69 protein-coding genes (2 of these 69 cut by a window edge) are annotated in these 55,169 nt (G+C 36.4%); 59 read left to right on the forward strand and 10 right to left on the reverse strand.

Going from position 1 to position 55,169, the window contains the following annotated elements; genetic code table 11:
* Window positions 1-1,780, forward strand: the 3' end of a protein-coding gene (gene rpoB / locus ACFQ32_RS06500; protein ID WP_046325364.1) for a DNA-directed RNA polymerase subunit beta. The gene continues 1,859 nt to the left of window position 1, outside the view; 1,780 of the gene's 3,639 nt are visible here — the last part of the coding sequence; its start codon lies off the left edge, out of view; its stop codon occupies window positions 1,778-1,780.
* Window positions 1,781-1,796: 16 nt separating this feature from the next.
* Entirely contained in the window at window positions 1,797-5,456 is a 3,660-nt protein-coding gene (rpoC, locus tag ACFQ32_RS06505; protein WP_046325363.1) for a DNA-directed RNA polymerase subunit beta', read from the forward strand.
* 70 nt (window positions 5,457-5,526) lie between these two features.
* Here the strand turns inward: rpoC and ACFQ32_RS06510 are convergent, their stop codons facing one another.
* Window positions 5,527-5,895, reverse strand: coding sequence for a DUF3021 family protein (locus ACFQ32_RS06510; RefSeq protein WP_046325362.1), 369 nt, complete (start codon window positions 5,893-5,895; stop codon window positions 5,527-5,529).
* Between the two features lie 204 nt (window positions 5,896-6,099).
* Between ACFQ32_RS06510 and ACFQ32_RS06515 the strand changes: the two genes are divergently transcribed.
* Entirely contained in the window at window positions 6,100-6,615 is a 516-nt protein-coding gene (locus tag ACFQ32_RS06515) for an ECF transporter S component (RefSeq protein WP_046325361.1), read from the forward strand.
* Window positions 6,616-6,680: 65 nt separating this feature from the next.
* Here the strand turns inward: ACFQ32_RS06515 and ACFQ32_RS06520 are convergent, their stop codons facing one another.
* Complete coding sequence (locus ACFQ32_RS06520; RefSeq protein WP_046325360.1) at window positions 6,681-7,370, reverse strand: prepilin peptidase; 690 nt, start codon at window positions 7,368-7,370, stop codon at window positions 6,681-6,683.
* A 183-nt stretch (window positions 7,371-7,553) separates the two neighbouring features.
* On the opposite strand from ACFQ32_RS06520, the gene rpsL reads away from it, so the two are divergent.
* From rpsL to ACFQ32_RS06730, 42 genes are all read left to right on the forward strand, one after another.
* Window positions 7,554-7,961: a 30S ribosomal protein S12 gene (gene rpsL, locus ACFQ32_RS06525; protein WP_046325359.1), complete on the forward strand. Its 408-nt coding sequence runs from the start codon at window positions 7,554-7,556 to the stop codon at window positions 7,959-7,961.
* A gap of 13 nt (window positions 7,962-7,974) precedes the next feature.
* Complete coding sequence (rpsG, locus tag ACFQ32_RS06530; RefSeq protein ID WP_034980476.1) at window positions 7,975-8,445, forward strand: 30S ribosomal protein S7; 471 nt, start codon at window positions 7,975-7,977, stop codon at window positions 8,443-8,445.
* A 24-nt stretch (window positions 8,446-8,469) separates the two neighbouring features.
* A complete protein-coding gene (gene fusA, locus ACFQ32_RS06535; protein WP_046325358.1) occupies window positions 8,470-10,563 on the forward strand; it encodes an elongation factor G in 2,094 nt (697 codons plus the stop codon).
* 474 nt (window positions 10,564-11,037) lie between these two features.
* Window positions 11,038-11,346 carry a 30S ribosomal protein S10 gene (gene rpsJ, locus ACFQ32_RS06540; RefSeq protein ID WP_045928455.1) on the forward strand — a complete coding sequence of 103 codons (309 nt, stop codon included), beginning with the start codon at window positions 11,038-11,040 and terminating at the stop codon, window positions 11,344-11,346.
* A gap of 24 nt (window positions 11,347-11,370) precedes the next feature.
* A complete protein-coding gene (gene rplC / locus ACFQ32_RS06545; RefSeq protein WP_046325357.1) occupies window positions 11,371-12,000 on the forward strand; it encodes a 50S ribosomal protein L3 in 630 nt (209 codons plus the stop codon).
* 14 nt (window positions 12,001-12,014) lie between these two features.
* Entirely contained in the window at window positions 12,015-12,647 is a 633-nt protein-coding gene (gene rplD / locus ACFQ32_RS06550) for a 50S ribosomal protein L4 (RefSeq protein WP_046325356.1), read from the forward strand.
* Window positions 12,644-12,955 carry a 50S ribosomal protein L23 gene (gene rplW / locus ACFQ32_RS06555; RefSeq protein WP_046325355.1) on the forward strand — a complete coding sequence of 104 codons (312 nt, stop codon included), beginning with the start codon at window positions 12,644-12,646 and terminating at the stop codon, window positions 12,953-12,955. The genes rplD and rplW overlap by 4 nt, the downstream gene beginning before the upstream one ends.
* A 15-nt stretch (window positions 12,956-12,970) precedes the next feature.
* On the forward strand, window positions 12,971-13,807 hold the full coding sequence (gene rplB / locus ACFQ32_RS06560; protein WP_034980459.1) for a 50S ribosomal protein L2: 837 nt from the start codon (window positions 12,971-12,973) through the stop codon (window positions 13,805-13,807).
* A gap of 18 nt (window positions 13,808-13,825) precedes the next feature.
* The gene (gene rpsS / locus ACFQ32_RS06565; RefSeq protein WP_038523755.1) at window positions 13,826-14,107 is read left to right on the forward strand and encodes a 30S ribosomal protein S19; all 282 of its coding nucleotides are present in this window, start codon (window positions 13,826-13,828) and stop codon (window positions 14,105-14,107) included.
* A gap of 19 nt (window positions 14,108-14,126) precedes the next feature.
* Window positions 14,127-14,480 (forward strand): 50S ribosomal protein L22, encoded by a 354-nt coding sequence (gene rplV / locus ACFQ32_RS06570; RefSeq protein WP_034980453.1) that lies wholly within the window; start codon window positions 14,127-14,129, stop codon window positions 14,478-14,480.
* Window positions 14,481-14,493: 13 nt separating this feature from the next.
* Window positions 14,494-15,165 (forward strand): 30S ribosomal protein S3, encoded by a 672-nt coding sequence (gene rpsC, locus ACFQ32_RS06575; RefSeq protein ID WP_046325354.1) that lies wholly within the window; start codon window positions 14,494-14,496, stop codon window positions 15,163-15,165.
* Entirely contained in the window at window positions 15,165-15,605 is a 441-nt protein-coding gene (gene rplP / locus ACFQ32_RS06580; protein ID WP_046325353.1) for a 50S ribosomal protein L16, read from the forward strand. The genes rpsC and rplP overlap by 1 nt, the downstream gene beginning before the upstream one ends.
* Complete coding sequence (gene rpmC / locus ACFQ32_RS06585; RefSeq protein WP_046325352.1) at window positions 15,595-15,792, forward strand: 50S ribosomal protein L29; 198 nt, start codon at window positions 15,595-15,597, stop codon at window positions 15,790-15,792. The genes rplP and rpmC overlap by 11 nt, the downstream gene beginning before the upstream one ends.
* Before the next feature lie 18 nt (window positions 15,793-15,810).
* Window positions 15,811-16,077, forward strand: coding sequence for a 30S ribosomal protein S17 (gene rpsQ / locus ACFQ32_RS06590; RefSeq protein ID WP_034980439.1), 267 nt, complete (start codon window positions 15,811-15,813; stop codon window positions 16,075-16,077).
* A gap of 32 nt (window positions 16,078-16,109) precedes the next feature.
* A complete protein-coding gene (gene rplN / locus ACFQ32_RS06595) occupies window positions 16,110-16,478 on the forward strand; it encodes a 50S ribosomal protein L14 (protein WP_034980437.1) in 369 nt (122 codons plus the stop codon).
* A 16-nt stretch (window positions 16,479-16,494) separates the two neighbouring features.
* The gene (gene rplX / locus ACFQ32_RS06600) at window positions 16,495-16,758 is read left to right on the forward strand and encodes a 50S ribosomal protein L24 (protein WP_046325351.1); all 264 of its coding nucleotides are present in this window, start codon (window positions 16,495-16,497) and stop codon (window positions 16,756-16,758) included.
* A gap of 14 nt (window positions 16,759-16,772) precedes the next feature.
* Complete coding sequence (rplE, locus tag ACFQ32_RS06605; protein ID WP_046325350.1) at window positions 16,773-17,315, forward strand: 50S ribosomal protein L5; 543 nt, start codon at window positions 16,773-16,775, stop codon at window positions 17,313-17,315.
* 12 nt (window positions 17,316-17,327) lie between these two features.
* Window positions 17,328-17,513 carry a type Z 30S ribosomal protein S14 gene (locus tag ACFQ32_RS06610; protein ID WP_034980430.1) on the forward strand — a complete coding sequence of 62 codons (186 nt, stop codon included), beginning with the start codon at window positions 17,328-17,330 and terminating at the stop codon, window positions 17,511-17,513.
* A 22-nt stretch (window positions 17,514-17,535) separates the two neighbouring features.
* Window positions 17,536-17,934, forward strand: a complete 399-nt coding sequence (gene rpsH / locus ACFQ32_RS06615; RefSeq protein ID WP_046325349.1) for a 30S ribosomal protein S8 — start codon at window positions 17,536-17,538, stop codon at window positions 17,932-17,934.
* Between the two features lie 24 nt (window positions 17,935-17,958).
* The gene (gene rplF, locus ACFQ32_RS06620; protein WP_034980425.1) at window positions 17,959-18,489 is read left to right on the forward strand and encodes a 50S ribosomal protein L6; all 531 of its coding nucleotides are present in this window, start codon (window positions 17,959-17,961) and stop codon (window positions 18,487-18,489) included.
* 23 nt (window positions 18,490-18,512) lie between these two features.
* Window positions 18,513-18,872, forward strand: a complete 360-nt coding sequence (gene rplR, locus ACFQ32_RS06625; RefSeq protein ID WP_046325348.1) for a 50S ribosomal protein L18 — start codon at window positions 18,513-18,515, stop codon at window positions 18,870-18,872.
* 16 nt (window positions 18,873-18,888) lie between these two features.
* The gene (rpsE, locus tag ACFQ32_RS06630) at window positions 18,889-19,395 is read left to right on the forward strand and encodes a 30S ribosomal protein S5 (protein WP_046325347.1); all 507 of its coding nucleotides are present in this window, start codon (window positions 18,889-18,891) and stop codon (window positions 19,393-19,395) included.
* 13 nt (window positions 19,396-19,408) lie between these two features.
* Complete coding sequence (rpmD, locus tag ACFQ32_RS06635) at window positions 19,409-19,594, forward strand: 50S ribosomal protein L30 (RefSeq protein WP_046325346.1); 186 nt, start codon at window positions 19,409-19,411, stop codon at window positions 19,592-19,594.
* Between the two features lie 23 nt (window positions 19,595-19,617).
* Complete coding sequence (gene rplO, locus ACFQ32_RS06640; protein WP_046325345.1) at window positions 19,618-20,058, forward strand: 50S ribosomal protein L15; 441 nt, start codon at window positions 19,618-19,620, stop codon at window positions 20,056-20,058.
* Window positions 20,058-21,353 carry a preprotein translocase subunit SecY gene (secY, locus tag ACFQ32_RS06645; RefSeq protein ID WP_110446428.1) on the forward strand — a complete coding sequence of 432 codons (1,296 nt, stop codon included), beginning with the start codon at window positions 20,058-20,060 and terminating at the stop codon, window positions 21,351-21,353. Before rplO ends, secY begins: the two co-directional genes overlap by 1 nt.
* A gap of 10 nt (window positions 21,354-21,363) precedes the next feature.
* Complete coding sequence (locus tag ACFQ32_RS06650) at window positions 21,364-22,020, forward strand: adenylate kinase (RefSeq protein ID WP_046325343.1); 657 nt, start codon at window positions 21,364-21,366, stop codon at window positions 22,018-22,020.
* Window positions 22,021-22,085: 65 nt separating this feature from the next.
* Window positions 22,086-22,307: a translation initiation factor IF-1 gene (infA, locus tag ACFQ32_RS06655; RefSeq protein ID WP_034980408.1), complete on the forward strand. Its 222-nt coding sequence runs from the start codon at window positions 22,086-22,088 to the stop codon at window positions 22,305-22,307.
* Window positions 22,308-22,321: 14 nt separating this feature from the next.
* Entirely contained in the window at window positions 22,322-22,438 is a 117-nt protein-coding gene (gene rpmJ, locus ACFQ32_RS06660; RefSeq protein ID WP_006729432.1) for a 50S ribosomal protein L36, read from the forward strand.
* A 20-nt stretch (window positions 22,439-22,458) separates the two neighbouring features.
* The gene (gene rpsM / locus ACFQ32_RS06665; RefSeq protein ID WP_034980405.1) at window positions 22,459-22,809 is read left to right on the forward strand and encodes a 30S ribosomal protein S13; all 351 of its coding nucleotides are present in this window, start codon (window positions 22,459-22,461) and stop codon (window positions 22,807-22,809) included.
* A gap of 21 nt (window positions 22,810-22,830) precedes the next feature.
* On the forward strand, window positions 22,831-23,214 hold the full coding sequence (gene rpsK, locus ACFQ32_RS06670) for a 30S ribosomal protein S11 (protein WP_034980403.1): 384 nt from the start codon (window positions 22,831-22,833) through the stop codon (window positions 23,212-23,214).
* A 45-nt stretch (window positions 23,215-23,259) separates the two neighbouring features.
* A complete protein-coding gene (locus tag ACFQ32_RS06675) occupies window positions 23,260-24,198 on the forward strand; it encodes a DNA-directed RNA polymerase subunit alpha (protein ID WP_046325342.1) in 939 nt (312 codons plus the stop codon).
* A gap of 26 nt (window positions 24,199-24,224) precedes the next feature.
* On the forward strand, window positions 24,225-24,608 hold the full coding sequence (gene rplQ, locus ACFQ32_RS06680) for a 50S ribosomal protein L17 (protein WP_046325341.1): 384 nt from the start codon (window positions 24,225-24,227) through the stop codon (window positions 24,606-24,608).
* A 405-nt stretch (window positions 24,609-25,013) separates the two neighbouring features.
* Window positions 25,014-25,865, forward strand: a complete 852-nt coding sequence (locus ACFQ32_RS06685; protein WP_046325340.1) for an energy-coupling factor transporter ATPase — start codon at window positions 25,014-25,016, stop codon at window positions 25,863-25,865.
* On the forward strand, window positions 25,841-26,686 hold the full coding sequence (locus ACFQ32_RS06690; protein ID WP_046325339.1) for an energy-coupling factor transporter ATPase: 846 nt from the start codon (window positions 25,841-25,843) through the stop codon (window positions 26,684-26,686). The genes ACFQ32_RS06685 and ACFQ32_RS06690 overlap by 25 nt, the downstream gene beginning before the upstream one ends.
* 4 nt (window positions 26,687-26,690) lie before the next feature.
* A complete protein-coding gene (locus ACFQ32_RS06695; RefSeq protein ID WP_046325338.1) occupies window positions 26,691-27,488 on the forward strand; it encodes an energy-coupling factor transporter transmembrane component T family protein in 798 nt (265 codons plus the stop codon).
* Window positions 27,488-28,273, forward strand: a complete 786-nt coding sequence (gene truA / locus ACFQ32_RS06700) for a tRNA pseudouridine(38-40) synthase TruA (RefSeq protein WP_046325336.1) — start codon at window positions 27,488-27,490, stop codon at window positions 28,271-28,273. Before ACFQ32_RS06695 ends, truA begins: the two co-directional genes overlap by 1 nt.
* A 106-nt stretch (window positions 28,274-28,379) precedes the next feature.
* Entirely contained in the window at window positions 28,380-28,823 is a 444-nt protein-coding gene (gene rplM, locus ACFQ32_RS06705) for a 50S ribosomal protein L13 (RefSeq protein ID WP_045928442.1), read from the forward strand.
* Between the two features lie 11 nt (window positions 28,824-28,834).
* The gene (gene rpsI, locus ACFQ32_RS06710) at window positions 28,835-29,230 is read left to right on the forward strand and encodes a 30S ribosomal protein S9 (protein WP_034980394.1); all 396 of its coding nucleotides are present in this window, start codon (window positions 28,835-28,837) and stop codon (window positions 29,228-29,230) included.
* A gap of 196 nt (window positions 29,231-29,426) precedes the next feature.
* On the forward strand, window positions 29,427-30,284 hold the full coding sequence (locus ACFQ32_RS06715; protein ID WP_046325333.1) for an ABC transporter ATP-binding protein: 858 nt from the start codon (window positions 29,427-29,429) through the stop codon (window positions 30,282-30,284).
* Window positions 30,265-30,915 carry an ABC-2 transporter permease gene (locus ACFQ32_RS06720; protein WP_046325331.1) on the forward strand — a complete coding sequence of 217 codons (651 nt, stop codon included), beginning with the start codon at window positions 30,265-30,267 and terminating at the stop codon, window positions 30,913-30,915. The genes ACFQ32_RS06715 and ACFQ32_RS06720 overlap by 20 nt, the downstream gene beginning before the upstream one ends.
* An 18-nt stretch (window positions 30,916-30,933) precedes the next feature.
* Window positions 30,934-31,098, forward strand: a complete 165-nt coding sequence (locus ACFQ32_RS06725; RefSeq protein WP_158593820.1) for a hypothetical protein — start codon at window positions 30,934-30,936, stop codon at window positions 31,096-31,098.
* A 338-nt stretch (window positions 31,099-31,436) separates the two neighbouring features.
* Window positions 31,437-31,793: a DUF6176 family protein gene (locus tag ACFQ32_RS06730; protein WP_046325329.1), complete on the forward strand. Its 357-nt coding sequence runs from the start codon at window positions 31,437-31,439 to the stop codon at window positions 31,791-31,793.
* A gap of 89 nt (window positions 31,794-31,882) precedes the next feature.
* On the opposite strand, the gene ACFQ32_RS06735 is transcribed toward ACFQ32_RS06730, so the two are convergent.
* The 3 genes from ACFQ32_RS06735 to ACFQ32_RS06745 all read right to left on the reverse strand — a co-directional run bounded on the left by ACFQ32_RS06735 (window position 31,883) and on the right by ACFQ32_RS06745 (window position 34,992).
* Entirely contained in the window at window positions 31,883-33,148 is a 1,266-nt protein-coding gene (locus tag ACFQ32_RS06735; RefSeq protein ID WP_046325328.1) for an ABC transporter permease, read from the reverse strand.
* Entirely contained in the window at window positions 33,145-33,828 is a 684-nt protein-coding gene (locus tag ACFQ32_RS06740; RefSeq protein ID WP_046325327.1) for an ABC transporter ATP-binding protein, read from the reverse strand. Before ACFQ32_RS06740 ends, ACFQ32_RS06735 begins: the two co-directional genes overlap by 4 nt.
* A gap of 90 nt (window positions 33,829-33,918) precedes the next feature.
* Window positions 33,919-34,992: a S66 family peptidase gene (locus ACFQ32_RS06745; RefSeq protein WP_046325326.1), complete on the reverse strand. Its 1,074-nt coding sequence runs from the start codon at window positions 34,990-34,992 to the stop codon at window positions 33,919-33,921.
* A gap of 229 nt (window positions 34,993-35,221) precedes the next feature.
* Here ACFQ32_RS06745 and ACFQ32_RS06750 point away from each other — a divergent pair, with 229 nt between their 5' ends.
* The 10 genes from ACFQ32_RS06750 (at window position 35,222) to ACFQ32_RS06795 (ending at window position 46,526) form a co-directional block, all read left to right on the forward strand.
* The gene (locus ACFQ32_RS06750) at window positions 35,222-35,362 is read left to right on the forward strand and encodes a hypothetical protein (protein WP_167334247.1); all 141 of its coding nucleotides are present in this window, start codon (window positions 35,222-35,224) and stop codon (window positions 35,360-35,362) included.
* Complete coding sequence (locus tag ACFQ32_RS06755) at window positions 35,359-35,535, forward strand: hypothetical protein (protein ID WP_167334246.1); 177 nt, start codon at window positions 35,359-35,361, stop codon at window positions 35,533-35,535. The genes ACFQ32_RS06750 and ACFQ32_RS06755 overlap by 4 nt, the downstream gene beginning before the upstream one ends.
* The gene (locus tag ACFQ32_RS06760; RefSeq protein WP_046325325.1) at window positions 35,528-36,151 is read left to right on the forward strand and encodes a DUF1700 domain-containing protein; all 624 of its coding nucleotides are present in this window, start codon (window positions 35,528-35,530) and stop codon (window positions 36,149-36,151) included. The genes ACFQ32_RS06755 and ACFQ32_RS06760 overlap by 8 nt, the downstream gene beginning before the upstream one ends.
* A 25-nt stretch (window positions 36,152-36,176) precedes the next feature.
* Window positions 36,177-37,043 (forward strand): DUF4097 family beta strand repeat-containing protein, encoded by an 867-nt coding sequence (locus ACFQ32_RS06765; protein WP_046325324.1) that lies wholly within the window; start codon window positions 36,177-36,179, stop codon window positions 37,041-37,043.
* A gap of 262 nt (window positions 37,044-37,305) precedes the next feature.
* Complete coding sequence (locus tag ACFQ32_RS06770) at window positions 37,306-37,755, forward strand: PTS sugar transporter subunit IIA (RefSeq protein ID WP_046325323.1); 450 nt, start codon at window positions 37,306-37,308, stop codon at window positions 37,753-37,755.
* A 3-nt stretch (window positions 37,756-37,758) separates the two neighbouring features.
* Window positions 37,759-38,076 carry a PTS fructose transporter subunit IIB gene (locus tag ACFQ32_RS06775; RefSeq protein WP_046325322.1) on the forward strand — a complete coding sequence of 106 codons (318 nt, stop codon included), beginning with the start codon at window positions 37,759-37,761 and terminating at the stop codon, window positions 38,074-38,076.
* A 1-nt stretch (window position 38,077) separates the two neighbouring features.
* A complete protein-coding gene (locus ACFQ32_RS06780) occupies window positions 38,078-39,175 on the forward strand; it encodes a PTS fructose transporter subunit IIC (protein WP_046325321.1) in 1,098 nt (365 codons plus the stop codon).
* A 64-nt stretch (window positions 39,176-39,239) separates the two neighbouring features.
* On the forward strand, window positions 39,240-41,912 hold the full coding sequence (locus ACFQ32_RS06785) for a glycoside hydrolase family 38 N-terminal domain-containing protein (protein ID WP_046325320.1): 2,673 nt from the start codon (window positions 39,240-39,242) through the stop codon (window positions 41,910-41,912).
* An 8-nt stretch (window positions 41,913-41,920) separates the two neighbouring features.
* Window positions 41,921-44,590: a glycoside hydrolase family 38 N-terminal domain-containing protein gene (locus tag ACFQ32_RS06790; protein WP_046325319.1), complete on the forward strand. Its 2,670-nt coding sequence runs from the start codon at window positions 41,921-41,923 to the stop codon at window positions 44,588-44,590.
* A gap of 4 nt (window positions 44,591-44,594) precedes the next feature.
* Window positions 44,595-46,526 carry a BglG family transcription antiterminator gene (locus tag ACFQ32_RS06795; RefSeq protein WP_046325318.1) on the forward strand — a complete coding sequence of 644 codons (1,932 nt, stop codon included), beginning with the start codon at window positions 44,595-44,597 and terminating at the stop codon, window positions 46,524-46,526.
* Between the two features lie 468 nt (window positions 46,527-46,994).
* Here the strand turns inward: ACFQ32_RS06795 and hxlB are convergent, their stop codons facing one another.
* The 5 genes from hxlB to ACFQ32_RS06820 are packed head-to-tail and all read right to left on the reverse strand — an operon-like array spanning window position 46,995 to window position 50,181.
* Window positions 46,995-47,537, reverse strand: a complete 543-nt coding sequence (hxlB, locus tag ACFQ32_RS06800; RefSeq protein WP_046325317.1) for a 6-phospho-3-hexuloisomerase — start codon at window positions 47,535-47,537, stop codon at window positions 46,995-46,997.
* A gap of 8 nt (window positions 47,538-47,545) precedes the next feature.
* The gene (locus tag ACFQ32_RS06805; RefSeq protein WP_046325316.1) at window positions 47,546-47,992 is read right to left on the reverse strand and encodes a PTS sugar transporter subunit IIA; all 447 of its coding nucleotides are present in this window, start codon (window positions 47,990-47,992) and stop codon (window positions 47,546-47,548) included.
* Window positions 47,992-48,279, reverse strand: a complete 288-nt coding sequence (locus ACFQ32_RS06810) for a PTS galactitol transporter subunit IIB (RefSeq protein WP_046325315.1) — start codon at window positions 48,277-48,279, stop codon at window positions 47,992-47,994. The genes ACFQ32_RS06805 and ACFQ32_RS06810 overlap by 1 nt, the downstream gene beginning before the upstream one ends.
* 18 nt (window positions 48,280-48,297) lie before the next feature.
* A complete protein-coding gene (locus tag ACFQ32_RS06815; RefSeq protein WP_046325314.1) occupies window positions 48,298-49,656 on the reverse strand; it encodes a PTS galactitol transporter subunit IIC in 1,359 nt (452 codons plus the stop codon).
* Window positions 49,657-49,665: 9 nt separating this feature from the next.
* Window positions 49,666-50,181 (reverse strand): RpiB/LacA/LacB family sugar-phosphate isomerase, encoded by a 516-nt coding sequence (locus tag ACFQ32_RS06820; protein ID WP_046325313.1) that lies wholly within the window; start codon window positions 50,179-50,181, stop codon window positions 49,666-49,668.
* A 192-nt stretch (window positions 50,182-50,373) separates the two neighbouring features.
* On the opposite strand from ACFQ32_RS06820, the gene ACFQ32_RS06825 reads away from it, so the two are divergent.
* From ACFQ32_RS06825 to ACFQ32_RS06840, 4 genes are all read left to right on the forward strand, one after another.
* A complete protein-coding gene (locus tag ACFQ32_RS06825) occupies window positions 50,374-51,135 on the forward strand; it encodes a DeoR/GlpR family DNA-binding transcription regulator (RefSeq protein ID WP_046325312.1) in 762 nt (253 codons plus the stop codon).
* Between the two features lie 634 nt (window positions 51,136-51,769).
* On the forward strand, window positions 51,770-54,373 hold the full coding sequence (locus ACFQ32_RS06830; protein WP_046325311.1) for a cation-translocating P-type ATPase: 2,604 nt from the start codon (window positions 51,770-51,772) through the stop codon (window positions 54,371-54,373).
* Window positions 54,374-54,555: 182 nt separating this feature from the next.
* Window positions 54,556-54,900 carry a hypothetical protein gene (locus ACFQ32_RS06835; protein ID WP_046325310.1) on the forward strand — a complete coding sequence of 115 codons (345 nt, stop codon included), beginning with the start codon at window positions 54,556-54,558 and terminating at the stop codon, window positions 54,898-54,900.
* Window positions 54,885-55,169: the 5' portion of a hypothetical protein gene (locus ACFQ32_RS06840; protein WP_046325309.1), read on the forward strand. The gene runs 24 nt beyond the window's last position; the window shows 285 of its 309 coding nt (coding positions 1-285); its start codon is at window positions 54,885-54,887; its stop codon lies beyond the right edge, outside the window. The genes ACFQ32_RS06835 and ACFQ32_RS06840 overlap by 16 nt, the downstream gene beginning before the upstream one ends.

Raw genomic sequence — 55,169 nt, forward strand, 5'->3', positions numbered from 1 at the left:
TCCTAAACAAGTTGTTTCTGTTGCTTCAGCATGTATTCCGTTTTTGGAAAATGATGACTCTAACCGTGCTTTAATGGGCGCTAACCAGCAAAGACAGGCTGCACCTTTAATTAATCCTCACAGCTGTCTTGTTGGTACTGGAATGGAATATCGTGCAGCACATGATTCCGGTGCAGCAGTTTTGGCTAAAGCCGCTGGTACAGTTGAATATGTCGATGCCAACACTATCAGAGTAAGACGTGCTGACAGTACACTGGATAAGTACACTCTGGAAAAATATCGTCGTTCAAACAACTCGAAATCATACAATCAGACTCCTAACGTTAAGTTAGGCGACAAAGTTGTAAAGGGTGAAGTAATTGCCAATGGACCAACAATGGATCATGGCGAATTGGCTTTGGGTCAAAACCCAGTTATCGCTTTTATGACTTGGAACATGTATAACTACGAAGATGCCATCATGCTTTCTGAACGTCTGGTAAAAGATGATGTTTATACTTCAATCAGTATTGAAGATTATGAATCAGAAGCCCGTGACACTAAACTTGGCCCTGAAGAGATTACACGTGAATTGCCAAACGTTGGTGAGGATGCACTTAAGGATCTCGATGGTCAAGGTATTGTTCGTGTAGGTGCTGAAGTTCATGACGGAGACATTTTGGTAGGAAAAGTTACGCCTAAGGGTGTTACTGAACTATCAGCTGAAGAAAGACTGCTGCATGCCATTTTTGGTGAAAAAGCTCGTGAAGTGCGTGATACCTCATTACGTGTTCCTCACGGTGGTGGCGGTATTGTCCGTGATGTTAAAGTTTATACTAGAGAAAATGGTGATGAACTATCTCCTGGTGTTAATACTTTAGTCCGGGTCTACATTGCACAAAAGAGAAAGATTCAAGTCGGCGATAAAATGTCTGGTCGTCACGGTAACAAGGGTACTGTTGCCGCAGTTGTACCAGAAGAAGATATGCCATATTTACCAGATGGTACTCCAGTTGATATTTGTTTAAACCCAATGGGTGTTCCTTCACGTATGAATATTGGTCAGCTTTTGGAATTACACCTTGGTCGTGCTGCAGATAACTTGGGTATTCATGTTGCTACACCAGTATTTGATGGAGCAAGTGAAGACGATGTTTGGGATACAGTTCATAAGGCCGGCATTGATAAAGATGGTAAAACAGTTCTTTATGATGGCCGTACCGGTGAGCCTTTCCACAACCGGGTTTCTGTTGGTATCATGCACTATCTGAAGTTGACCCACATGGTTGACGACAAGATTCACGCACGTTCAATTGGGCCTTACTCATTAGTAACGCAACAACCTCTTGGTGGTAAAGCACAGTTTGGTGGACAGCGTTTTGGTGAAATGGAAGTTTGGGCTCTGGAAGCTTATGGTGCAGCATATACTTTGCAGGAAATTTTGACTTATAAATCAGATGATGTTGTTGGCCGTGTCAAAGCTTATGAAGCTATTGTCAAGGGTGAAAGAATTCCAAAACCAGGTGTTCCTGAATCATTCCGTGTCCTAGTTAAAGAATTGCAATCTTTAGGATTGGATATTCGTGTTCTTGACATGAATCATAAAGAAATCGAATTGCGTGATATGGATGATGATTCAAATGAGCATTTGAACATTGATACTCTTTCAAAGATGGCTGAAGAGCAACAAAAGAAGAAGTTGGCCGCAGAAACTGCAGATTCTGAAGATAATGAAGAAGCAGCAGAGGAATTGGATACCTCTGTAGATCAGTCTGACGATGATAATAAGATTTCTCAATAAGTAGGAGGTTAAACTTTTGATCGACGTAAATAAATTTGAAAGCATGCAAATTGGCCTTGCATCTCCGAATAAAATTCGCAGCTGGTCATACGGTGAAGTTAAAAAGCCAGAAACTATTAATTACCGTACTTTAAAGCCGGAAAAAGATGGTTTGTTTGATGAACGAATTTTCGGACCGACTAAGGATTGGTCATGTGCATGTGGTAAATATAAAGGTGTGAGATACCGCGGGATCGTCTGTGATCGTTGTGGTGTTGAAGTTACCTCCTCTAAAGTTAGAAGAGAACGAATGGGTCATATTGAATTGGCCGCACCAGTTACTCATATTTGGTATTTTAAAGGGATTCCATCAAGAATGGGACTCATTTTGGATATTTCTCCGAGACTCCTTGAAGAAGTTATCTATTTTGCGGCTTATATTGTAATTGATCCTGGTGATACCGATCTAGAATTTAAACAACTTTTAACAGAGGCAGAATACCGGGAACAGAAAGAAAAATACGGTAATCGCTTTACGGCCAAAATGGGTGCTGAAGCAATTCGTGATTTGTTACGTAAAGTTGATTTAAATAAGGAAGTTACTGATTTAAAGAAAGAACTGGAAACTGCTACTGGTCAAAAACGTACCCGTGCTATCAGAAGACTTGATATTCTGGACGCGTTTAAAGATTCTGGTAATAAGCCAGAATGGATGGTTATAGATGCTGTTCCAGTTATACCACCAGACTTGCGCCCGATGGTTCAACTTGAAGGTGGACGTTTTGCGACTTCTGATCTAAATGATTTATACAGAAGAGTAATTAACCGTAACAATCGGTTAAAGAGACTGTTAGATCTAAATGCACCTAATATTATTGTGCAAAACGAAAAACGGATGCTGCAAGAAGCAGTAGATGCGTTAATTGATAATGGCCGCCGTGGACGTTCTGTAGTAGGACCAGGTAACCGCCCGCTGAAATCTTTATCGCATATGCTTAAAGGTAAGCAGGGACGTTTCCGTCAGAACCTGCTTGGTAAACGTGTTGACTATTCCGGTCGTTCCGTTATTGATGTTTCACCAAAATTGAAATTCTATCAATGTGGTGTTCCGCGTCCGATGGCCTTGGAATTGTTTAAACCATTTGTCATGCATGAGCTTGTTAAGCGTAAGATTGCTACAAATATCAAGAGTGCTAAGCGGAAAATTGACCGCGAAGACGATGATGTCTGGGATGTACTTGAAGATGTTATTAAGGAAAGAACGGTATTGCTAAACCGTGCTCCTACTCTGCACCGTTTAAGTATTCAAGCATTCGAACCGGTTTTGGTACCTGGAAAGTCAATTCGTTTGCACCCACTTGCTTGTGAAGCTTACAACGCTGACTTTGATGGTGACCAGATGGCGATTCACGTGCCTCTGTCAGATGAGGCTGTTGCTGAATCAAGAATGTTAATGCTGGCTGCTCACCATATTCTTGCTCCTAAGGATGGTAAACCAATTGTTACTCCATCACAGGATATCGTTTTGGGTAACTACTGGTTGACTCAGGCTGAAAAGGGTCGTGAAGGTGAAGGAATGATTTTCAACTCACCTGATGAGGCAACCGTTGCTTACACTAACGGTGACATTCATTACCACACTATTATCGGAATGTCTGCTGACTCAATGCCGAAGAAAGCATGGCCTAAAGGTTATGAACATGGCATTTTTGTTACTACATACGGTAGAATCATTTTCAATCAAATTTTCCCAGAAGATTATTTCTACGTTAACGAACCAACTGAAGAAAACTTGAATAATCCTCTTGCTGCCAAGTACTTCTTGGAGCCTGGCGAAGATATTCATGAGAAAATTGACAGCGTGGCAAATGACTTGATTTCTACACCATTTAAGAAGTCCTTCTTGTCTGATTCTATTGCTACAATTTACAAGTATTACAAGGTTCAAAGAACTTCAGAATATCTTGATGATTTGAAGACTTTAGGCTATACCAGTTCGACCACTTCTGGTATTACGATTGGTATGACCGATGTTCCCGAAATTCAGGATAAAGATGAAAAAGTTGAAAAAGCCCACAAACAAGTTGATGTGGTGTCTAAGCAGTTTAGACGTGGTTTAATTACCGAACAGGAACGTCATGATCGTGTAATTAGCATTTGGAATGATTGTAAGGATCAAGTCCAAGATGAAATTGCTCAGATTTATGACCCGCGTAATCCTATTACCATCATGGCTGACTCTGGTGCGCGTGGTAATATTTCAAACTTTACCCAACTTGCTGGTATGCGTGGCTTAATGGCTACTCCAAACGGTGGTTTGTTCGAAATTCCAGTTACTTCCAACTTTAAGGAAGGCTTGTCAGTTCTAGAACTGTTCATGTCAACTCACGGTGCACGTAAGGGTATGACGGATACTGCTTTAAAGACTGCACAATCTGGTTACTTAACTCGGCGGTTAGTCGATGTTGCGCAAGACGTTATTATCCGTGAAGATGATTGTGGTACCGATCGCGGTATTGATGTTCACGCAATCATGGAAGGTGACGAATTAATTGAGCCACTCTACGATCGCTTATTGGGACGCTTTACTGCCGAAACGGTTAAAGATCCTAGAACCGGTGCCACAATTATCGGTCGTAACGTTATGATGGATGAAAACTTGGCTCACCGAATTTGCGATGCAGGTGTGACTAACTTAAAGATTAGATCAATCTTAACTTGTGACACGCCACACGGTGTTTGCCGCAAGTGTTATGGTATGAACTTAGCTACAGGTGAAGAAGTTGAAGTTGGTGAAGCAGTTGGTACTGTTGCCGCTCAATCAATTGGTGAACCTGGTACGCAGCTGACTTTGCGTACTTTCCACAATGGTGGTGTTGCCGGTGCTGAAGATATTACTCAAGGTCTTCCTCGTGTGCAAGAGTTGTTTGAAGCTCGTAACCCTAAGGGTCGTGCCATAATTTCTGAAGTTGATGGTGTAGTTGATTCAATTCAGGAGAATCCTGCTGAACATACTCGTGAAATAACTGTTAAAGGTAAGATCGATACCAGAAGCTACAGTGTTCCTTATACTGCGTCAGTAGCAGTTGCAGAGGGCGATGAAGTTCAACGTGGCGATAAGTTAACTCTTGGTTCAATTGATCCGAAAGAATTGATTCAAGTTACCGATACTTTAACTACTGAAGAGTACATTCTGGTTGAAGTCCAAAAAGCATATAGAATGCAGGGTGTTGATATTTCTGACAAGCACGTCGAAGTATTAACCAGACAGATGTTACAAAAAGTTCGTGTGCTTGATCCTGGTGAGACCGACTTGTTGCCGGGCGAGATTATGGATATTGGTCAATTTAAAGATCGCAACACCTCTGTGATTATTTCTGGTGGTATACCTGCAACTGCACAAAGTGTAATTCTGGGTATTACCAAAGCTGCCCTTGAAACTAACAGTTTCTTATCAGCTGCTTCATTCCAGGAAACAACTCGTGTCCTAACAGATGCTTCTATTCGTGGCAAGAATGATCCATTACTTGGATTAAAGGAAAATGTTATTATCGGTAAGATCATTCCAGCTGGTACTGGTCTTCCAATTTATCGTGATATGGAACCCGAGTCAGATGTAAAGAAACCTAAATCTGTTTACTCAATCGCAGACATTGAGAAGAAGATGAAGGAAGCCGATCAGGCTAGGGAATCATAAACTCAATTAATCAAAAAAACTGTTCCGTTAGAAGTTCCTAACGGAGCAGTTTTTTGTTTACCCCAAATTTTTACTTTAAAATCTTACCAAATAACATATATGACATTGTCCATAAAATTATGCCAACAACCAAAAAAATACCAAATATTTTTACCAAGTCTAGTATTGATTTTGTTGGAAACCAGCCGCTGAATACTAAACAAGGATATATGGTAACCAGCATGATTAGAAAATAAATGACAGATTGTTTTGTTAATGACCAACTTTTGACATCATAAATAACAGAGGTTGCTGCAACTGCAGTTATTATTAGTCCCGTGATAAATGTCGATTTAACGCTATAATCATCGATATATTGTAACTTCATAATCCATGAAAATATACTCATAATGATAAAAGGTATGGCGCCACGTATTGCTGCAGATAAAATATAGTGCATCGTTTTTCCTCAATAAACTTTTGATTTTCTTATAAAAAAGATTTTATCATAGGCTAAATCGTAATAGAAGATACGGGTTTTAGCTAAATGAATTTTATAGTTATAACCCCGCTAAAAAATTTTGTCATTTGTAATTTTATGAATGATTAGTGATAATTTTATTAAATAATGTTATAATCGGAAAAAGTCACGAGGGAGATGTTGATGGTGAAGGAAGACGATTTTTCTTTAAAACAACTGGTATTATTAGCATTATTAACTGCGATTAACGTTGTTGTCAGTCGTATTTTCATTATTCCTATGCCTTTGACTCACGGTAATATCAATTTATGTGATGCAATTATTTATTTAGTAGCATTATTATATGGGCCAGTTGCCGGTGGTATAGTTGGCGGACTTTCAGGATTTTTACTTGATCTTCTTGGTGGATATGGCCAGTTTATGCTCTTTTCTCTTGTTGTCCATGGTTTAGAAGGTTTCTTTGTCGGATTGGTCTTTAAATACTGGAATTTAAGAAATCAAATAGTCAAGGGGGTAATTGCCGGAGTAGTAGGAGTATTTTTTATGGTAGCCGGCTATTTTATCACTAATACAGTTCTTTATACTTTTGCTGCAGGCCTTGCTAGTCTTTTTACCAATACCATTCAAGGAGTTGTTGGTGTGGTAATAGCCATCGTTTTGCTGCCGAGCTTGCAACATTTAATGGCAAGATACGGTTAGTATTTATTTGTAAATTATTTTAGATTCATAAAGTGCTGCATTATCGGTTGTGGGATGCAGCTTTTTTAGTTGCTCAAAAGCTGTATGATTAAACCAATATAAATGAAAGGAATAAATGCTACAGGTTCTTTTTTGCTTACTTCACTAACAATAAAAAAGGTGAGTAGAATAATTGAGGCAGTCAAAAAAGTTAAATTGGCAAATTTAGGGTCAAAACAAAAAGTTAAAACAAGATAGATTATTAAATCTCCCTTGCCAATTTTATTTTTTATTGTTTCATAAAGAAAAAGTAAAAAAATGGGACAAAACTCCACTAAATCTGTAATATTGATTTGCGGAAAAGTTTTAATTATACGCAAAGCTGAAATAAAAAAGGTTGGAGCAACGAACGCAATATCAAACTCTTTTGACTGATAATCACTGATAGCAGCTAGGAGTATGTTAAACAAGACAATCGCTGTGATTGCATCATGAGGATTGCTAAAATCGATCTTAAGGAAAGTAAATCCTCCTAAAAACTCTGTTACAAAATATTCAGCAGGAATCTGAATTTTGCAATAACGACAACGACCTTTGAGTAATAAATAAGAAATTAATGGTATCTCATCAAATATGTTTAGTTGCTGATTACAGTTAGTGCATTTTGACCGGCTAAAAATAAAGTCTTCTTTTCCAACTCTTTCGACAATAACGCAGGCATGAGAAGCCAGACAGGTTCCAATCAAAAAATTGCTAATTTTAAAAATCAAGTTCATTTCATTACCCCACTAGAACTAAATACGAAAAAACTGATATAAATTTTTTAGCTAATAAAAATAATTTGCATTTTTAATTCAAGCGAGTACAATAGTCAATGTGTATTTTGAAGATTTATCTGGGACCAAAAAAAGAAACTCCTGGATGTGTGAACAAAATAATTTTTTTAGGAGGAAAATTTAATGCCAACCATTAACCAATTGGTAAGAAAAGGTCGTCATACTAAGACGACTAAATCAAAGTCACCTGCTTTAAGCTACGGCTACAACAGTATGAAGAAAGAGCTAGTAGCTAACCCAGCACCTCAAATGCGTGGAGTAGCTACTCGTGTCGGTACCATGACACCAAAGAAGCCAAACTCAGCTTTACGGAAATATGCTCGTGTTCGTCTTTCAAACTTGATCGAAGTAACTGCATACATTCCAGGTGAAGGCCATAATTTGCAAGAACACTCAGTTGTTTTAATTCGTGGTGGTCGTGTAAAGGACCTTCCTGGTGTTCGTTATCACATTATCCGCGGTGCGTTAGATACTGCGGGTGTTGATGGTAGAAAGCAAGGCCGTTCCAAGTACGGTGCCAAGAAAGATTAAGGAGGAGTAAATAATGCCTAGAAAAGGACATGTTGCTAAAAGAGATATTTTAGCGGATCCAGTATACAATTCAAAGCTCGTAACCAAGTTGATCAACCACTTAATGATTGATGGTAAGAGAGCTAAGGCATCTTCAATCCTTTATGATGCTTTTGACATTGTTAAAGAAAAGACTGGCAAGGAGCCACTCGATGTTTTTGAAGAAGCTATGAACAATATTATGCCAGTTTTGGAAGTTAGAGCACGCCGTATTGGTGGTTCAAACTACCAGATCCCAGTAGAAGTTCGTCCTGAAAGAAGAACTACTCTTGGTTTAAGATGGTTAGTTTCATATGCTCGTTTACGTAATGAACATACTATGGATGAACGCTTAGCTAATGAAATTATCGATGCTTCAAACAATACTGGCTCAGCTGTTAAAAAGCGTGAAGATGTTCACCGTATGGCTGAAGCCAACCGTGCATTTGCACACTATCGTTTCTAATTTTTTAGGGAAAGGAAAAAATCTATGGCTAATAAGCGTGAATTTCCATTAGAAAAAACACGTAACATTGGTATTATGGCCCACATTGATGCGGGTAAGACTACTACTACAGAGCGTATTCTTTATTACACTGGAAAAATCCATAAAATCGGCGAAACCCATGAGGGTGATTCCCAAATGGACTGGATGGATGAAGAAAAAGAACGTGGTATTACCATTACTTCAGCTGCTACTACAGCACAATGGCATGATTACAGAATTAACATTATTGATACCCCAGGACACGTTGACTTCACTATTGAGGTAGAGCGTTCACTTCGTGTACTTGATGGTGCTGTTACTGTTCTTGATGCCCAAGCCGGAGTTGAACCTCAGACTGAAAATGTTTGGCGTCAAGCTGAAACTTACGGTGTTCCTCGAATTGTTTTTGTAAACAAGATGGACAAGATTGGTGCAGATTTTGATAATTCTGTTAAGTCTTTACATGAACGTTTAAATGCCAATGCTCTGGCTGTTCAAATGCCAATTGGTTCTGCAGAGAGCTTTGAGGGTGTTATCGACTTACTCAACATGGTAGCTGATGTTTATGATGAAGATAAACTAGGTTCCAAGTGGGACACTATTCCTGTTCCTGATGAGTATAAAGAAGAAGCAGAAAAGCGTCGCGGTGAGTTAATTGAACAAGTAGCAGACGTTGATGATGACATCATGGAAAAGTATCTTAATGGTGACGAAATTTCCGTTGATGAATTAAAGGCTGCTATTCGTAAAGCTACATTGGATTTGAAGATTTTCCCAGTATTTGCAGGTTCAGCATTCAAGAACAAGGGTGTGCAAATGATGCTTGATGGTGTAGTTGACTACTTACCATCTCCATTAGATGTTAAGCCTTATGTTGCTCACGATCCAAAAACTGGTGAGGAAGTTGAACTAGTTGCTGGAGACGAAAAGCCATTCTCTGCTTTAGCATTTAAGATTGCTACTGACCCATTTGTTGGTCGTTTAACTTATATTCGTGTTTACACTGGTTCACTTGAATCAGGTTCATATGTTTTGAATGCTTCAAAGAATGGTCGTGAACGTGTTGGCCGTTTGTTGCAAATGCATGCCAACTCAAGAAGTGAAATTCCTGAAGTCTTCTCAGGTGATATTGCTGGTGCCATTGGGTTAAAGAACACTACTACTGGTGATTCCTTAACTGATCCTGACCACCCATTAATTTTGGAAAGTTTGGAAGTTCCAGATCCAGTTATTCAAGTTTCAATTGAGCCAGAATCTAAAGCTGACCGTGATAAGCTTGATGTTGCCTTGCAAAAACTGACTGAAGAGGATCCAACTTTTAGAGCAGAAACTAATGCTGAAACTGGTCAAACTTTGATCTCCGGAATGGGTGAATTGCACCTGCAAATCATGGTTGAACGTATGAAGCGCGAATTCCATGTTGAAGCTAAGATTGGTGAACCACAAGTTGCCTATCGTGAAACCTTTACTAAGCCTGCTAAAGCACAAGGTAAGTTTGTTCGTCAGTCTGGTGGTAAGGGTCAATACGGTGACGTTTGGATTGAATTTACTCCAAATGAAAGAGGAAAAGGTTACGAATTTGAAGATGCCATTGTTGGTGGTGTTGTTCCTCGCGAATTCATTCCAGCTGTTGATGCAGGTCTGCAAGAATCCATGAAAAATGGTATCTTAGCTGGTTACCCGTTGATTGATGTCAAGGCTAAACTTTATGATGGTAGTTACCACGAAGTCGACTCATCTGAAGCTGCCTTCAAGGTTGCTGCTTCATTGGCATTGAGAAATGCGGCTCCTAAAGCTGGTGCTGTTATCCTTGAACCTATTATGAAGGTTCAAGTAATCACACCTGAAGATTACTTAGGTGACGTAATGGGTTCCATTACAGCTCGTCGTGGTACAATGGATAATATGCAAGACCGTGCTGGAGCTAAGGTGTTGAATTCAATGGTTCCACTTGCAGAAATGTTTGGTTATGCTACTACTTTGCGTTCTTCAACACAGGGTCGTGGTACGTTTACAATGGTCTTTGACCACTATTCACCAACTCCTAAATCTATCCAAGAAGAAATTATTAAAAAGCGTGGGGGTAACGCTGAATAATTTCTGATAGTTAATGGGGTATAATTTTAAAATTGATATAAGAGCTATTGGTAGATCCAGTAGCTCTTTTTTATGCGCAATGTAATTTGAATAATAAACTCTGTCTTTATAAACTAGATTTTGTCATGTCAACCTAACCTAGTTATTTTCACCAAATTGAGCAAAAACATTGCTATATAATATTCCCTGTTGTATTTTAGTTGCTGCTAAAAAATATTACTTTATAAAAGTTAAAATTTTATAATTGCTGATATAAAGTCAAGAAAAATATCCTTTAAGCCTTGATATTCAAGCTTAAAACAGGTATACTATCTTTTGTGTGTCTAGGGCTTTTTCTGCCCTAAAAGCACATTTTGTTGTAAAGCGTTGATACAAAAGGTTGCGGCACACCAGGCTGCATTGCCACAGAGGTAGTGCCGGGAATTTTTGTGGAAGCTAGTCATCTTTTAAAGAAGACGTTGAGGAGGTAATTTAATGGCAAGTCAATCAATTCGTATCAGACTTAAGTCATACGAACATGGTATTCTCGATGAATCAGCTGCTAAAATTGTAGCTACTGCTAAGAGAACCGGAGCTGAAATTTCAGGTCCTGTTCCACTGCCAACAGAAAGGGTATTGTTTACTGTTTTACGTTCACCACATAAGAACAAAGATTCACGTGAACAATTTGAAATTCGTACGCATAAGCGTTTAATCGATATTTTAAATCCAACACCTAAGACTGTTGACTCTTTAATGAAGCTTGATTTACCAAGCGGTGTTGACATCGAAATTAAACTTTAATTTTTAAAAGAAAGAGGTGTAATCATGACCAAAGGAATCTTAGGAAGAAAAGTTGGTATGACCCAAATCTTCACTAAAGATGGTATCCTTGTGCCTGTAACTGTTGTTGAAGCAACTCCTAACGTTGTTATGCAAGTTAAGACAGTTGAATCTGACGGCTACGAAGCAATTCAATTAGGATACCAAGACAAGCGTGAAGTTTTGAGCAACAAACCAGAAAAAGGTCATGCTGCAAAAGCAAAGACTTCGCCTAAGCGCTTCATACGTGAAATCCGCGGAGTTGAGCTTAAGGACTACGAAGTCGGCTCAGAAGTTACTGTGGACACATTTAAGGAAGGTGACGTAGTTGACGTCACTGGTACTACAAGAGGTCATGGATACCAAGGTAACATTAAACGTTGGGGCCAATCACGTGGACCAGAAACTCACGGTTCAAGATATCACAGAATTCCTGGTTCAATGGGTTCCATCATCAACCGTGTTCCTAAGGGCAAACGCCTGCCAGGACACATGGGAATGAAGAAAGTTACCATTGAAAACTTAGTAATTGAAAAAGTTGTAGCAGATAAGAATGTATTATTAATCAAGGGTAATGTACCTGGTGCTAAGAATTCATTGCTTACTGTTAGATCTGCTGTAAAGACTAATAAATAGGAAGGAGGACTAGAATGGCTAATTTAAAAGTTATCGATCAAAAAGGCAAAGACGCTGGTGAAGTTACTTTAAATGATGATGTATTTGGTATTAAGCCAAATGAAAGCGTAGTTTTTGACGCAATTATCAGACAGAGAGCTGGCAGACGTCAAGGTACCTCAAAGGTCAAAAATAGATCCGCTGTTCGCGGCGGTGGTAAGAAGCCTTGGAAACAAAAGGGTACAGGACGTGCTCGTCAAGGCTCTATCCGTTCCCCACAATGGCGTGGCGGTGGTGTAGTTTTCGGACCAACTCCACGTTCTTACGCATACTCAATGCCAAGAAAGCAACGGCGCTTGGCTATCAAGTCTGTTCTTTCCCAAAAATTGATTGATGAAGATTTAGTAGTTTTAGATCAACTGACAATGTCAGCTCCTAAGACCAAAGAATTCAAGTCAATCTTGGACGGCTTAAAAGTTGAAGGCAAAGTTTTAGTTGTTTCTGATGATAAGAATGTTCAATATTCAGCTAGAAACTTGCCAAACGTTAAGGTAATCACTGCTAATGGCTTGAATGTTGAAGATGTTGTTAATTATGACAAATTGGTTTTGACTAAAGAAGCTATTGAAAAGATTGAAAAGAATGTTGAGGGGGCTTCAGCGAAATGAGTGCACATGATATCATTTTAAGACCTGTCATTACTGAAAAGTCAACGAACTTAATGGATGATAAGAAGTACACTTTCAACGTGCTTTTAACTGCAACCAAGACTCAAGTTCGTGATGCTGTTGAAGAAATTTTTGATGTTAAGGTTAAAAAAGTTAATATCATGAATGTTCGTGGTAAGGATAAGCGTGTTGGCCGTTATTCAGGCAAAACCGCTCGTACCCGTAAGGCAATAGTTACCTTAACTGAAGATTCAAACGATATCAAAATTTTCAAAGACGATAGCAACAATAAAGAAGAAAATAAGTAATAGGAGGTCAGTCAATTGGCTATTAAAATTTATAAGCCAACCACAAATGGTCGCCGTAATATGACTACTTCTGACTTTGCTGAAATTACTAAGAGCAAACCAGAACGTACCCTACTTGAGTCACAATCACATACTGCAGGTCGTAACTCTTATGGTCATATTACAAGTAGACACCGTGGCGGTGGACATAAGCAAAAATACCGTATCATCGATTTTAAGCGTAATAAAGACAATGCTAAAGCTGTAGTTAAGGCTATCGAATACGATCCAAACAGAACTGCTAATATTGCACTTCTTCACTACACTGACGGTATTAAAGCTTATATCCTGGCACCAAAAGGTTTAACAGTCGGCGATGTGGTTGAATCTGGTGCTAACGCAGATATTAAACCAGGAAATGCTTTGCCTTTAAAGAACATTCCAACTGGTACTTCAATTCATAATATTGAATTAAGACCTGGCAAAGGCGGTCAGCTTGTTAGAAGTGCTGGAGCCAGCGCTCAAGTTTTGGGTAATGATGGTAAGTACACATTAGTTAAATTACAAAGTGGTGAGGTTCGCAAGATTTTATCAGTTTGTCGTGCAACTATCGGTGTCGTAGGTAATGAACAACATTCATTAATCCAATTAGGTAAAGCTGGACGCAGTCGCTGGTTGGGTAGACGCCCACAGTCTCGTGGTTCCGTAATGAACCCTAACGATCACCCACATGGTGGTGGTGAAGGTAAGGCTCCTGTAGGTCGTCCACAACCGATGACTCCATGGGGCAAGAAAGCTCGTGGTATTAAGACTAGAAATAGTAAGAGAGCCAGCGAGAAATTGATTGTTCGTCACCGTAAGGGTAGCAAATAATAGAAGGAGGGTAATTTAATGAGCCGTAGTATTAAAAAAGGGCCTTTTGCTGATGCATCTTTATTAAAGAAAGTTGATGCACAAGCAGACACAGATAAAAAACAGGTTATTAAAACTTGGTCACGTCGTTCAACTATTTTTCCTTCTTTTGTTGGTTTGACTATAGCTGTTTACGATGGTAGAAAGCATGTTCCAGTATACATTACTGAGGACATGGTTGGTCATAAGTTAGGTGAATTTGTTCCAACGAGAACTTTCCGCGGACACAAGACATCTGACGACAAGGCTACTTCAAAATAGAGAAAGGAGAAACACTTAAATGGCAGAACAAGTTAGTTCAGCTAGGGCAGAGGCAAGAACAGTTCGTATTGCTCCAAGAAAAGCACGTTTAGTCGTTGATTTGATTCGTGGCAAAGACGTAGCTGAAGCATTGGCAATCTTGCAATTTACGCCTAGAGCTGCTTCCCCAATCGTTGAAAAAGTTTTACGCTCAGCAATTGCAAATGCAGAACACAATTACGATCTTGAAAGTGCTAATCTTTATGTGTCTGAAGCATACGTAAACGAGGGAGCTACTTTAAAGAGATTTAGACCACGTGCCAAGGGTATGGCTTCTCCGATTAACAAGAGAACTAGTCATGTAGTTGTAGTAGTGTCAGAAAAGAACGATTAAGGGAGGTATATTAATGGGTCAGAAAATTAACCCAAATGGTTTTCGTCTCGGCGTGATACGTGACTGGGAATCTAAATGGTATGCTGACAGAGGATACAAAGAAACCTTAAATGAAGACCTGCGCATCAGAAAATTCATTGATAAGAAATTAAAGAATGCCTCTGTTTCTACTGTTGAAATTGAACGTGCAGCCAATAGAATCAACGTATCAATCAATACTTCTAAACCAGGTATGGTGATTGGTAAAGGTGGTTCTGAAGTTGAAGCACTGAGAAGAGAATTAAATGCTTTGACTAAAAAGCAGGTTCACGTTAATATTGTTGAAATTAAGAAGCCAGATCTTGATGCTAAATTGGTAGCTGAAAGTATTGCTAGTCAACTTGAAGCTCGTATTGCTTTTAGACGTGCTACGCGTCAAGCAACTCAAAGAACAATGCGTGCCGGTGCTAAAGGAATCAGAGTACAAACTTCTGGTCGTTTAAATGGTGCTGACATGGCAAGAAGAGAATGGCATACAGAAGGCCGTGTTCCATTACAAACTTTAAGAGCTGATATTGATTATGCTTGGGTAAATGCTTACACCACCTATGGTGAAATTGGCGTTCAAGTATGGATTAACCGGGGTGAAATCTTACCTTCTAAAAGTAAGAAGCCCGAAAAAGCTGCGAAGGGAGGAAACAAATAATGCCTCTAGTACCAAAAAGGGTAAAACACCGTCGTGAGTTTCGTGGTAAAATGCGTGGTGCCGCTAAGGGTGGTAAAACTATCGCTTTTGGTGAATATGGATTAGAAGCCCTTGAATCCCACTGGATTACTACTCAACAAATTGAAGCTGCTCGTGTTGCGATGACTCGTTATATGAAGCGTGGCGGTAAAGTTTGGATTAGAATTTTCCCTCAAAAGTCTTACACTGCTAAAGGTGTTGGTGTACGTATGGGTTCTGGTAAAGGTGCACCAGCAGGCTGGGTAGCTGTAGTCAAGAGAGAAAAGATCATGTTTGAAATTGGTGGCGTTAACGAAGCAACTGCTCGTGAAGCTTTGAGACTTGCTGCAACTAAGCTTCCAATTAAATGTAAGTTCGTGTCTAGAAGTTCGGAAGTAGGTGGCAATTCTAATGAAGGCTAAGGAAATCAGAGCATTAACCACTGATCAAATGTTAGACAAAGAAAAGCAATACAAAGAAGAACTCTTTAATTTGCGTTTTCAACAAGCAACGGGTCAATTAGAAAATACCGCTCGCCTAAGCAAAGTCCGTAAAAATATTGCTAGAATTAAAACAATTCTTAGTGAAAAAGCATTGGAAAAAGATTAGTGGAAGGGAGTTATTAACTTGAGCGAATCAATCGAAAGAAATCATCGTCACGTATATCAAGGCCAAGTAATTTCTGATAAGAATGACAAAACTATCACTGTAGTTGTTGATACTTATAAGAATCACCCTGTTTACAAGAAGCGTATCAGATATTCAAAGAAATACTACGCACAAGATGATAAAAATGAAGCTAAAGTTGGCGATACTGTTCGTATCATGGAAACTCGTCCATTATCTCGTACAAAGCGCTTTCGTTTAGTTAAAATTGTTAAAAAATCTGTTTAATTTTGCGGATTTAGTGAGGGGAGGATTATATAGTGATTCAAAATGAATCCCGTTTGAAGGTTGCTGATAACTCAGGTGCCAGAGAACTTTTAGTTATTAGAGTCTTAGGTGGATCAAGACGTAAGACTGGTAACATTGGTGATATTGTGGTAGCAACTGTTAAACAAGCAACACCAGGTGGCGTTGTCAAAAAAGGTGACGTTGTCAAGGCCGTCATTGTTAGAACAAAATCAGGCGCCCGTCGTGAAGATGGTTCATACATCAAGTTTGATGAAAATGCTGGAGTAGTTATCAATGCAGATAAGAGCCCACGCGGTACTCGTATCTTTGGGCCTGTTGCACGTGAGCTGCGTGAGCACGACTTTATGAAAATCGTCTCTCTTGCTCCTGAAGTCTTATAATAAGTGAGGTGCACTGATGTTTGTTAAAACTGGTGACAAAGTAAAAGTTATTGCCGGAAAAGACAAAGGTAAAGAAGGCATTGTTTTATCTGTTAATGTTAAAAAGAACCGTGTGGTTGTTAAAGGCGTTAATAAGATTAAGAAACACCAAAAGCCTTCACAGACTAATGCTAATGGTGGTGTAGTTGAATCAGAAGGTTCAATTCACGCATCAAACGTTAAAGTCATTGCAAAGTCTGAAGGCAAAGCAAATGATAATAAAGAAGAAACTAAGAAGTAGAAGGGAGGACACAAATGGCAAATTATTTAGCTCAAGAATATAAAGAAAAAATTGTTCCTGCATTGCAAGAAAAGTTTGATTACAGCTCAGTTATGCAAGTACCAAAGATTGAGAAAATCGTTTTGAACATGGGTGTTGGTGATGCTGTTTCCAACGCTAAAAACTTAGACGAAGCTGTTGAAGAATTAACTTTAATTTCAGGTCAAAAGCCTTTGGTAACAAAAGCCAAAAAGTCAATCGCTAACTTCCGCTTGCGTGAAGGTATGTCTATCGGTGCTAAGGTTACACTTAGAGGAGATAGAATGTATGACTTCTTGTATAAGTTAATCAGTGTTTCACTTCCTCGTGTTCGCGACTTCCGCGGTGTTTCAAGCCGTTCATTTGATGGTCGTGGTAACTACACTTTAGGTATTAAGGAACAATTAATTTTCCCAGAAATTGACTTTGATAAAGTTAATAGAACCAGGGGTTTAGATGTTGTTATCGTTACTACTGCCAATACAGATGAGGAAGCTAGAGAACTTCTAAGTCAATTTGGTATGCCGTTTGCAAAATAATGGAGGACATTAATGGCTAAGACATCACAAAAAATTAGAAATCATCGTCCTGCTAAATTTTCTTCACGTGAATACACTCGTTGCGAGAGATGTGGTCGTCCACGCTCTGTTTATCGTAAGTTTGGCTTATGCCGTATTTGCTTGAAAGATTTAGCTCACAAAGGTCAAATTCCTGGCCTTAAAAAGGCTAGTTGGTAATACGGATAGGAGGATAGCATAAATGGTCATGACAGATCCGATCGCAGATTACTTGACTAGAATTAGAAATGCTAATATGGCAAAACATAATTCAGTTGAAGTTCCTGCATCAAATATTAAAAAATCTATTTCAGAAATTTTGAAACGCGAAGGCTTCATCCGTGATTACGAAGTTACCGATGACAACAAGCAAGGTATGATTAAGATTTTCCTGAAATATGGTCCTGACGGAGAACGTGTCATTTCAGGCTTAAAGCGAATTTCTAAGCCAGGTCTTAGAACTTACGTAAGCGCTGAAAATTTACCTAAGGTACTTAATGGCTTAGGTATTGCCATCGTTTCTACTTCTGCTGGTGTAATTACCGACAAGGAAGCAAGACAAAAAGATGTTGGTGGCGAAGTTATCGCCTATGTATGGTAATTCTGACAGAAAGGAGAACAATCAATGAGCCGTATCGGTTTAAAAACAATTGAAGTCCCAGATAGTGTCACTGTTACCAAGAAGGGTGACAATATCACTGTTAAAGGACCTAAAGGTGAATTAACCAGATATTTCGATCCAAAAATCACTTTTAAACAAGAAGATGGTAAAATTAACTTCTCACGTTCTAGTGAAAGCGACAAAGCTCTTCATGGTACCGAGAGAGCTAATTTAGCCTCTATGGTTGAAGGTGTGGTTGATGGATATAAGAAAACTTTAAAGTTAATCGGTGTTGGTTACCGTGCAACAGCACAAGGTAATAAACTCACTTTAAATGTTGGTTACTCACACCCAGTTGTAATGACTGCACCAGAAGGTGTTTCAGTGAAAGCTACTTCAGCTACAGACATTGAAGTAGAAGGAATTTCTAAGCAAAATGTTGGACAATTTGCTGCTGAAATTCGCGATGTACGTCCACCAGAGCCTTACAAAGGTAAAGGTATTCGTTATACTGACGAATATGTACGTCGTAAGGAAGGTAAGACAGGTAAATAGAAAATAATTTTTGAGGTGAAATTGTGATTTCAAAACCAGATAAGAACAAATTGCGCTTAAAGCGTCACAAACGTATTCGTAGCAAAATTTCTGGTACTGCTGAGCGCCCACGCTTAAGCGTTTTCCGTTCAAACAAAAACATCTACGCTCAATTAATTGATGACGTAGCGGGTGTAACGCTAGCAAGTGCCTCAACTTTAGATGATGCTGTAGCTAAGGATCAGACTAAAGTAGAACAAGCTCAAGCTGTTGGCAAGAATATTGCTGAAGCAGCGAAAGCTAAAAACATTACTAGTGTAGTGTTTGACAGAAGTGGTTATTTATACCACGGCCGTATTTCAGCTTTGGCAGATGCCGCTCGTGAAAACGGATTAGAGTTCTAGGAAAGGAGATAAATACATGGCAAACCGCAACGATTCTCGCAATAATCGCAGAAATAAGGACGACATCGAAGATCAGTTAGTAGCAATTAATCGTGTCACCAAGGTTGTCAAGGGTGGTCAACGAATGAGATTTGCTGCCTTGGTAATCGTTGGCGACAAAAAAGGTCGTGTAGGCTTTGGTACTGGTAAAGCTCAAGAAGTTCCAGAAGCAATCCGTAAGGCCGTTGAAGCTGGTAAAAAGAACATGATCAAAGTTCCTAAGGTTGGCACTACTATTCCTCATGAAGTAATTGGTCATTATGGCTCAGGTAATATTATGATTAAACCTGCTCCAGCTGGTTCTGGTGTTGCTGCTGGTGGTGCCGTTCGTATCGTTATGGATATGGCTGGTATTGCTGATGTTACTTCCAAGTCACTTGGTTCTAATACTCCAATTAATGTTGTTCGTGCAACAATAGATGGTTTGAAGAAACTTAGAACAAGTGAAGACGTTGAAAAGCTTCGTCACGCTGAATTAGATTAGGGAGACAGGATAAATGACTGAATTAAAAGTTACTTTAATTAGAAGTGCTGCACACCGTCTGCCTAACCAAAGAAAAGTTGTGAAAGCTCTTGGTTTAGGTAGAATTAACAGTACAACTACTTTACCAGACAATGCTGCAACTCGTGGTGCATTGATGAAAATTGCCCACTTGATTTCAGTTGAAGAAATTAATAATTAGTTAATTGAGGAGGTGCCAAATTAATGAAGCTTCATGAATTACATGCTGCTGAAGGTTCACGCAATACTAGAAAACGTGTTGGTCGTGGTACTTCAAGTGGTTTTGGAAAAACTTCTGGCCGTGGCCAAAAGGGACAATTGTCTCGCCAAGGCGGTCATACCCGTTTAGGCTTTGAAGGTGGTCAAATGCCATTATTCAGAACTATGCCAAAGCGTGGATTTAAGAACGTTAACCGCAAAGAGTATGCAATCATTAACTTAGATGATTTAAACAAGTTTGAGGATGGTAACGAAGTTACAGTTGCTAGTCTTAAAGAAAAAGGTTTGGTAAAGAAAGAATTATCAGGCGTTAAGTTGCTTGCAAAAGGTGAGTTAAAAGTTAAGTTAAACGTCAAGATTAACAAAGTTTCCGCCGCTGCGAAGAAAGCAGTTGAAGATGCTGGCGGATCTGTTGAGGTGATCTAATGTTTTCGACCTTGAAGAACGCCTTTAAGGATAAAGAAATTAGAAATAAAATATATTTCACACTCTTTATTCTTTTGATTTACCGAATTGGAGCTAATATCACTGTTCCAGGTGTCAACGCAAAAGCGATTACTCAAGTTGCACAAACTGGTTTGGTCCCAATGCTGGATACTGTTTCTGGTGGTGGACTTGATAACTATTCAATATTCTCTTTAGGTGTTTCACCTTACATTACTGCACAAATTGTTATTCAACTTTTACAAATGGACATAGTTCCGACGTTGGTAGAATGGGGTAAACAAGGAGAAGTAGGACGCCGTAAGACTAATAACGTAACCCGTGTACTTGCATTGTTTGTGGCATTCATCCAAAGTATTGGTATCACGCTTGGTTTCAATGCTTTGACTGAGATGGGGTTAGTCAAGTCACAGACTTGGCAATCTTACTTTGAGATTGCAATTGTAATGACTGCCGGAACAATGTTGCTAACCTGGTTAGGTGATGAAATCACTGATAAGGGTCTGGGCAATGGAGTTTCTGTTATTATTTTTGCAGGTATTATTGCTAGGCTACCGCGAGGACTGTGGCAGCTTTATAAAGAAGACGTTATTAACAACAGTGCGAGTGATCGTTGGCAAGGGATTTTGTTCTTCATCGCGATTATCATTGCAATACTTATCGTAACGCAAGTAGTTACATGGGTAGAACAGGCAGATCGCCGAATTCCAATACAATATACAAGAAGAGCAACTATTAGTGGCTCTGAAAGTTTTTTGCCATTGAAAGTTAATGTTTCTGGTGTTATTCCAGTTATTTTTGCTAGTTCTTTCATCATCACACCGGCAACAATTTTAATGGCTTTCCAAAAGTCTCAAGGCGACCAGCAGTGGTACAAGATAATGACTAATATCTTTAGTATGCAAACTACACCTGGGGTTATAATTTATACTGTTTTAATAATTCTGTTCACATTCTTCTATGCTTTTGTTCAGGTTAACCCTGAGAAGCTGGCTAAGAATTTGCAGAAGCAGGGCGCTTATATCCCAAGTGTTTGGCCGGGTAAAGATACACAAGATTATGTTTCTAAGGTATTGATAAGATTATCAACAGTAGGATCTGTATTTTTAGGCCTTGTAGCTTTATTACCACAACTTGCTACTAATTTTTGGGATTTACCAAGTTCAATTGGATTAGGCGGTACCAGTCTTTTAATTGTTATTGGTGTCGTCTTGGAACTATCTCGTCAAATTAACGGATTGTTAATGAAGAGAGAATACGTTGGATTCATCAGATAGGGACGGATAAATGATTAATATATTTCTTTTAGGTTTGCCTGGTGCGGGCAAAGGTACGGTATCAGAACAAATTGTCGATAAATATCATCTAACTCATATTTCAACTGGGGATATGTTTAGAGAAGCAATGGCTAATGAGACTAAAGTTGGTCTTGAAGCTAAAAGTTACATTGATAAAGGTGATTTGGTACCGGACGAAGTTACTGCCAAATTAGTTGAAGAACGTATAGGGCAACCTGATATTAAAGAGGGTTACATCTTAGATGGTTTTCCACGGACTATTGTTCAGGCGGAACTTTTTGAAGATATTGCTAAACGCGTCAATAAACAATTAACAAACGTAATTTCACTAGAAGTTAAAGAAGAAACTTTAGTAAAACGTTTGTCAGCACGCTTTATGTGCAAAAATTGTGGTGCTACTTATAATAAGATTACAAAAATGCCCCAAGTTAAAGGGACTTGTGATCGTTGTGGCAGTCATGACTTTTATCAACGTGAAGATGACAAGCCTGAAGTAGTAAAAAATCGTTTAGAAGTAAATGAAAAGATGAATACACCGCTAAAGGACTTTTACCAGAAAAAAGGTTTGTTAACTGTTGTTGATGGTGAACAAACCCCTGAAGAAGTTTTCAAGAATGTTGATGCGGTTTTAAGTAAAAAGCAATAATTTGTATATTTACTTTTCCGTGTTATAATTTCAAAGTATGACTGTTTAAATGCGGAGGAACGGCTTTGGCAAAAGATGATGTCATAGAAGTAAAAGGTAAGGTTGTTGATACCTTGCCTAATGCTATGTTTAAAGTTGAATTGGAAAATGGAGCAGTGATTTTAGCACATGTTTCCGGTAAGATTAGAATGCATTATATTCGAATTTTACCTGGAGACCGTGTTACAGTTGAACTTTCTCCTTATGATTTAACTAAAGGTAGAATAACTTATCGATTTATAAAGTAATAACGGAGGGAAACATGAAGGTTAGACCATCTGTTAAACCAATGTGTGAACATTGTAAGATAATTAAAAGAAATGGTCGTGTAATGGTTATTTGCTCTGCAAATCCAAAGCACAAGCAACGTCAAGGTTAGAAAAATAGGAGGTGCAATTTATGGCACGTATTGCTGGTGTTGACTTACCAAGAGATAAAAGAATAGTTGTTGCATTAACTTATATTTATGGTATTGGTGAACCAACAGCACAAAAGATTTGTGCGGATGCTGGTGTTTCTGAAGACATACGTTCAAAAGATTTGACTCCAGATGACCAAGAGAAGCTTCGTGCAGAAGTTGATAAATACCGTGTTGAAGGTGACTTACGTAGAGAAGTCAGCATGAACATTAAGCGGTTAATTGATATTGGTTCATATCGTGGTATTCGCCACCGTCGTGGACTTCCAGTTCGTGGTCAAAATACCAAGAATAATGCTCGTACACGTAAGGGTAGTAAAAAGAATAAATAAAAATTTTAAGGAGGTTTATTGATGCCTAAAACAGCACGTAAACGCCGTGTGAAGAAGCACGTTGAAAAAGGCGTTGCTCATATCCATTCTACGTTTAACAATACTTTAGTCATGATTACTGACGTTCAAGGCAATGCAATTGCTTGGTCTTCAGCTGGTGCATTAGGCTTTAAAGGTAGTCGTAAGTCTACACCATTTGCGGCACAAATGGCAGCCGAAGCAGCAGCTAAGAGCGCAATGGATCAAGGCATGAAACATGTTGAAGTTTCTGTTAAAGGTCCGGGTGCTGGCCGTGAATCTGCTATTAGATCGCTACAAGCGACTGGGCTTGAAATCACCGCAATTCGTGATGTTACCCCAGTTCCTCACAATGGTTCTAGACCACCAAAACGTCGTCGTGTTTAATTTTGTTCTTAATGAAGGACATTGCGTTTTGAAAGGGGCCTAGTAATGATTGAATTTGAAAAACCAAATATTACCGTTGTGGACCAAGAAAAGTCGTATGGTAAATTTGTTATTGAACCACTTGAACGAGGCTTTGGTACTACTTTAGGTAACTCATTACGTAGAGTTTTACTGACATCTATCCCAGGTACAGGACTTGTTTACGTTCAAATAGATGATGTCTTACACGAATTCTCAACCGTTCCAGGCGTAAGAGAAGATGTCGCTAAGATAATCCTGAACCTTAAGAAACTTGAATTAAAGTCTTTTTCAGATGAACAAAAAATTATTGAAATTGACGTAGAGGGTCCGGCTACTGTAACCGCCGATGATCTCAAAGCTGACGCTGATATTCAAATCCTGAATCCTGACCAATATATTTGTACTATTGCTGATGGTGGTCATTTGCATATGCAAATTGCTGTTCAAAATGGCCGTGGCTACGTTGCAGCAAGTGACAACAAGAGTGAGGATATGCCAATTGGGGTTATTCCGGTTGATTCTTTGTTTTCCCCAATAAAGAAAGTTAATTACCAAGTTGAATCAACTCGTGTTGGTAAAAGAGACGATTTTGATAAGCTCACCTTAGAGATTTGGACAGATGGTTCAATCAAGCCTAACGATGCCCTCAGTTTCGCTGCTAAAATTTTAGTCGCACACTTTAAAGTGTTTGAAACTGCTGATGCAAATACTAAATTCAATGATGTGATGGTTGAAAAAGAGGACGATACGGCAGAAAAGAAGCTTGAAATGACAATTGAAGAGCTTGATCTTTCTGTTCGTTCATACAATTGTCTTAAACGTGCCGGAATTAATACACTGCAAGAACTGACTGATAAGACAGAAGCAGATATGATGCGTGTACGCAATTTAGGACGGAAATCGTTGGAAGAAGTTAAAAACAAGTTAGCTGACTTGGGACTATCACTTCGTCAAGAAGATTAATTTCGAAAAATAAAGGAGGTAAACTGATGGCATACCGTAAATTGGGACGAGACAGTGCACATAGAAAAGCAATGTTAAGAGAAATGACTACTCAATTGATCATGAATGAACGCATTACTACTACTGAAACACGTGCTAAAGAAGTTCGCAAGACTGCCGAAAAGATGATCACTTTAGGTAAGCGTGGAGATTTAGCCGCAAGAAGAAGAGCCGCTGCTTTTATTCGTGATGAAGTTGCAGATATTCATGAAGAAAAAGATGCAGTAGTTGTTAAATCAGCTTTACAGAAGCTTTTTAGCGATGTGGCACCTCGTTACAAAGACAGAAATGGTGGTTACACCAGAATTATGAAGCTTGCTACTGCCCGTAAAGGTGATGCAGCTCCAATGGTTATTTTAGAATTAGTTTAATTCGAATAATCTAAACTTAATAGCTATTAAGAATTATCCGTGAGAGTGAGAATAAGCGTTAAGATGATGACGAAAGTTTAGTCTAGCTTAGATGAAGTAATTTATCCCTCCTCATGGATGATTTTTTTTGCTTTAGATTTTAGTTAATAGACAGTGTGCAAATAAAACTTAATTGACTTTTACTTCATATTCAGTTTTAATACTTTAATTTAGTGAGGCAAAATGAATTACACTGCTACAAACAAAGTAAAAATCACTTAATTAAAAGCTACTCCTTTTGATATTGCTAAAATTTATTAAAAAAAAGCCAGATAGTAATGATAAAAATAGAAAGATTGCAAACATGGTTCAGAAATCATAATATTTTTGGTACAATTGAATCAGACTTTTTAGGATGGTGAGAGTATGACAACTGACAGTATTATCAAAATAAAAAATGTAAGCTTTACGTATCCAGAGTCAGAAACTCCCGCTATAGACAACATTAGTCTTGATATTAAACGGGGTTCATGGACATCAATTATTGGCCATAATGGCAGTGGCAAGTCGACAATTATCCGCCTGATTAATGGTTTACTGGTACCTGATGAAAAAGGAAAACCGGAGATTGAAGTTGATGGCTTAAAATTAAATGATGATACGGTTTGGGAAGTTCGAAACAAAGTTGGAATTGTCTTTCAAAATCCTGACAATCAATTTGTGGGAGCTACAGTGGCTGATGATGTCGCATTTGGCCTAGAGAATCGCGGTGTTTCTCACTCTGAAATGGTAAAGGTTGTTCCTGAAGCAATTAAAGCAGTGGGGATGAGCGAATACATCAATGCTGAACCAGCAAATCTTTCAGGAGGACAAAAACAAAGAGTAGCAATTGCTGGGATACTGGCTATTAAACCTAAGATTATTGTGCTGGATGAAGCTACGTCAATGCTTGATCCAGAAGGTAGAGACCAAATATTATCAATAGTGCAAGCGATGAAGAATAAATATGACTTGACAGTAATCTCAATTACGCATGATATTGATGAAGCTAATATGGCTGACCAGGTTTTGGTAATGAATGATGGTAAATTAATTACTAAGGGCAGTACTAAAGATGTCTTTAGTCAAGTTGATCTGTTGAAAAAGTTGGGCTTGGATGTACCATTTTATGAGCAAGTCAAAGCAAAGTTACTGGCTGACTCTGTTAAAATTCCAGCTAGTATAGATTCAGAAAAAGAGTTGATCAATTACTTATGTCAATTAAATTCGAAAATGTAAGTTACATTTATTCTCCAGAAACACCACTTGAAAAAAAAGGTTTAGACAATGTTTCTTTTAAGCTGCAAGATGGTTCTTTTAATGCAATAATTGGTCATACTGGTAGTGGTAAATCGACACTTATGCAACATTTTAATGCTCTAATTAGACCTACATCTGGGAAAATAGAAATAGCTGGCACAACTATCACACCAGAAACTACCAATAAAAATTTAAAAGAATTGAGAAGACATGTTAGTCTGGTTTTTCAATTTCCAGAAGCACAGCTATTTGAAAATACAGTAATAGATGATATTGCTTTTGGACCTAAAAACTTTGGTTATGATAATGAAAAAGCTCTTGCAAGTGCCAGGTTTTGGCTAAAAAAAGTTGGTTTACCTGAAGAGATTGGTAAACGATCACCTTTTGAGTTATCTGGCGGACAAATGAGAAGGGTAGCGATAGCTGGTGTTATGGCTTATGAGCCAGATATTCTCTGTTTAGATGAACCAGCCGCTGGTCTTGATCCTGAAGCACGTAAACAAATGATGGCACTTTTTTCTGAATATCAAAAAGAAGGGCATACTGTAATCTTAGTTACTCATAATATGGATGATGTAGCCAATTATGCTGAAAATGTTTTGGTCATGGAACATGGCAAAATGATTAAACAAGCTGCACCAAGAGACATTTTTAAAGATCGTAATTGGTTACAAGAGCATCATTTAGAAGAGCCTAAGTCTTCCTTGTTTGCAACTAAATTGCAAAACTATCAGTTTGCAAAATTACCATTAACTATAGCTGACTTGGTAAAAGATATAGAAACCAATTTAAAGGGGTGAGAATGTGAGTAAAATCTTAATTGGCCGGTATGTAGCTGGTGACTCGATAATTTATCGTATGGATCCAAGAGGAAAATTACTAGCAACTATTATTTTTATTTTATTCGTATTTTTAGCCAATAATCCAGTTTCTTACCTAATTGTAACTATTTTTAGTATAGCTGCTGTAGCTGCCACTAAACTAAAACCAAAAGTCTTTTGGGATGGAGTTAAACCCCTAATTTGGTTAATTTTGTTCACGTCCTTTTTGCAGTTGTTTTTCTCAGTTGGTGGAACTGTCTATTGGCAGTGGACAATTTTTGCATTGTCTAGTTATGGTATAACCAATGCTATTTATATTTTTATCCGCTTTACAGTGATCATCTTAATTTCTACAGTAATGACTGTTACAACTAAACCACTTGAAATTGCTGATGCTATCGAATGGCTATTGAAACCATTAAAAATAGTTCATGTTCCGGTCGATAAGATCGCTCTGATAATGTCAATAGCTTTACGATTTGTACCAACTTTATTTGATGAAACTTTAAAAATTATGAATGCCCAACGTTCACGAGGTGCAGATTTTAATAATGGCGGGCTAGTTACCAGGGCAAAGGCGATTACCCCTCTCCTGGTTCCACTATTTATTAATTCGTTAGAAACAGCAATTGATTTATCAACTGCGATGGAATCACGTGGTTATCGTGGAGATCAAGGTAGGACAAAATTTAGAATCTTAAAATGGTCCAATGTTGATCTTATTAACTTGTGTTATTTCATTTTACTATTAGGGCTTTTATTAATATTTAGGACACATTAATGACAACAAGATATAAAATGACGGTTGCTTATGACGGACACCTTTTCCATGGCTTCCAGTATCAACCTCGTCAAAGAACTGTGCAAGGAACGATTGAAGCCGCCTTATCTAAAATGACTAAGGGCAAGAATGTGGTTGTTGAGGGTTCAGGACGTACAGATGCAGGAGTTCATGCATTGGGGCAGGTAATTCATTTCGACTATCCTGATAAAGAAATTCCGCCAGAAAGAATGATTTGTGCTTTAAATTCGCTGATGCCGCTAGACATTGTTTTTAAAAAATGTGACATCGTAGATGAAAAATTTCATGTGCGGTATAGCGCTAAAGGTAAGTGGTATCGCTATCGCGTTAGTTTAGACAGATTTGTCGATCCCTTTAAGCGCCTATATACGGGGCACTATCCTTACCCAGTTGATGTGGAAAAAATGAAAAGGGCAGCCTTTGATTTACTGGGAACGCACGATTTTACCAGCTTTGCAGCTAGTGGCGGGCAAATTAAGAACAAGGTTCGCACGATGTTTTATGTAAATATCCAAAAAGATAAGCAGAATAATGAAATTGTCTTTGATTTTATTTGTTCAGGCTTTCTTTATAATATGGTCCGCATTTTGGTAGCAATGTTGTTAGAAATTGGTAGAGGCAAACGCCCTGTCAATGATATTCCCCGGGTAATAATGGCACAGGATCGGGAGCAGGTAAGAGAAACTGCTCAGGCAAGTGGGTTATTCTTATATCATGTTTTTTATGATGATATACCTAAAAAATATAGGCTCGACAGGGAATAATATTGACTTTTTAGTTGAAAAGAATTATTATATTAAAGTATGTTTGTCCACGATAGGCCCCGGAATCTTATTGTTTTCAAACAACGTATAAACGGAGGAAATTAAATTGCGTACTACACAATTAGCGAAACCTAATGAAATTGAACGTAAGTGGTATGTTATTGACGCAACAGATGTATCTTTAGGTCGTCTGTCAACTGCAGTAGCAACTATTTTAAGAGGTAAGAATAAGCCTCAATATACACCAAACGTTGACACTGGTGATAACGTCATTATAATTAATGCCGCTAAACTAAAGTTAACAGGTAAGAAAGCTACTGACAAGATTTACTACCATCACTCTGATTACCGTGGTGGCATAAAGGCCACTCCAGCTGGAGACTTGCTGGCTAATAATCCAGTTAGATTAGTTGAATTGTCAGTTAAGGGTATGCTTCCTAAAAACACTCTTGGTCACCAAGAATTTATGAAGATGCATGTTTATGCTGGTGCTGATCACAAGCACGAAGCACAAAAGCCTGAAGAATTAGACATTAACAAATTAATCTAGGAGGATAAATAATGGCACAACAAGTTGCATATGCAGGTACTGGTCGGCGCAAGAATTCTGTTGCACGTGTTCGTTTAGTACCAGGTAGCGGCAAGATTACCGCTAATAATAAAGATATTGATCAATACATTCCTTTTCCTAATTTAGTTAAGGATTTGAAGCAACCATTGACTTTGACTGAAACTGAAAATCAATATGATGTTAAGGTTAATGTCAATGGCGGAGGTTTCTCAGGTCAAGCTGGAGCTATTCGTTTAGGAATTGCTCGTGCTCTTCTTGAAGTAGATCCTGATTTTCGTGGTCCACTGAAGAAGGCAGGTTTCTTAACTCGTGATCCAAGAATGGTTGAACGTAAGAAACCAGGTCTTAAGAAGGCTCGTAAGGCTTCACAATTTAGTAAACGTTAATCAACACGATTATATCAAGGTTTCAAAACACTTCATGGTTCACACCATGGAGTGTTTTTTTGGTACTTTTTAGCTAAATTCACACACTTTCACATCAATACTTTAAAAAAGCAATATGTTGTTTGACTTTGGTAATCCTAATTTGAAGTAGTTTAATGGTTATATATATGATGTTGCAATCTTAGTGAGGTATAAAATGGGTTCCAAACCGGTAATAGATGTGCTAAATTTAAGTAAGCGGTACGCAGATTTTCAACTACAAATTAACAATTTAAAAATAAATGAAGGAAGTATTGTTGGTTTAGTTGGTGAAAATGGGTCAGGTAAGTCAACTTTTTTGAATTTACTATTAAATCAAATAAAAAGTGAAATAGGCAATGTAAAAATTTTTGGTTTAGATTATGTTAAAGATGAATACCAGATAAAACTTAACTTAGGTGTAATTTTGGAGCAAAATTATTTTCCAAACTCATTTACTGTTCAACAAATTGAAAAAATGCTAGAAAAAATTTATTCCCGGTGGGATAAAAAACTCTATCACAATTTAATTGATGAGTTTGATTTGCCTACCAATAAGCCTATTAGTAATTTTTCAAGAGGGATGCTTGTTAAATTAAATTTTGCTGCCACCCTTTCTCATCATCCTAGACTCTTAATTGCTGATGAAGCAACCAGTGGGCTTGATCCAATTATAAGGAAAGAAATCTTGTCTTTGCTAAAAGAATATGTAAGCGATAATCAAATGACGGTATTATTGTCTTCACATATCTTAAGCGATTTAGAACAAGTTGCTGACTATTTTGTTTTTATTAAAAATGGCAATATTTTATTAAAGGGTGGCCGGAGCGAATTGCTTAACCACTATACGATTAAAACCGAAATAACAAGCTTGCCATTGAAAAACATCAAATATAAATTATGCCAAGATAACTTGGTTCAATATCTAGTTGATGTATCACAAGAAAGTGTTGATTATAAAGATTATGCTTCATTAGAAGAAATATTGCTATTTTTAGTAAAAGGAGTGAGGATGGATGAAGGGACTTCTCTATAAGGATTTGCAACTTATTTTAAATAAGGTAAGTTTAATAGGTAGATTGCTAATTATTTTAGTACTGCTTTTGGTGACAATTTTTTGTAGAGAGTCTGGAACGATTTTTCTTTCAATCATTGGACCGATTGGTTTAGCATCAATACCAACTAGTCTATTAGTTGCTGACCAAGAAAATGGATGGAACAGATTTGTCGGTGTTTTCCCTATTCCTAAAAAAAACATAGTTTTGGCTAGATACATTTTTTGTATTTCTTTAATTCTATTTATTAGCTTTATAACTTTAATTTTAAGCATTGGCACTGCTCTGATTTTCCAACAATTTAGTCTGCAAATCCATGTATTGATAGCGATAGTTGGCTTATTGATTGGTATCATGTATGTAGTTCTCTTACTTCCAGCAGTTTATGCTTTCGGTACGTTTGGTAGCACAATCGTAAATATACTGGTCTTAGTCCTTATCATGGGAGTGATTTATATTTTGCAGAAAACGACTTGGGGTCTATTGTTTATCACTTGGATTAGTAATACTAATTCTTTACTATTAGTAATCGCAAGCTGTATCTTAATTGCATTAATATCAATCGTTTCAATGATAATTTCAACAAAAGTATATTCCAACACATTTAAGTAGTTAGGAGCTTGAACTATTATGAGTAAAAAAATATATCATCAAATAGCTGTTGCTTTAGCAATAGTTTCAATTGTACTTGCAGTCGGGATACTGATCTGGGGAGAAAGAGGGACTGCTTTTATTGCAATTATTCCAGCTGTAATTGCAGATTTAATGGAACGGAAGGTAAAGAAAGTAAAATAATTAACTGGGAGTGTCCTACAAGATTGTAACCAAAGTAAGTTATTGAGTGGTATGAGTTGCTTGTATTTATAAGCTCAGTTCATATATTTTGGAAGTAAATTCACACCATTCAGATGAAGTTAGTTGAAATTTATTGAAACAGTGTTTTCAGAAAAGTGTGGGAATACCTGATATTAAAAGCTTTTTGAAATTTAGTCAAATAAATGTTATTCAAACTAGGTCTTAAGAAAGCGCTAATTATTTATTTTTAACGAATTACACCATTTATTATAAAAATTTAAGGCACCAACATAAGTTCGGTACCTTTTGTTTAGATTAGATAGGATTAAAGTAGAATTATGACAAAAACTGAATTAACCCGTTTTCGCATTAAAAAAGGAAAAGAAGCGAAGGCACAGGAATGGATGGACTTTTTAAATGAACATCATCAAGATACTGTAGCAACAATGGCGGGAGAAAGAATGTATATTGAGACTGTATTTAAAGAGGAGTGTGCGGATGGTTACACATACTTTTATTGTTATTCTATGCAAGGAGAAGGGGGAAATGCAGTCGAAGATTCGGATAGTTATATTGATCAAAAACACTTAGAATATTGGGACGAGTGTATAGATACTGCATATAGGCCAGTGGATATGAAAGTGATGGAAAAACTAGTAGCACCTAAAATCAAATGTATTATAGATGCTGATTAAATAAAAAATCTAATAAGGTGTAGTTATTTGAATAAAAGAAAGGCAAAAAACGTCAGATATTATCTGGCGTTTTTTAATGTTGCAATTATTTATTCATATCTTAAAGCAGTGATGGGATCTAATTTTGCTGCTCGTTTGGCAGGCAGTGTTCCTGCTAAAAAGGTAATTATACAGATGATGCCAATAATTAGTAAGCTACTAGTCCAGTTGAACTGAATTAAGGTAAAACCATCCAGCCCTTTTAAGAATGACTTAGCAGCAAAATTGTTTATGGCACTACCTAAGCCCATTGCCAGTAATAATCCCAATGAAGAGCCAAACAAACCAATTAAGATCGCTTCGCAGCTGAAGATGGAAAATACTTTACCTTTGCTAAGCCCTAATGCCTTCATAAGACCAATTTCTTTTGTACGATCTCTCACTGACATGTACAGGGTATTAATTACTCCAAAGCAGGCAGCTACTAATGCGATAGCTCCAAAAACAATTAAAACCCCAGTAACTGCGTTGAATGTTAGGAAAAGTTCATTGACTGCTTCCTTAAGAGTCATACCGGAATATCCTTTTTTAGTTAAATTATCCTCAACTTTCTTAATGCTGCTGGCACTCTTGTTAACAGGAGTAGCAATAACACTAACATACTTATCTTTTAATGCATGCGGAAGACCTTTTTGGTTGGCGGCAATTATTTTTTGCCCTAAGCCATTACTGTAAATAGCAAAACCTTTTGATACTATACTATCGTTTCTGACTCCAACAACCGTAGCAGATATTTTTGTTTTTTTCCTGGTAACGGGTGATTTTGTCACTAAAGTAACTTTTTTATCGAGTGCATCTTGAGCATTTTTGAAGCCATAAGATTTAACCATTGGTTTAGTGATTAAAATCTGGGCCTTTTTTCCGCTAGTTGCAACCTGGTGACCAACTTTCAGGTCGTAATTGATTCCTTCCGTTATTTGCGCAATTATAAGATATTTAGTTTTATTAGGGCCTTGGACATAGTCAACATCACAGTCCTTTAGCGCTTTAAAATCTTTTAAGCCTTTAACTGATTTGATTTTTTTAACGTCGTTTTTGTCCATCATACCATCAGCGTTTTGACTGCTCTTCTTGGTATTATATTTTTGAGGTTCATTCGTATCTTGACTGGAACTCCCAGGCAAAATTGACATTTGCTCAGTTTTACCAACATTGCCGACTTGCTTTTTCAAATAATCATTAACACCATTATTAATACCCATAGTAATGGCAATAGTTAGGGAACCAATAAAAACAGCAATAATGGTTAGGAATGTCCTTCCTTTATTGTGCCATAAGTTTGTAGCCGCCGAGTTAAGAATATCATGAAATCTCATTGCTGTGTTCCTCCTACCACTTGACCATCTTTAATCTGAATCTGACGTTCACACTTTTTGGCTAAATCCGGATCGTGGGTAACAATTATTAAAGTGATATTTTTTTCTTGATGTAATTTAAATAAAATATTTTCAATATTCTCGCTGGTAGCTGAATCCAAATTTCCTGTCGGCTCATCAGCAAAAATGATTTGGGGATCATTGACTAAAGCACGTGCAATACAGACCCGTTGCTTTTGTCCCCCTGATAGAGCACTGGCCTTATTTTTGACTTTACTTTCTAATCCAACTGCCTTGATTGCTGCTAGAGCTTTTGTACGGCGCTCTCTGCCTGTGACTCCAGCTATTTTTAGAGGGAGCATGACATTTTCCAATACGCTGTCTTGAGCGTTTAAGAAAAACTGTTGAAAAACAAAACCAAATGTTTGATTGCGCAGCTTATTTAATGCTTTATTCTTAATTTTACTTGTGGGTTCATTATTTAAAAAGACGCTGCCAGTAGTGGGGTGGTCAAGAAGTGCCAGGATGTGCATCAAGGTAGACTTACCCGAACCACTTTTGCCAATGATAGCCACCGAATCACCTTTGTTAATCTGTAAATTTATTCCACGTAAGGCATCAAACATAGTTGCACCTTTGCCATAGGTGCGAGTTACACCACGAGTTTCAAGTAAACTCATAGATTTTCCTTCTTTCTTTGTATTGCTGTAATATATATATAACACACCATGACTAAAAAAAGGCAAATATTTTTTTAAAATAATTTCAGATTAGGCAAACCAGGGTTCCATAACTTTTATCTCTGGTTTTTCAAAATCAATTTGTGTTAACGCGCCGTATGGCAGAGCAGCACGGGGATAAGCATGTCCAATATTTACATTATATAAAATTGGTGTATTAAAGGTAGCAGTCTCTTCCAGTAAGACTTTTTTATACTCAGAAAAATATTTTTTATCCTGCGGTTTACCAACTAAAATAGCTCGCACATTGTCTAAAATACCAACTTCAGCCAGTTTAGCTACTTCTTTACGATAAAATTCAGGAGCTGGTTTTTCTTCGCATGTTTCTATAAATAATATTTTATCTTGAGCTTCTTCCTCTGTAAGCATGAGATGATATTGACTGGCGATAGGCGGTTCGTCTTCATAACGATTAGGGACTAAGTCATCGTAAAGGCTATCAATACAACCACCCCATAGTCTTCCCAGAATTTTTCCGTGACCGCGTAGCACCTCATAACCAGTATCTTGGTGGTTTATCCTTTTTTTGCCAACTTGGCTGATTGAATAATCAGTTCTTTCTTCATACCAGGTTTCACTAGCAGGAATGATGGTTGCAGGTGAATTTTCAAAATAATGATTTAAAGTTTTTTTGGTGTAAGGTAAAAGTTCGTTTTCTAGCTCTGCAAAATCAGTTAAAAAGCTTGGACCATAAAAAGTTTGCATTCCTAACCTGTAAAACATTAAATGATTATTCGTGGTATCAGAAAAACCACTAAACAACTTGGGATGCTCAAAAACAGCAGTTTTAAATTCCTGATCTGCCATTAAATAAGGCAGTGTCTTGTAGGTATCATCCCCACCAATTGCGGCAATGATTCCTTTGATATCTGGTTCTAAAAATGCTGCTTTTAAATCGGCAGCGCGTTCAGCAGGATGACTTTTGATGTATTTAATACCGCTGAGAGCATGGGGCATAAAAACAGGCTGTAAACCAAGTTGCTTCATGTGCTTAATTCCTTGTTTAAGTTCATGAGAAGCAAAATTCTCTCCCAGAGTACCAGCTGATAAACTGACTATTGCTATCTCATCTCCAACCTGTAAATGTTGTGGTTTCATTAACATAGATTGAACCTCCATTATTAAAAGTAGTTATTAGTTTTTAATCTTACTATAAAAACTTGGCCTAGAAAACCTTAGTGAGTATTTAAAGAACAAGTAAGAAATTATGTTTGATAAGTTAGAGAATGTAAGAACAAAGGAAAAAATTCAGTGAAACTTTTAATAATTGCTTGAAAGCATTTTGATTAAGCTCTACAATATTATATATAATATAATAATGAAGGAAATAATTATGACGATAGTAATTCCAAATCGTCTTCTGGATGGAGTTGTCTTAGCTTTTATTAAAGAAAACAGTGGTTATAGTCGTGGAATAACAAACTGGGCTAAAGCAACTTTTGGTATTCTGAGTCTGCCATCTATCCTGTCTTGAAAAGATTAGGGGAAAACAATTTCTTATTAGTTGGTACCAGGCTTTTTCAGGGAAGAAGCAGGAATTACTATCAAATTACTGCTTCAGGTAAAGCAGAATTAAAAACAATTAAAAAAGAGTGGTACAGTTTTAGCACTAAGATAAATCAAATTATGGGAGAAGAAAATGAATAAAGTTACTGATAATTATATTTTGCAGTTAAAGCAAAATCTTGTTAATTTGCCTAGTTCTGATATGCAAGATGTTGTGGAATTTTATCAGGAGTTTTTACTGGACGGCAATTACCATAATGATTCAGAGATAATTGCTGAGTTAGGGACTCCCAAGCAATTAGCACGCAAAATTATGGCGGACTATTCAGTTTCAATACCTGAAAGAGAAGAGGCACACAAAACCAGCTCCAAGTCTAACTTAAAAACCATTTGGGTTATTTTATTGGGAGTTCTGGCTGCACCCATCGGCATACCATTAGCATTAGCAGCAGTAATAGTTATGGTAGCAGTATTGATTGCATTGGCCGCAATCTTTATTGCTTTAGCTATCATTATTACCTCTTTATTCATCGCTGGTGCTTTTATATTGATTAGATCGTTTGGACTGCTTTTTGGTGGCTACTGGGCTTCAGGCTTTTTCTATGTTGGAGGAGGTTTGGTTTTAACATGTATCAGCTTAATGCTATTCCCAGTAATTATGAAGTTTATTCGCTTCCTAACTGCAGAATGTGCTGCTTTTTTTCAACACATTGGCCGGAAAATTTTCAAGCAGCGTTACTATAAAACCAATGTTTAGATGAGTGAGGAGGATTGGATTAATTATGAAAAAGTTTTATCGTATATGTGGATTGGCCATAATTGTAGGTCTTGTTATGATGCTCGTTGGCTGGTCTAATAACGGTGTAAGACCAATAATTGCTAATCATAACCACTTTACTTTGACCGCTATTGATGATTCTAAGCTCACACGTACATATACTTCAAACCACAAATTTAATAAAGTTTTTATTCAAACTGATTCCTCTGATGTTTTTCTTCATTCGGGCAAAAAATACCAAGTTAATGTTACTGGAGTTAATCCAGATGCAGTACAAGTCAAATTAGCAAATAACCGTTTGAATATTTATGAGCCCAGACCTATTGCAATCAATTGGCGTAAAATTGGTTCCAGAATTGACGTAACTGTTCCTCAAAATGTTCACTATACTGAATTTGATAGCGACAGTGATCACGGAAACATCAGATTAAAAGACCTGAAAGCTAATGCAAATTTTGTGAGTTGTATGGATGGTTATTTAGATATTGATAATATTGACACGAAAAATACAAGTTTAATAACTGGTAGCAACCATAGATTAACACTCAATAACTCTGATCTGGGTAATGCAGAAGTTAAAATAGATGGAGGTTGGTGCAGACTTTTAAATTGTCGTTCAACAATGACTCTGGATGCTTCTAACGCTAATATTACAATTAACAATTCACAACTTAGCAATAGAAATTCTTTTACTTTACAAAGTAGCAATTTAGTAATTAAAAATACGCCTAACCTAAGTTACCAGTTGACAGCAGATGGCAAAGCAATTAGGTATAAGGGTTCAAAGCCCTATGAAAACTTCATCAAAAAGAACTCCAAGAAAAATTTTCTTTTGGTTGATTCAACAGAAGGAACTATTACTATTAAGTAAAAATTATAGCAGGCTCTTTTATCATCAAACTAAGTCCTGAAAGTCAAATAACTTTCAGGGCTATTTTTATAGTTAAACTTTTAGAAAAAACTTAGATTATAAAACAGCTTGTATTAAACAAACCTAGTTAAACAGGATTATGACTACATTAAATATGATTTTTCCAATTTAAATGGAAAATACTGGTACTTACAAATTAATTATTAAAAGATAATATATTTATTGAAAAGGTTTTCAAGCAAGAAAAGAAGTGAGGTTATATATGAAATTTTCTGCCGATGATGTTTTTTTAGATGTCAATGAAGCTAGCGTAGAAGACTTTTTACAATATGCAGCCAAAGCGGCATATGATGCAGGCTATACCAATGACATAGAAAAATTAGATCAGAGTTTTTTGGCAAGAGAGCAAGAATTTTCAACAGGACTTGAAGATGGCTTTGCAATTCCGCATGCTAAAACAACAGCGGTTAAAAAACCGGGTTTTCTTTATTTTAGATTAAGTCAGCCTTTAAACTGGAAGACATATGATAAAAAGCCAGTCACTGATGTTTTCGCATTGATGGTCCCACCCGAAAATGCAGGAGACAAACATTTGCAAATGCTGGCCAATTTATCAACGGCATTGTTGGAAAAAGATTTTAAAGAAAAATTACGCAATCTTTCTTCTAAAGAAATGATTGCACAATTTATTAATGAAAAGATTGGAGAATAAAAAATGAATGTAGTAGGAGTTTCTGCTTGTCCAGCAGGCTTGGCCCATACGCCAATGGCAGCTAAGGCTTTAGAAAAAGCTGGTAAGGAATTAAATTGGAATGTCAAAATTGAGCAACAAGGAATGATGGGACCAGTTAACGCTATTTCCCAGAAAGAAGCAGATGCAGCTGATTTTGTCTTAATTGCTTCTGATCAAAAAATAACTAGTATGGACAGATTTAAGGGCAAGCCAGTTATTCGAGTAGATATTAACACTTGCATTAAGGCACCTAAAGCTGTTTTGAAGAAATGTGCTGCTGCAATTAAGAAGGAGAATTAGTATGAAAAGAATTTTGAAAGAGTGGGAAGGAGCAATCATGAGTGGGATCTCATACATGATCCCAACTGTTATCGGTGGTGCACTTGTTGTTGGTGTACCGCAATTGATTGGTATGTGCTTTGGCTATGGTAATTTATCTAAGTTTGCTAAAACCGGTGGCTTTTTCCATATTCTTTATCAAATAAACTCAGTAGGTTGGATTGGTATTGGCTTAGTTAACTTGGTAATTGGTGGCTATATTGCTTACGCTCTCGGTGACAAACCAGCTTTAGGTGCTGGTTTTATCGGTGGTCAGTTAGCTACTAATAATCAACTTGGCTTTATTGGAGCCATCGCTGCTGGACTCATTGCTGGCTATGTAGCACGTTGGTGCCGCAAGATTAAAGTTCCAGATAAATGGAATTCGGCAATTGAACTTATTGTCATGCCGCTTTTAACTGTTGGCTCAGTGGCGCTCTTTGTAGGTGTTATTTTAACGCCACCACTAGCTTGGATTAATAATGGCTTAACATCTTGGGTTAAGTATATGGTCGAACAAAAGACTAATGCTGTCTTATTAGCTGCCATTATGGGAGGCATGATCGGTGTTGACCTGGGTGGACCAGTTAATAAAGCAGCTTGGGGAGTAGGAAACTTCTTCTTTATAGAAGGCATTTATCAGCCATGTTTATATACCAACATTGCTATTTGCGCTATTCCAATGGGTTATGCGCTTATGAGTTTCATTTGGCCTAAGAAGCGATTTTCTGCCGAATTATTAGAAATGGGACATAACAACTTAATTATGGGAACTTTTGGTATTACTGAAGGTGCGATTCCATTCATGATGAAGGCCCCACAACTGATAATTGTTAATGTACTTGGTGGAGCTCTAGGTTCGGCCACAGGTGCATTTTTAGGAGTGAAATCCCATATTCCACCTTTAGGAGGTTTACCCGGAATTTTGACTGCAGATAATATTTTTGCTTATCTTGCTGGTATTTTTGTTTGTGCTTTATTTATAGCTATAGTTGCACCATTAATTGCTGACTTTACAGATAAGGATTCATCTGGTGATGAATCAGTGAGTGACGACGACATCAAGTTAAATATTCAGTAGAAATAAAACTATAGTTTAAGAAAATATTCCTTTTAAGCTATAGTTTTTTTATTTAGGAGACAGAATGATAAAAAAAGTTTTTGTTGTCCCGCATACTCACTGGGACAGAGAATGGTTTTTTACTTCAGAACGAGCTAAAGCATATTTAATTAAAGACTTAAAAGATGTAATTGATCATTTAGAAAAAAACGAAAAGTACGGTAGCTTTTTATTAGATGGTCAAACTTCTTTAATTGAAGATTATTTATCTTGGCATCCGCAAGATATTGAGCGTGTAAAAAAATTAGTTAAAGAAAAGAAACTTTTCTTAGGACCATGGTATACCCAAACTGATCAGTTCATGGCAGCTGGTGAAAGTATCATTAATAACCTCAGAATCGGGACAAGTGCCGCATCCGATTTAGGCGGATACATGAATGTAGCTTATGTACCGGACTCGTTTGGTCAAGAGTCAAGTTTGCCGCAAATATACTCTAGTTTTGGCATCAAAGATGCAGTTTTATATCGTGGCTTTTCAATGGCGGACACTAAAAAATCTGAATTTATTTGGCAGGGTGAAGATGGTTCCCGAATCAATGTGTTTCGCATGGCTTGTGGCTATTTTATCGGGGGCGTAATTGATGAAAATAAGTTATCAGCATTAATGAAAACTGAACCCTTCAAAACTGTAGTCCAACAAGCAACAACAAATAACATTTTATTTCCGAATGGTTCAGATATGGCTCCATTAAGACATGACTTGCCAGATTTAATTACAAAGTTAAATGATGCTAACGAGAAAGAATACCGATTTAAGGTAGCATCGTTGCCAGAATATATTGACGCAGTGAAAAAAGATAAGCCTGACATGGCAGTGGTTAGAGGTGAGCAGGATTGTGGCAAAGATATGCGTGTTCACAAGTCGATCTATTCTTCTCGAGCAGATATCAAAAAATTAAATACGGAATTACAAAATTATCTCACTAACGTTGTGCAGCCTGTTTTGTCCATGGGCAGTTATTTTGGTCTAAATTATCCTTTTGCAGCAATAAAAAGCTTGTGGCAAAAAATGGGTAAAAATGCGGCACACGATTCAATGGGTAATTGTGTATCTGATAGAGTTAACAATGCGATAAAAATGCGGTATCTGGAAGTGAAAGATACTGCTGAAAGCTTAGTTGATTCGACTTTACGGTTCATTTCTACACATATTAAAAGTGAAAAGCATCCGATTACTTTGACAGTATTTAATACATTGCCCTTTGTAAGAGACGAAGTAATTAATAAGACTCTGTATATTCCAAGTCGCAATTTTAAGATTGTCGATCATGAAAACAATGAGATAGCATACGAAATTAATTCAATCAAAGATAACACTAATTTGATAAAGGGTGCTACTATCCAACTAAATCCGGGAGAAAATATTTATACCCCGAAAAAAGTTTACTGTATCAACTTGAATATTGATTTTGGTGAAATTCCGCCTTATGGTTATAAGCAATTTTACCTAATACCACTTGAGGACAAGGAAATAGAGTTAAATAAATTAGCAATTGCTGATACGAAAATTGAAAATGAGTATTATCAAATTTCTGTTAACACAGATGGCAGTTTGAATATTTTAGATAAACTGAATAAAAAGCTTTATTCAAATCAAGCAATTCTAGAAGAAAACGGTGACGGGGGAGATTCATATAATTATTCACCTGCAAAAAAAGATTTAATAATCTATTCGACTAGTCAAAAACATCAGGTGCAGGTATCTCATGGTAAATTGGAAGATAAGTTGATTATCCTTTTTGATTTTAAGGTCCCTAAAAATTTAGAAGTTAGAAGCCGAGGTCTTACTGACACTGATATGCCTGTAAAAATGGTTGTTAAATTAACCAACTCCGCTAAAATGATTAAGTTTAAAGTTCAAGTTGACAATACTAAGCCGTTGAGTCACAGACTCTGCGTTGATTTTGCTAGTCAACTTGATACTAATTTTAGTATTGCAGATATTCAATTTGGCACAATCAAACGTCCTCTTGCAAAAGATAAAGACTTAGCAGATTGGGCGCAAAATCAAGAAAAATGGCAAGAAAAACCAATTTCTATCAATACAATGCAAAGCTTTGTGTGTCTTTCAAATGCTAAAAGAAATATAGCTGTTATTCCACAAGCGGTCAGAGAATATGAGTGCCTAGGTAAAAAGGATTCTGTTATAAGATTGACCCTTTTCCGCACTTTTGGCAAGCTAGGCAAAAGTGATTTATTATATCGTCCTGGTCGCGCCTCCGGGGATGAAACAGTCCCGACGCCTAACGCGCAATTAAATCATAAATTGGAATTTAAATTTGCACTGACTACAGGACAATCCAGTTATGATCAGTCAAATTTAGCTAATGAAGTTAAAGACTACGAATCTCCTTTGCAAGTCTATGAATATGCAGAATTTTTAAACGGTAGGCTAACTTTTCCACTGAATCTGTGTAGACAGTTTTTAGAACCTGAATTTAGCTTATTTAAAACTGAAAACAAGTTGACAGTAAGTACAATTGAAAGATCAAGGTCTGGTCTAGGATATTGTTTACGACTCTATAACCCCAAATTTCACCAAGTGAGTGAACAAATTACGTTTGCTAAACAGCCAAAGATAGTTCAACTAGTTGATTTAAGGAAGCGTATTTTACAAGATTTAAAAATTAAGAATAAGCAAGTAATTTTACCAAAAATTGGGCACGCTAAGTTTATGACAATTTATTTTGAGTTTTAGGAGATATTATGGTTAAAGCATATTTTGTTAATCACACTCATTGGGATCGTGAATGGTACTTTACTACGCAAGATGCACAGGTATTGAGCGATCAATTATTTACAGAAGTATTGAACGAACTTGAAGAACATCCGGAGGCTAATTTTACTCTTGATGGTCAGATGTCTATTGTAGATGAATACGTTGAGATTCATCCTGAAGCCAAAGGTAGAATTCATAAATTAGTTAATCGGGGACAACTCTTCATTGGGCCTTGGTATACTCAAACAGACGCTCTTGCCCCTAATGCTGAATCTTTAATAAGAAATCTGATTATCGGAATTTTAGATGCCAGACAAAATTATGGTGAACCGATGCTATTAGGTTATTTACCAGATACCTTTGGTTTCAACGCAAATTTACCGATGATTTTAAATCAAGTGGGAATTCATGACTTTCTATCGTGGCGCGGTACGAATTTTAAGAGACAAACTAAATCCGTCTATTTTAAATGGAAAGCGTTAGGTGGAAAAGCAGTATTTGCTGCCAATTTCCCTTTAGGCTATTTTACTGGGCAAATAGATCTGGAATCAAAGCGCAATTTAAAGGACTTTGTCAAAAACCGGCTGGATAAAGGGATAGATTTTGAAGCATTACATGGCAATAATTCTGAAGTCCTTGTACCTTCCGGCATAGACCAAATGAATATAATTCATGATCTTTCAAAGACAATTGCTCAAGTAAATCAGTATTCTAAACATAAAGTTGTAATTAGTTCATACCCCGAATTTATGCAAAAATTGCGGACGAAAAAATTACCTGAGTTTCAAGGAGAACTGAGATACCCCACTTATTCCAGAGTCCATAGAACCATTTGCTCTGTCAGATCTAGAAATAAACGTAAAAACTTTAAACTTGAGCAAGTTATAACTCGGCGTTTGGAACCTTTAATGGTAATCGCCCAATATGCAGGTATTCCAATTTCAAATGGCATAGTTATTAAGTTATGGAAATTGTTGTTCAAAGTGCAACCACACGATACGATGGGTGGCAGTGTTACTGATAACGTGGCGTTAGACATCAATGAGCGCTACAAACAGGCTCTTGAAATAGCAGACGGTTTAGAAAATTACATTAAGAAAAGGTTGGCTCAACGGCTTTCATTATCAGATCATGACGTTTTGGTTTTTAATACAGATCCTTATAGCTTTAAGGGGCGGAAAGTCGTAGAAATTATTTCTAGTTCTGCTAATGTTAAGTTTCCAACTCAAAATAAAGCAGTCATTGTGGACTGCAAAGAAGTCAAATCCAGACCTCATATTATGCAGTTAACTCCTAATGGTTATGAATTTAAAGACGAACCTGGCTATTTCAAATTAAAAGTTAGTATACATGTTGAAATGAAGGGCTTAGGCTATCAGGTTATTCATTTTGAGAATAGTGAGAGCGTAGTGCCTAAGCTTAGTCTACAAAAGGGCAGTTCGATCGCAAATAAGGAAACTACAGTTAATTATCTGGATGGCAAATTTAATTTAGTTACTAAAAATAAAACTTTTACGGATGTCATCAGTGTTTATGATCAAGCAAATGATGGTGACACATATGATTTTTCACCGCTAAGAAATGATCGCGAAATGCGCCTTCCGTGGCAGGGAAAAATTAAGGTTGCTAAGGCAAAAGACATCGAGACACTGCAATTAAGTGGTTCCTGGTCATTACCCTACGATTTAGAGGACAGAGCTAACAGTCAAAATGCGAAGCAAGTAGCGGTAAATTTCCAGCTTACTTTGACTATGGTTGCTAATTCTCCAGTGATATCAGCTAAGTTGATAGTGGATAATCAGGCTCTTTCTCACCGCTTAAGACTTAGATTGAAAACTGGTCTTGAAACAGATAATGTTCATGCACAAATCCAGGGTGGATTTAGAAAAACAACTAATGAAAAAATTGCTGATAACTGGAACGATGAATTTGTTGAAAAACCGGTGAATATTTATATTTTTGATCGTTGTGTCGGTTTAAATAATTCAAAGGTAGGATTGTACTTTTTAGGAGAAGGTCAAAAAGAATATGAAAAAAAGGATGATTCACTTTTTATTACTTTAATGGCTACAACCGGTCAGCTGGGGAAACCGAACTTATTATGGCGACCAGGTAGAGCTTCTGGTGACACTACATCCGTTGGCCATGTGATGATGCCTACTCCAATGGCACAAGAGTTGGGTGTTAATGAGTTTAATTTTGGCTTATATGTTCCAAGCGGAAGTCAATTAAGAGAAGAAAAACTGTCTCAAGTTATTTCTAAATGGTATTCTCCTTCAGTCAGTTACCAAATGCAAAAACATAATTTGTTCGTAAATAGACTAGATAACAAATTGTGGGATGTGGAGTTTGCACAAATTTTGCCTCAACTTAAGAAAAACGAAAATTGGCTGAATATTAACAGTGACATTGAAGTTTCTGCACTTTATTTGTCTTATACAATAAAGAAACATTTGGTACTGCGTCTGTCTAATATGACTAACACAGAAAAAGATGTTTCATATCTTAAAAATAAAGATTTTATTGAAGTTGATGGCTTAGAAAAAATTATTGCACAAGATTTTAAAATTGCGCCTTATGACATGATTACTTTAGTAAAAAAGATTAAGGTTAAGCGCAAGTATTTACTGAAAGAAGTGCAAATGAAAATGAGGTGATAATTTGAAACTATCCTATAAACGATTAGGACAACTTCTTGAACTTTTATTGAATGATTCTGCCAATCGCTACGTTTCAACCTCCTTTTTAGCACAAAAGTGTAATGTAAGCACGAGGACTATCAGATCCGATATTCAAGCTTTAAATAAGGAATTAACTATTTTTAAGGTGACTATCAAAAATAAACGGGGTGCTGGTTTTTATTTAACAAATGTAGATGCAGAAACTAGAGCTAAGTTACTCAAAGTTGCTAAAAGTGATTTGCCGGTTACTAGGTCAGAGGAGCGTATTGCTGCAGTTGAGCAATATTTACTGGTAAATGATAGGGTAAAATTATCAGATTTAGTGGAAAAGTTTTTCATTAGTGATAATACCTTTTTTTCATACCTTGTAACTATTAAAAAAGAATTTAGTAAATTTAATCTTAAAGTAAATAAATCAAATGATGTTTATAGAGTAAAAGGTTCTGAAGCAGATAAACGAAACTTTATTATTGCAAAATTAATTAATAAAAAATCAGATAATTATATTATTGACTTCACTGAAAAAGAAAGAACCATTTTAGCTAATGTCGATCTAGATAAGTTAAAAAAACTTATCCATGCGTTTTTAAGACATTATAGTTATCATATTTCTGACATTAACACTAAAAATATTATTTTGCATTTCGCATTAACTATTTCACGAATCAAATTAAACTTTCATTTGGAAGCAAGTACACATGCAAATATCAAAAAGGATGTGCTGCAAAATTTAAAAGAATTATTTGTAAAAATAGAAAGTGAATTTGAAATTAAACTAAATCAAAAAGAAAAAGATGATTTGGTATATCACTTTGCATTAAACTTTCCTGAATGTGTTATCTATACCAATAAGTCTAATGCTAAAGAAAGTATTGCAAAAGCGGTCACCTTTTTTTTGCAAAATATTAAGAGTGAATTTGCTATCAACCTTTTAAACGATCAGGAATTGCGGGTGAATTTAATTCAACATTTGACGAATTTAGTTAAGATTAAAAAAGTAAATGGTAAGCGTAAAAACCCATTATTAAATGTGATCTTGTCGACTTTTCCTTATGCCTATGAAATAACTGCCTATTCTGCTCCCATTTTGGAACACATGCTAGATCTTAAATTAGATGACGATGAGTTGTCTTTTATAACTCTTCATATTGGTGCTTCGATTGAAAGACAAGGCAATCGTTCTTCAAAGAAAAATGCCGCACTGATATGTGGTTCTGGAGTCTCAACTGCAGTTTTGGTAAGGGCAAAGTTGGAAACACAGTTTGCCGCTTTTTTGAACATTACCGGTACTTATACTTATGATGAATACCTAGAAGGCAAAGCAAATAATAACGATTTTTTGATTTCAATGGTACCTATTAGCAATGCTGCCGTTCCAGTAATACAAATAGATTTAGCAAATTTTCACAATGATATTTTACAATTATCAGATTATTTAAAATCACTCAATAATCCATACCGGGCAATTGATAAATTGTTTGATGAAGATAATATTTATCTATTAAAGGCGAAATTGTCTAAAAATGAACTTTTAGATATGTTAATTAAAAAATTAGAGCAAAAAAAGATTGTTAATAAAGACTTCAAAGAAAAAGTATATGAAAGAGAAAAAATGTATTCAACAGCGATTGGTGGTAAAATTGCAATACCGCACTCTTTGGGCTATGCTACTAATAAATCTAAGGTTTGTTTTGCACGTCTTTCACAGCCGATTATATGGGATGAAAAAAATGAAGTAAAATACGTTTTTTTATTAGCAATTGCTCGACAGGACTATTTAAGTATTCAAAAATTATTTGATTTTATTGTCGATTTACAGACTAATTCTACATTTAGAGAAATTATTGATAAAAGTTCTACTCCTAACGATGTTAAAACAGCAATCAGTAAATTGATTCAAAATAGTTATTGAGATGATATGATTTTAAATAATTAACTAGAAAATAATGGCTTTTTGTCAACAGGCATTACTACATTTTTCTGACTTATTTTAAAGGATCGTAATACTCCTTAGTTGATGTGAATACATAAGTAAAAAAATTTATATAATTAATGAAGGCACAAGATTTGGATTTTAAAACTTGTGCTTTTTATTTGTATATTACTGAAATTTAAACCTGATTTAAAGTTAATTCGCCTTGATCGTATCTGTTTCTAATTATAGTACTAAAGGTAGTACCTAATTGAATTTATTGAATTTTTCAAAACCACAAAGCATCTTTAAGATATGTTAAAGTACCTTCAGTTAACCCATCATCAAGGAAATTGTTTTAAAGTCCATGGTTTTTAACTACAAAAATACCCCCAAATTTGTCATAGACTTTGGGGGTTCATACCAATATTTATTGACTTTTATTTATATATGAGTTTAAAATTTTAATCATTCAATATCGGCATGGTTCTGTATCATTTGTTCCTCTGTAATATTAAGTTCTTTCATTAATCTCAAAACGATGCTGTCAAATAGAAGTAGTGAAAACTGTTCAAACAAAGCTCCCATTGGTTGAATAGATTTATTGTGCTCAAATTTTGATTGGGCATTAATTTGCACAACTATTTCACAAAATTGCGCTAATGGACTATTGTTATCAACAGTAAAGAGAATTTCTTTTAAACCGTTATTTTTTGCTATCTTCGCCTGGGCTATTAGTTTCTCTGATTTTCCCGAAGCAGAATTAAATATTAATAAGTCATTTGAATGTGTATGAGGAGAAGAAATTTCTCCAACAACGCTAACTTCTAGTCCCAATTGCAGTAACCTGTTAGCAAAGGATTTTATCATTAAACCTGAACGACCTGAACCTGAAAAATAGATATGATTACTATTTATTATTAATTGACAGATTCTATTTAAAGTTTTTTCATCTACTGGATCATCAACATTATTGATTTCTTCGCATATTTTTTTTAATTCAAATGCCATATATTTTCCTAATTCAATTTTTGATAAAGATATTCTTCTAACTCTTTATCTTTCTTATTTTTAACACTTTGTAGAAAATCTTTATTTTGAAATAGTTTCATAAGGGTACGTAACATGGTTAAATGTTCATCACCTTTTGCTAAAGCTAAATTAAAAATAAAACTACATTTCACATCTTTTGATTTATCATCCATGCGACCAAATTTTACTGGATGAGAAAATCGAACAAAGCTAACACTGCTTGTGTTGACAAAGTTTTGATTTCCATGTGGAATCGCAATGCCTAAATCAGAATTAACTTGTAATCCTGTAGGAAAATCTTTTTCCCTTTCAATGCAGGCCTTAGTAAATTCATTAGATATTAATTTTTCAGCTAATAGCGGTTTTCCAGCAATTTTGATAGCTTTTTGATAGTCTGGAATAATATCATTATTTGATTGTACAAAGATTTTCATTATTTGGTCAGCTCGTCTTTTATTTCTTCTAAAACTGAGTCCTCATTTATACCCGTTAAAAGGGCAGTTCCTACAATTATTGGTGTTGTAACATTTGGCTTATCCAATTTAGTGGATGAAACGATTAAATCATAGCCATTGAAAACATCATCTGTGCAGTCCATCAATGATTTTTTATCTAAATTCACGTCAGAAACGCTTTGGTCATTCAAATAATCTTGTAGCTCTGCCAACATAACAGAAGATGATGCAATTCCATTTCCACAAACTACTAACACTTTTTTCATGATATATCTCCTTAATTTCTATTTAGCTAAAGAATTTTGTCTACGTTCGTACTTTTTAAGCCAATAACCAAAAGCAACTATTATCAAGGCAATCACAACATATGACCACAAGCCAAGACGAGAAGCTTCAGCAAACAAACCTGTAAATGGATTAGCTGATGGATTTAATGATGAATACATAACACCATTTTTGGCACCACTGCCAAATTCTCTGAATACTTGGGTTGTTGGTTTGGCCATCCAAGAAGCTATATATAATCCTGGAGTAAACATTAAAATTGAAGTAATCCAAGTTCTAATAATGTTGCCATGAAAAATAGGAACCATACATGCAATAAAGAATACAAATTGGGATAAGTCACCCATCGGCATGACTTTATTGCCAGGAAGAAAGACTGCAATAATTTCGATGACTGGGATTAAAAGCAAGGCTGGTGCAATTACGTCAGGATTTCCTATTACTAGTGCAGTATCCATACCTACTGTAATATCACGGCCTTTGAAGGCTTTAGTCATTTTCTTTCGAACAGCATTTGATAAAGGCACAAGACCTTCCATCATGATGGAAGTCATTTTTGGTAACAAGAGCATAACGGCTGCTAGGTACATACCTAAATGTAAACTTTGAATTATTGTATCGCTAGGATTTGTCCAGCTATAACCGGCAAATCCTAAGAAAACACCAATGATAAAACCTACAATAGTAGGATCACCAAACACGCCAAATTTTTTCTGAATTGTTTCTGCAGTGACATTCCATTTTCTAACTCCTGGAATATGATCAAAGATCCAATTCATAGGGTAGGCAAAAATCATATATGTATTTGCAACGGGGTGTGAAATAGAAACTCCTTCAGGTAAATTAAAGAATTTTTCATTCTGCTTAGCTCCTAAATCGGCCATAAATAATGCCCACATATGAAAAATACCAGCGGTAAGTAAACCATACCAGAAATTACCAGAGTAAGCATATACAATCGCGCCCATTGAGGCGTTTTGGTGTAAGTTGAAAACATCAACATTAATACAGTCTGTCAATTTTAACAGTAATAAAATAATATTAATACCTACGCACAAAGGAATTATAACTGCTCCGACTTTTGAGCCGAAACCCATAACTGCTGTCGCTGCACCACCAACGTCAATTGCTTGCAATGAAGAGCCAGTTCTTTTAGCTAAGCCAGTAATTGCTGGTTGCATTTTATCAAGCATGAAAGAAGTGACCATGGTCAAAGCTATAAAACCAATACCAACTTTCATGGCAGAAGAAATTGATTCTGCCCATGACCGACCTACAGCTTTCATTAACACTAAAAATATTAAAGGAATAAAAATAAAGTTACCAAGATTATTAATAAATTGAGTAATTATTTCCATTTTTAACTCCTATTCTTCTGTGAAGCCCATGTTCCAAGCTACATAATCAGGCTTTTTCAGATTACGGTCATCATCTTTTTTAGCTTCCAATAAGTTTGCTCTAGAATTTGGTCTGGAATTTTTAAAATCAAATGGTTCATCTAAGAAAGCATCAAGTACCATTTCCATGTAAGGTAAACCATTTACTCTCGCTCCCAAGCCTATGATTTGGACATTGTTGCTTAACCTTGCCCTTTTAGCAGAGTACGGATTAGTTACTGCTGTTGCTCTTATACCCCAGTGTTTATTAGCCTGCATAGTAAAACCAATTCCTGTGCCACATATATATACACCTAATCTGCACTCATCTTTTTGAATAACTTCTGCCATCTTATCAGCTAATTTAGCAAAAGTATTCTTGCCATCTTCAGGCTTTTTAACGGGATCCCAAACGACTCTGTAATTCTTTTCTTCCTCCAAGTATTTCTTGATGGCTTCTTTCCGCTCGAAACCAATATCATCACATGCTATTGCTATTTTTTTCATACAATTTCCTTTCTGTAAACGCTTAATGTTATTACAAAGCCAATTATAAAATTTGTTTTAATTGGTGTCAACCGCAAAAATATACTTTTTTAGTAATTAAAAGCAATTAAAACCAATTTTTATAGCATAGAAGTAACAAAAATTATAATCTATGATATTCTTGAGTAAAAAGTTTAAAAGGTGAGTAAATAAATGAAATTAACGAATAAAAGAAGAAATGATATTTTAACTGAAATCATAAAGAAAGGTAGTGTTACAGTTCATCACCTTTCAAACGAATTTTCAGTTAGCTACGAGACTATCCGTAAAGATTTAACTTTCCTAGACCAAAAAGGTTACATTATTAAAGAACATGGTGGAGCGACAGCCTTAAATAGTCTTATTGAAAACTCGTTTACTGTGAGACAAGAAAAGCAAATCAAATTAAAAAAATTAATAGCAGTTGCAGCATTCAAACTTATATTAGATAATTCGTCGATTATTCTTGGGTCAGGTAGCACAGTTTTAGAGTTGGCAAAATTATTAGTAGCTAAAAAGAATTTAAAAATTTATACTGATTCTTTTCCTGTAGCAACTGCGTTAGCAAATTCAGACAATGAACTTTATTTTTTTGGTGGAAAAATTAGAGCTAAATCATCCTCGGTTTATGGAGGGTGGACAAATGAAGCAATTAATAGTATAAAAGCTAATATGTGTTTTATAGGTTCAGATAATTTTGCTGGTCATAACGGTCCAACGACGCCTTCATATTCTGATTATGGTGTTGATAAGCTTTTATTAGAGCATTCAAATAAAAAATATGTTCTAGCTGATTCTACTAAATTTGAAGGATCGAGTCTTTATCAAATAACAAATTGGGAAAATATAACTGCCTTAATAACTAATGTAATTTCGAAAGCTCAAGTAGATAGTTTGGCTTCTTTAACTAATATTATTCAAGCAAAAAATTCTTAAGTAAAAAAGACAATTAGCAATTAAGAACATAAAAAATAACCAGTCAGTACAAAAGTGGCTGGTTATTTTAATAAATTTAGTTTTTAATCAACTACAATCGTGTCGTACTCTTATTTGAACATAATCACTGTTAACGGCTTATAAAAGAAGTAAGAATTTTTGCTTAAGCTGTGTTGACAAAAAAGTATGTTCGACTATTAGTCAGATTATAAAAAGTACTTTATAAAACGCTTTAAATAACAAAATTAATTATTTAGCAAAAAACTGAGCTTTTTCAGCCTTATAATGCTAATAGTATAAGCATTAAAGTAGCTCAAAAATAACAATTCATGTAAAATAATAATAAGCTTGTATAGGAAAGAGGATGCTTAGTTTAGAAATTAAATTTTTAAGCTAAAGACAATTTATAAAAAACGTTGTTAATTAACAACTACTTTTTAAATACTAAATGAGCAGAAAACTTCGGATAGCTATCAGAGGCTTTCTGCTTTTTTAAAAGTAAATAACTCATTGTCTTTAATACATAAAATTAAATTTAGGTCTATAAAGAGCCATATAACTTCAGTAAATTAACTTATCTATACAAACATCTTAACTGTAATTTATTTCATAAGCGAATAATGGAGGAGATAGCATGTCCCAAAAGTCAGAACTACTATTCACGAAAACCCCCAAGTCCGGTTTAACTGCTGCTGAAGTAGAACAAAAGCGTGGTGAATTCGGCACTAATGAGTTGCTCGAAAAACGCCCAGTTCCATTGTATAGAAAAATATGGCATCATCTTAAAGATATTTCATCTCTTGTGCTTTTATTAGCAATAATTCTAGCGACATATATGGCTGTTTTTCAAAACGGTGGTTGGACCAAAACCATTGTAATCAGCCTGATTTTGGTCATTAATGTGGTAATTGGACTGTACCAGGAAGCTTCTGCGGAAAGATCACTTGCAGCTCTCAAAGAGATGAGTTTGCCAACAGCTAATGGTCGGCGTGATGGGCACGATGTGACAATCGCTGCTGCAGAACTAGTGCCCGGAGATTTGATTTATCTGAACACTGGTGATCAGGTTCCAGCAGATGCTGTGATTTTAGATGAAACTAATTTAGCTGTTGATGAAGCAATTTTAACTGGTGAAAGTTTACCTGTTTCTAAAAAAAGCTTTCAACCAAAAAATAATTTGACTAGTGATGAACGTGTGTACTCAGGAACTGCAGTTGTTAGTGGCCGGGCATTTGTTCAAGTTAACGCAATTGGTATGGCAACTGAGCTCGGTAAAATTGCGGGTCTTTTAAATGAAACTCATAAACGGGAAACTCCTCTTCAAGGTAAGTTAGACAGCCTGTCAAAATGGATGACATTTTTTGCTGGTCTAGGTGGACTGATGATTTTTGCCTTAAGCATAGGACTGCAAAATAATAGCTTAACTGATAGCTTAATGATCGGGCTATCTTTAGCAGTTGCGGCTGTACCTGAAACTTTGCCAATTATTGTTACTATCAGTTTATCCCGCGGTGTCAAAAGAATGGCTAACCGCAATGCTATTATCAGACAGATTGGTGCCGTAGAAACAATTGGCAATGTTGACGTTATTGCGACTGATAAAACAGGTACTTTAACTCAAAATAAAATGACTATTACCAAGTATTGGACTCCAGAAACCGGCATTAAAAAAGCTGCTGATTTACCAGACGCTGGTCAAAATTTGTTAAAGATGTTAGGTTTAGCTAATAATGCTAAAATCATGGAAAAAGACGGTTCAGAAGAAGTTGTTGGTGATGCTACTGAAGTTGCAATTGTGAACTGGTTACACGCGCAGGGAAGTTCTCGCCAGCTGTTAGAAGAAAAAGCCCCTCGGATAGTGGAAGATCCGTTTGATTCTGATAAAAAAATGATGTCCACTGTCCATCGTCTAGATAATGGCAACCAATTGGTAATTGTCAAAGGGGCTTGGGATAGATTACCCTTAGATGAAAAAGAACCAATTAAAGCGGGCCAAAAGGCTCATGATGATCTGGCTAGAGCAGCGCTAAGGGTGCTGGCAGTAGGATATAAAATAATTCCTGCTACTGCTGATCCAACTAATTGGAATGAAAATAACTCTAACTTGCAGCTTGCAGGTATGATTGGCTTAATTGACCCACCTCGGCCGGAAGCAAGAGCGGCTGTTCATAGAGCAAAACAAGCAGGTATCAAAACCATAATGATAACTGGCGACCATCTTGTGACCGCTGAAGCAATTGCTAAAGAAATTGGCATTTTGGAGTCAGGGCAAAAAGCAATTACAGGAACCGATTTACAGAAAATGTCGGACACTGAATTAAAAAATTGTATTCAAGATATCAGTGTTTATGCTCGTGTTACTCCTAGTGATAAAATTCGGATAGTTCAAGCTTGGCAAGAACTTAATAAAACAGTTGCCATGACAGGTGATGGTGTGAACGATGCACCTGCTTTGAAGGCTGCGGATGTTGGCATTGCCATGGGTATCACAGGTACAGAAGTGGCAAAAGAATCTGCGGATATGGTTCTGACTGATGATAACTTTGCTACAATTATTAAAGCTGTAGCGGAGGGTAGAACAGTCTACCAAAACATTATTAAAGCGGTAGAGTTCTTAATTGGTGTTAATTTTGCTCAAATGTTCTTAATGGTTATCAGTACAATTTTGGGTTGGGGTGCACCACTATTAGCTGAACAATTATTAATTATCAACGTGCTTGCCGATGGGATACCAGGATTCTTTATTAGTAAAGAACCGGGTGAACCAAATATAATGGATCAAGATCCAATAGGTAACGAGGAGAGCCTTCTTGGACGCGGATTAATGCAAAGAATGATTGTTAGAGCGACAACTTTCACAGTTTTAACTCTGGGAGTTTACGCCTATGGTAAATTTGTTATTTCACCTAATGACGCGCAAGTGAGTATGACTTTAGTCTTTTTAGTTTTAGCCCTTGGCTCCATGATTGATATCTACGCTATTAAAGATTCTCAACCAATCACTGTGCAAACATTTAAATCCAATAAAATGCTTAATTGGGGACTGTTACTAAGTATGATACTGGTTTTATCACTGACACTCTTACCTCGTTTGCGACAATTTTTGCACTTTGCCTTGCTACCTGTTCAGGGCTGGCTGGTCGTTTTGATTGGTAGTTTAATTCCTATTTTTGTTTTGGAAATGAATAAACGTTTGACTAGCAACATTAAAATGGAAGTAGAAAAAAATAGTTGCTAAAGAATTGATTTCAAAATAAGTCTTGAAAGTTGTCTTACTTTTAGGGCTTATTTATTTGGCCAAAATTGATAATCATTTTGCTTTTTGATAGTTAAATAAATATTTATTATTGACATATAAATGTAATAAAATTACAGTTTTGTTACAAGTAATTAATATAGTTTGTTTTTTGAGCTTAGAAAATGAAACACAAGTATTTGAGAACAGTTTTATGTTCTGCAGTCACCCTTTTTTCTTTTACAGCGCTAGCTAATTCAACTGTAGTTAAAGCTGAGAATATTGATACTGCTAAGTCAGTAGCAGTTAATCGGGCAACAGACCCGGTTATGACCGTTACGTCTGCTAAACGGTTTTCTAAAGTATTTAAATTGGTTCGGAATACTATTGTTTATCCCACAGTTAATGATGTTATCAATGATACTTCTAAACTAATTGGCAGAAGCTCGGTTAAGAAAATGGCAGATAAAATTATAAAATTAAGATTACTGAATTTGGTACCAGTAGAGTTGAATTGGTTGCTCACATAGTTGATCAAAGTGGCAAAAATCAAGGCTGGGTTGACTTCTTTAATAGCGATCTTTATAACATAAATGTTAAGAAAAAAGCATTACAGCCACTGACCAAAGCCGAATTAAAAGTCATGAATTTACCGTTTGAAGGCAAAAAGCCATCACTAATTCAAATTAAAAATGAGGCTAAAAGCTACACGGTCAAAACGAAAAAAATTGCCAATAAATCAATAAAGGAAATAAAAGACTGGTTTGCTTATAAAGGTGATTTAGCGTATACACAATAT

It is taken from the genome of Lactobacillus melliventris (genome assembly GCF_042679465.1).
Lineage (GTDB): Bacteria > Bacillota > Bacilli > Lactobacillales > Lactobacillaceae > Lactobacillus > Lactobacillus melliventris.

What these genes read in the sequence shown, in the direction of transcription:
- ACFQ32_RS06510 (WP_046325362.1), bottom strand. Translation starts at nt 5,895, where the DNA reads ATGCACTATATTTTATCTGCAGCAATACGTGGCGCCATACCTTTTATC.
- ACFQ32_RS06515 (WP_046325361.1), top strand. Translation starts at nt 6,100, where the DNA reads ATGGTGAAGGAAGACGATTTTTCTTTAAAACAACTGGTATTATTAGCA.
- ACFQ32_RS06520 (WP_046325360.1), bottom strand. Translation starts at nt 7,370, where the DNA reads ATGAACTTGATTTTTAAAATTAGCAATTTTTTGATTGGAACCTGTCTG.
- rpsL (WP_046325359.1), top strand. Translation starts at nt 7,554, where the DNA reads ATGCCAACCATTAACCAATTGGTAAGAAAAGGTCGTCATACTAAGACG.
- rpsG (WP_034980476.1), top strand. Translation starts at nt 7,975, where the DNA reads ATGCCTAGAAAAGGACATGTTGCTAAAAGAGATATTTTAGCGGATCCA.
- fusA (WP_046325358.1), top strand. Translation starts at nt 8,470, where the DNA reads ATGGCTAATAAGCGTGAATTTCCATTAGAAAAAACACGTAACATTGGT.
- rpsJ (WP_045928455.1), top strand. Translation starts at nt 11,038, where the DNA reads ATGGCAAGTCAATCAATTCGTATCAGACTTAAGTCATACGAACATGGT.
- rplC (WP_046325357.1), top strand. Translation starts at nt 11,371, where the DNA reads ATGACCAAAGGAATCTTAGGAAGAAAAGTTGGTATGACCCAAATCTTC.
- rplD (WP_046325356.1), top strand. Translation starts at nt 12,015, where the DNA reads ATGGCTAATTTAAAAGTTATCGATCAAAAAGGCAAAGACGCTGGTGAA.
- rplW (WP_046325355.1), top strand. Translation starts at nt 12,644, where the DNA reads ATGAGTGCACATGATATCATTTTAAGACCTGTCATTACTGAAAAGTCA.
- rpsS (WP_038523755.1), top strand. Translation starts at nt 13,826, where the DNA reads ATGAGCCGTAGTATTAAAAAAGGGCCTTTTGCTGATGCATCTTTATTA.
- rplV (WP_034980453.1), top strand. Translation starts at nt 14,127, where the DNA reads ATGGCAGAACAAGTTAGTTCAGCTAGGGCAGAGGCAAGAACAGTTCGT.
- rpsC (WP_046325354.1), top strand. Translation starts at nt 14,494, where the DNA reads ATGGGTCAGAAAATTAACCCAAATGGTTTTCGTCTCGGCGTGATACGT.
- rplP (WP_046325353.1), top strand. Translation starts at nt 15,165, where the DNA reads ATGCCTCTAGTACCAAAAAGGGTAAAACACCGTCGTGAGTTTCGTGGT.
- rpmC (WP_046325352.1), top strand. Translation starts at nt 15,595, where the DNA reads ATGAAGGCTAAGGAAATCAGAGCATTAACCACTGATCAAATGTTAGAC.
- rplX (WP_046325351.1), top strand. Translation starts at nt 16,495, where the DNA reads ATGTTTGTTAAAACTGGTGACAAAGTAAAAGTTATTGCCGGAAAAGAC.
- rplE (WP_046325350.1), top strand. Translation starts at nt 16,773, where the DNA reads ATGGCAAATTATTTAGCTCAAGAATATAAAGAAAAAATTGTTCCTGCA.
- ACFQ32_RS06610 (WP_034980430.1), top strand. Translation starts at nt 17,328, where the DNA reads ATGGCTAAGACATCACAAAAAATTAGAAATCATCGTCCTGCTAAATTT.
- rpsH (WP_046325349.1), top strand. Translation starts at nt 17,536, where the DNA reads ATGGTCATGACAGATCCGATCGCAGATTACTTGACTAGAATTAGAAAT.
- rplF (WP_034980425.1), top strand. Translation starts at nt 17,959, where the DNA reads ATGAGCCGTATCGGTTTAAAAACAATTGAAGTCCCAGATAGTGTCACT.
- rpsE (WP_046325347.1), top strand. Translation starts at nt 18,889, where the DNA reads ATGGCAAACCGCAACGATTCTCGCAATAATCGCAGAAATAAGGACGAC.
- rpmD (WP_046325346.1), top strand. Translation starts at nt 19,409, where the DNA reads ATGACTGAATTAAAAGTTACTTTAATTAGAAGTGCTGCACACCGTCTG.
- rplO (WP_046325345.1), top strand. Translation starts at nt 19,618, where the DNA reads ATGAAGCTTCATGAATTACATGCTGCTGAAGGTTCACGCAATACTAGA.
- secY (WP_110446428.1), top strand. Translation starts at nt 20,058, where the DNA reads ATGTTTTCGACCTTGAAGAACGCCTTTAAGGATAAAGAAATTAGAAAT.
- ACFQ32_RS06650 (WP_046325343.1), top strand. Translation starts at nt 21,364, where the DNA reads ATGATTAATATATTTCTTTTAGGTTTGCCTGGTGCGGGCAAAGGTACG.
- rpmJ (WP_006729432.1), top strand. Translation starts at nt 22,322, where the DNA reads ATGAAGGTTAGACCATCTGTTAAACCAATGTGTGAACATTGTAAGATA.
- rpsM (WP_034980405.1), top strand. Translation starts at nt 22,459, where the DNA reads ATGGCACGTATTGCTGGTGTTGACTTACCAAGAGATAAAAGAATAGTT.
- rpsK (WP_034980403.1), top strand. Translation starts at nt 22,831, where the DNA reads ATGCCTAAAACAGCACGTAAACGCCGTGTGAAGAAGCACGTTGAAAAA.
- ACFQ32_RS06675 (WP_046325342.1), top strand. Translation starts at nt 23,260, where the DNA reads ATGATTGAATTTGAAAAACCAAATATTACCGTTGTGGACCAAGAAAAG.
- rplQ (WP_046325341.1), top strand. Translation starts at nt 24,225, where the DNA reads ATGGCATACCGTAAATTGGGACGAGACAGTGCACATAGAAAAGCAATG.
- ACFQ32_RS06685 (WP_046325340.1), top strand. Translation starts at nt 25,014, where the DNA reads ATGACAACTGACAGTATTATCAAAATAAAAAATGTAAGCTTTACGTAT.
- ACFQ32_RS06690 (WP_046325339.1), top strand. Translation starts at nt 25,841, where the DNA reads ATGTCAATTAAATTCGAAAATGTAAGTTACATTTATTCTCCAGAAACA.
- truA (WP_046325336.1), top strand. Translation starts at nt 27,488, where the DNA reads ATGACAACAAGATATAAAATGACGGTTGCTTATGACGGACACCTTTTC.
- rpsI (WP_034980394.1), top strand. Translation starts at nt 28,835, where the DNA reads ATGGCACAACAAGTTGCATATGCAGGTACTGGTCGGCGCAAGAATTCT.
- ACFQ32_RS06715 (WP_046325333.1), top strand. Translation starts at nt 29,427, where the DNA reads ATGGGTTCCAAACCGGTAATAGATGTGCTAAATTTAAGTAAGCGGTAC.
- ACFQ32_RS06720 (WP_046325331.1), top strand. Translation starts at nt 30,265, where the DNA reads ATGAAGGGACTTCTCTATAAGGATTTGCAACTTATTTTAAATAAGGTA.
- ACFQ32_RS06725 (WP_158593820.1), top strand. Translation starts at nt 30,934, where the DNA reads ATGAGTAAAAAAATATATCATCAAATAGCTGTTGCTTTAGCAATAGTT.
- ACFQ32_RS06730 (WP_046325329.1), top strand. Translation starts at nt 31,437, where the DNA reads ATGACAAAAACTGAATTAACCCGTTTTCGCATTAAAAAAGGAAAAGAA.
- ACFQ32_RS06735 (WP_046325328.1), bottom strand. Translation starts at nt 33,148, where the DNA reads ATGAGATTTCATGATATTCTTAACTCGGCGGCTACAAACTTATGGCAC.
- ACFQ32_RS06740 (WP_046325327.1), bottom strand. Translation starts at nt 33,828, where the DNA reads ATGAGTTTACTTGAAACTCGTGGTGTAACTCGCACCTATGGCAAAGGT.
- ACFQ32_RS06745 (WP_046325326.1), bottom strand. Translation starts at nt 34,992, where the DNA reads ATGTTAATGAAACCACAACATTTACAGGTTGGAGATGAGATAGCAATA.
- ACFQ32_RS06750 (WP_167334247.1), top strand. Translation starts at nt 35,222, where the DNA reads ATGACGATAGTAATTCCAAATCGTCTTCTGGATGGAGTTGTCTTAGCT.
- ACFQ32_RS06760 (WP_046325325.1), top strand. Translation starts at nt 35,528, where the DNA reads ATGAATAAAGTTACTGATAATTATATTTTGCAGTTAAAGCAAAATCTT.
- ACFQ32_RS06765 (WP_046325324.1), top strand. Translation starts at nt 36,177, where the DNA reads ATGAAAAAGTTTTATCGTATATGTGGATTGGCCATAATTGTAGGTCTT.
- ACFQ32_RS06770 (WP_046325323.1), top strand. Translation starts at nt 37,306, where the DNA reads ATGAAATTTTCTGCCGATGATGTTTTTTTAGATGTCAATGAAGCTAGC.
- ACFQ32_RS06775 (WP_046325322.1), top strand. Translation starts at nt 37,759, where the DNA reads ATGAATGTAGTAGGAGTTTCTGCTTGTCCAGCAGGCTTGGCCCATACG.
- ACFQ32_RS06780 (WP_046325321.1), top strand. Translation starts at nt 38,078, where the DNA reads ATGAAAAGAATTTTGAAAGAGTGGGAAGGAGCAATCATGAGTGGGATC.
- ACFQ32_RS06785 (WP_046325320.1), top strand. Translation starts at nt 39,240, where the DNA reads ATGATAAAAAAAGTTTTTGTTGTCCCGCATACTCACTGGGACAGAGAA.
- ACFQ32_RS06790 (WP_046325319.1), top strand. Translation starts at nt 41,921, where the DNA reads ATGGTTAAAGCATATTTTGTTAATCACACTCATTGGGATCGTGAATGG.
- hxlB (WP_046325317.1), bottom strand. Translation starts at nt 47,537, where the DNA reads ATGGCATTTGAATTAAAAAAAATATGCGAAGAAATCAATAATGTTGAT.
- ACFQ32_RS06805 (WP_046325316.1), bottom strand. Translation starts at nt 47,992, where the DNA reads ATGAAAATCTTTGTACAATCAAATAATGATATTATTCCAGACTATCAA.
- ACFQ32_RS06810 (WP_046325315.1), bottom strand. Translation starts at nt 48,279, where the DNA reads ATGAAAAAAGTGTTAGTAGTTTGTGGAAATGGAATTGCATCATCTTCT.
- ACFQ32_RS06815 (WP_046325314.1), bottom strand. Translation starts at nt 49,656, where the DNA reads ATGGAAATAATTACTCAATTTATTAATAATCTTGGTAACTTTATTTTT.
- ACFQ32_RS06820 (WP_046325313.1), bottom strand. Translation starts at nt 50,181, where the DNA reads ATGAAAAAAATAGCAATAGCATGTGATGATATTGGTTTCGAGCGGAAA.
- ACFQ32_RS06825 (WP_046325312.1), top strand. Translation starts at nt 50,374, where the DNA reads ATGAAATTAACGAATAAAAGAAGAAATGATATTTTAACTGAAATCATA.
- ACFQ32_RS06830 (WP_046325311.1), top strand. Translation starts at nt 51,770, where the DNA reads ATGTCCCAAAAGTCAGAACTACTATTCACGAAAACCCCCAAGTCCGGT.
- ACFQ32_RS06835 (WP_046325310.1), top strand. Translation starts at nt 54,556, where the DNA reads ATGAAACACAAGTATTTGAGAACAGTTTTATGTTCTGCAGTCACCCTT.